The organism is Rhodoferax sp., assembly GCF_028715765.1.
GTDB lineage: Bacteria > Pseudomonadota > Gammaproteobacteria > Burkholderiales > Burkholderiaceae_C > Rhodoferax.
Window position 1 is genome coordinate 1 of the sequence record NZ_JAQURE010000017.1, and the last position, 56,269, is coordinate 56,269.

Here is a 56,269-nt window from a genome sequence, read left to right on the forward strand (position 1 = left end):
CAGCAGCTCCATGCGCTCGGCGGTTTCAGAGTCAACGTCAATGGCGGTGATGGCCTCGGCCGCGGCCGGGGCTTGCAGTTGCTCAAAGGCCAGCAGGGTCAGGCGTTCGCCCTCAAACTCTTCCACGGGCCAGGCGCTCAAGCGCACGTGTTCGACTTGGCCTTCGTGGTTGGTAAAGCGCAGCCGGTCTGAGCTCACGCTGACGGTTTCGCGCCCAGACTTGAACAACAGCGCCACGGCCACCGGCACCAGCGGCTCGGGCAAGATGCGGTTGATGTCCAGGCTGGCATGGCCTTCGCGCAGCTGTAAAAACCGCGCCACCGCGCCGTAAGAGTGCACCAGCTCCTGGCGTGCGTTGATCAAAATGGCCGCCGGTGGGGCAAAGGCATGCAGCAGCGCGGCAAAGCCTTGTTCTACAGCGGTGTGCTGCACCCGCGTGCTGCGGCTGCTGGCGCTGCTGCTGGCCAGGGTGGGCGAATAGCCGTAGCCTGAGCCTTTGACCACGTCCAGCGGCTGGCTGAGGGGCTTGAGCATTTGCCAGATTTTGTGTTTGGCGCTGATCGGAGTGAAGTCTTTTTGCAGCTCAGCGAGCGACTCACTGGAGCCCAAAAACAAAAAAGCACGCGGCAGCAAGGCGTATTGCAGCCGCCGCAAGGCGCGCTCTTGCGCCTGGGCTTTGAAGTAAATCAGCGCGTTGCGGCACACCACCAAGTCCATGCGGGTAAAGGGTGGGTCTGAGAGCATGTTGTGGCGGGCAAACACAATGCACTGGCGCAACTCGTTTTTGACCACAAAGCCGTTGCCGCGTTTGACAAAAAACCGCTCCAGCTGTTGTGGCGAAACCTCGGCGGCAATCGACTCGGGGTAAGTGCCGGCACCGGCAAATTCGACGTTTTGCTGCTCCACATCGGTGGCAAAAATCTTCAGGGCAGGCCAGCGTTTGAGTTGGTCAAAGGCCTCCAAAAACATCATGGCCAGGGAATAAGCCTCTTCGCCCGTGGACACCGCCGCAGCCCACACCCGAATGGTGTCGCCACCCTGTTTGCGCGCCACCATGGGTTCGATGATTTGCCGCCCCAAAATCTCAAAGGCTTCGCTGTCGCGGAAGAAACTGGTGACCGGAATCAGCATTTCGCGGCGCAGCACCAGCACCTCATTGCGGTCGTTGCCCAGCAGCTCCAGATAGGCATCGAGCGAGATCACCTGGCGCACATTCATGCGCCGCTCAATGCGCCGCATCACGGTGCCGGTTTTGTATTCCTGAAAATCAATGCCACCGAGCTGCAGCAACAGCCGCAAGATGCCGTTCAAAGCGGCCTCAGGGCTCATGGCCAGGGCACGCGCGGCGGGCTCTTCAAGCGCCACGGCGGCTTGCACAATGGGCTGGTTGGTGATGTGCGCCAGCACGCGCGCGCCAATTTCCCCCACCGGCAAAATGGCATCGACCAGCCCGGTGGCAATGATGGAGCGCGGCATGCCGTCAAACTTGGCATCTTCGGGCGCTTGGGCAATCAAAAAACCCCCCGCATCATTGATGGCCGAGGCGCCGCGCGTGCCGTCTGAGCCGGTGCCTGAGAGCACCACCCCCACAGAATGCTCACCATAGTGTTGCGCCACGGACTTGAAAAACACGTCGATGGGCAGCGTCAGGGTGCGCGGGTTTTTGGGCGTGAGGGTGAGCTTGCCCTCGCCCATGTGCATGATCGAGCCAGGCGGAATCAAGTAAACCCGGTTGGGCTCGATGGGCATGTCTTGCTCCACCATCACCACCGGCATGGCGGTGTGGCGCGAGAGCAGGTTGGCCATCATGCTTTTGTGGTCGGGCGACAAATGCTGAATGACGACAAAGGTGGCGCCCGAGTCGCAAGCCAGACCATCAAAGAGTTTTTCCAGCGCCTCTAGCCCGCCGGCCGAGGCGCCAATGGCCACCACGTGCGCGGGTGACTCTGCGGCTGGCACACCACCGTGCAGCCCTGGAACTTGTTTGGAACACATAAAAAAACTTTCTGACGCTGTTGAAACCCGCCCTTTTGAAGCACATCCACACCACACTTGAAGCGCTGAAAACGTCAAAATCAGCTGCAATATCGCTTTAATAATGAGAGCACTCTGTGCCTTATTATCGCGGTTCGCAGACATTGTCCTGGACAATCATCAAAACATGACACAGATCAAGCATCCGGCCTTTACCCAGGCTCAAGTCGAGCAGCGCACCGGCCTGAGCCGGGAATTGCTGCGCAAATGGGAACTGCGCTACAACTTTCCCCAGCCCAGCCGGGGCGCGCGTGGCCAGCGCCACTACAGCGGCGCGGAGATGCAAAAACTAGCACTGATCAGCCGCTTGCTGCCCTGCGGGCTGCGCGCCAGCGCCTTGGTGGCCATGCCCCTGGCGGCCTTGCAGGCGCGGCTAGACCACCACGCGGTGCAGGCGGCGCAATCCATCAGCCCACACACCCTGACGCAGGCCACGCAGGCGCTGTTGGCGAGCTTGCAACCCGGGCAAAACCTGGACGCCCCGCGCCTTTTGTTGCAAGCCCAGCTTGACAGCCATGGCTTGAACACTTTTGTGGCCGACTTGATGCCCACCTTCAATGCGGCAGTGGGGCAAGCTTGGCAGGCGCAGCGCTTGAGCATTGCCGCCGAGCACCACTACACCGCCACACTGCGGGCGCTGGTGCAGCGTGCCTTGCCGCTGCCCGACCTGCACCCCAGGCCACCCAAGGTGCTGCTGACCACGCCACCCGGCGAGCTGCACAGCCTGGGCTTGCTGGCGCTGCAGGCGCAGCTGGCGTTACAAGGCGCCCCGTGCATCAACCTCGACAGCCAGCTGCCCGCGCCCGAGGTGCTGCGCATGGTGCGTGAGGCTGGGGTGGGCGTGGTGGCGATTTCAGCCAGTGTGTGCATGCCAGTGGCACAGCTCACGTCTTATGTGGCCGAGCTGGTGCAGGGTTTGCCCGCCAGTTGCGCGCTGTGGCTGGGCGGGCAGGGCTGCGCCGCATTGCCCCTGCCCAGAGCTGCCAATGTCACCCTTTTTCAGGACACCACCGGGGCTGTGAGCCACTGGTTGAGTTTGGCGCAGACTCTGTGAGTTGCGCCATATAGCTACATAATTTGTAGCTTCTTATGCCTTATTTATAAGCGCTACAGGCCAATTTGGCTTAAAAGTTTCGGATTTTTTTCACCAGCGCAGTGGTGGAGTAGCCCGCCACAAACGGCAGCGCCAGGGCGCGCCCACCCCATGACGCCACCAGCGCGGTCTCAGGCAGGGTGGCCATGTCGTAGTCGCCACCTTTGACCAGCAGGTCAGGCCGCACCAGGGCAATCAGCGCTTGCGGCGTGTCTTCGTCAAACCAGGTGACCAAGCTGCTGCTGGTCAGGGCGGCCATCACGCAGGCGCGATCCATCTCGTTGTTCAGCGGCCGGTCGGCGCCCTTGCCCAAGCGGCGCGCCGAGGCATCGGTGTTGAGCGCCACCAGCAAGCTGCCGCCCAGCGCACGCGCTTGCTCCAGGTACATCACGTGGCCGCGGTGCAGCACGTCAAACACGCCGTTGGTAAACACCAGCGGGCGCGGCAGCTGCGCCAGCCGGGCCGGCAAATCTTGCGGCTGGCACAGCTTGGCTTGCAGAAGGCTGGGGGGCTGGGCAGGCGCGCCGTTAAAGGTATGAACAGAGGGTTTTTTGGGCATGTGCTTGATGCTATCAGCTCAGCCTGGGCGCTTATGCTTGTCTGCATTGAGGGTGACTTTGGTGTGGCTGGTGGTGTAGCTGGTGGTGTGGTCACTCTGGCACGGCTGGTGGTGTGGTCACTCTGGCACGGCTGGTGGTGTGGTCACTCTGGCACGGCGCGGCGGCTGGGTCAGGTGCATGCGGTTTTGGGGGTGAATCACGCGCGGGGCGGAGGTCTAAGTCCGCAGGCACCACTTTCGCGCGCCTTCTCCCCCAAAGCCCGGTCACCTGACCCAACCACCACGCCTTATCTGTGTGGCCACGACGTGTGCAGAACTGAATTTTTTACTGGGAGTTAAATAAAAATAATAGCAACTTAAGCATGTAATACAAGCTCTACAGGCTGTTTTCTTATAAATAACGGAGTACCAGCAACGTGAGGCAGGGTGATTGGGTCAGGCGACCGGGCTTTGGGGTGAAATGCGCGCGAAGAAGGTGCTGGTGTATTGATCCGCCCGCCCCGCGCGTGCTTTCACCCCAAAACCGCATGCGCCTGACCCAGTCGCCCTGCCGGGTTCCACCCAAAACCCTGAACCCCTGACCCATGACCCATGACCCCCAAAACCACCCGACTTTGAATCGCATCCGACTGACCGCTCTATCCAAAAACAACCCTCTTGGCATAATCCGACCCCTATGAACCTGATCCCCATCAACATTGACTCCATCGTGGTTGGCCAGCCGCTGCCGTGTGCGCTGCGTGATGAGGGTGGCACGTTGTTGGCTAACAAGGGGTTTTTGGTCAACAACCGGCTTGAACTGCAGGTGATGCTGGGCAAGCGTGAGCACATCTACATTGACTTTGACCAGTCTGACAACTTTCGCCGTGCCTATGTGAACCGGCTCAACAACCTGGTGATGGAAGACCGCGCCATTGGCCAGATTGCAGATGTGCAAATGGCCTCTTATGGCCTGAAAAAACCCAACCCGGCTGACTTTGTAGACGATGCCGACTGGCTCGACCTGCAAACCCAGGCGCACGGCATTTTGCGCGACACCCAGGGCGACAGCTTTTTGCCCCGGCTGGAGCGGCTGCAAACCGCGCTCGACAAATACACCCAGCGCAACCCCGACGGCACGCTGTTTGCCCTGATCAACATTGCTGGCAGCGAAACCCGCCACTACAGCGCCACCCATGCCTTGCTGGTGGCGGTGGTCTGCATGGTGGCCGCGCGCGAGGTGCTGAAGTGGCCTGAAGACGAGATCAAATCGCTGTGCAGCGCGGCGCTGACCATGAACATCGGCATGACCGACCTGCATGACCGCCTGACGGTGCAAATTGAGCCGCCCACGCCCGAGCAGATCAAACGCATTGAAACCCATGCTCCGCGCTCGGTTGACATGCTGCAGCAAATGGGCGTGGCCGACCGCCTGTGGCTGGAGGCGGTGCTGAACCACCGCGCCCAAGTGCCCGGCCCGTTGGCCAAACGCACGCCCGGCAAGCGGCTGGCGCGGCTGATTCAGCGCGCCGACATGTTTGCCGCCCGGCTCTCGCCCCGTGCCTCGCGCGCGCCGGGCACGCCGGCCTCGGCCATGCAGTCGTGCTATTTTGATGAGCACCGCGAAATTGACGAAGCCGGTGCGGCGCTGATCAAAGCGGTGGGCATTTACTCGCCCGGCACCTATGTGCGCCTGACCACCAACGAGGTGGCGATTGTGGTCAAACGCGGCCTGAACACCACCATGCCCAGGGTGGCAGTGCTGATCAACCGCCAGGGCATGCCCACCGGCGAGCCGATCTTGCGCGAAACCAGCCAGGCCGAATTTCGCATTGTGGCGAGCGTGCCGCACCGCGAGGTCAAGATCAACCACAACCTCGATCGCCTGCTGGCGCTGACCAAACCCAGCGCGCTGGACCGGCCTTGGTGAACCACTCGGCAGTGGCTTGCTGCTATAATCGCGCCCCATGAACCCCTTGCACACCCTGCGCAACACACCTTGGCTGGCCAAATTGGCCTTGCTGTGGTTTGCTTTGACGCTGGGTGTGGCCGTGGCCTCGCCCATGGTGCAGCCGCACAACGAGCTGGTCATTTGCACCGGCGCGGGCATGCTCAAGGTGGTGCTGGCAGACGACGGCACGGTCACCACCGCGGCCACGTCTGACAGCGCTGACGCGCTGTTTTGCCCGCTCTGCCTGGTGGGCGGCGCGCCCGCCCCGGTGGTGGTTCTCACGGTTGAACCGCCACACGCTTTAAGCCATGTGCTGCAAAGCATTCCGGCGGCACGCATCGCCGCCCTGACCGCTGCGCCGCTGCCCGCGCGCGGCCCACCCCAAGCCTGATTCACCCTGCCGCACATGCTGCGGTTATGAGAGCTACTAGCGCTTATTCCACCAGTGCTAGAGGCTGATTTTGTGTTTTGCATCAGCAACAGGCCGCCACACGTCATGGATGCTTGCAAGATATCAAATCAATAGCTGCTTGCGCTTTATTCATCAGCGCTAGAGCCCTTAATCATTTACAACCCGGTCAATCTGACCCTATCACCCTGAAGGAAAAACCATGAAACTCAAAACTTTGATCACCGCTGTGGCGCTGGCCACCACCACCCTGTGCGCGTTGGCGCATGACGCCGTCGAGGTGCAAAATGCCTGGGCGCGCGCCACCGTCAAAGGCCAAATGGCCACCGGGGCCTTCATGACCCTGACCGCCAAAGACGGGGCCAAACTGGTGGGAGCCAGTTCACCCGTTGCGGGGGTGTCGCAAGTGCATGAAATGAAGATGGACGGCGGCGTGATGAAGATGGCCGAGCTTAAAGGCGGCCTGGAGCTGCCTGCGGGCAAAGCCGTGGAACTTAAACCCGGTGGCTACCACGTGATGCTGATGGACTTGAAAGAACCGTTGATGAAAGACAGCAGCGTGCCCGTGACGCTGATTTTCAAAGATGCCAAGGGCGTGGAAAGCAAGCAAGAGCTCAAGATGCCAGTGGCCATGAGTGCACCCGCTGGCATGGGCAAACCTGCGGCCATGGATCACTCCATGCACAACATGCACGGCGATAAACCGGCGGCCAAACCCTGATCCCATTGAATTGACCGCCTGAAGCCATGACACCCACCCGCCAGCCTCAAGCCTTGGCCCGCAGCCCCTGGGTGCTGTGGCTGGCCGTGTGGCTGGCGCTGTTTGGCGCATTGGCCCCCACCGTGTCACACGCGCTGCAATGGGCGCGAGCTGGCACTCAGGCGGGACTGGTTGAAATTTGTACCACCAACGGGCCACGCTGGATGGCGTTGCCTGCCAGCCTGGCCGTGGCCGATGCTGTACCGATTGACCCGGCTTCCTCAACACCTTTGGGCGAGCCTGTGTTACCAGCCACGTTGGAGCATTGCCCGTTTTGCCTGCTGATGGCCGAGAGCCTGGCCCCGCCCACAAAGCTCCAGGTTTTATTTTTGATCTCACCCGGCCATGCCGTGGTGCCAGAGTTCTTCTCCCCCAGCTTTTTGCCTGCCCAAATCACAGCGGCAGCGCATCCCCGCGGCCCGCCCGCACTCTGAGTTTTCATATGTCACCTTGGCTGCTACCGCCAAGGTTTGCAGGGTGCGGGGCGCATTGCTCCGAGCACGCCTTTTTTGACCATGAACTCAGGATGCCATGATGAAATTTTCTGAACTTGCGCTGCTGCGCTGGATGACCCAGCTCAACATCGGCCTCGCCTTGGGCTTGCTGATGTGGTTGGCCAGTCTGCCTACGATCGGCCATGCCCACGGTACGGCGGCGGGTGACTTGCAACTCGATCACCCCTACGCCGTGCCCAGTGCAGCCGGTGAACCACATGGCAAGGCCTATTTGCGCGGCATCAACAATGCCGGTACCCAAGCAGACAAGCTGCTCAGTGCCAGTACACCTGTTGCAGCCAAAGTGGAGCTTCACAGCCTGAAAGCCGATGCTGGTGGCTTGCGCGGCAAACAGCTCGATGTGATTGAGCTGCCCGCCAAAACCGTCACCAAACTGCGCCACACCGGTGACTACCAGCTCACGCTGATAGGTCTGAAAGCGCCTTTGAAAGACGGCGACCGGTTTGAGCTGACGCTGAACTTTGAACACGCTGGCAGCAAGACCGTCAAGGTCTGGGTGCAAACGCCGCGGGAAGCCGCGCATGCCCATTGAGTCCTGAACAGACGTTTTATCTCTTTCCATTTATCTACTGGATTTTTCAAATGACACACATCTTTAAACCGACCCTCACCCTCAGCCTGATGGCTGCTGCCGTAATGACCGCCTGTGGCGGCGGCGGTGGTGGCACGGCCACTCCTACCACCACACCCGTAGCCACCGTTTCCCTGGCCGGCGTGGTGGCTGATGGTTACCTGACGGGTGCCAAAGTCTGCCTCGACAAAAATGAAAACATGGTCTGTGATGCTGGTGAACCCTCGGCCACCACGGGTGCGGGCGGCGCTTACACCATCTCCGGGGTCACGGCGGCCGATGTGGCGGCCTTCCCGGTAGTGGCCGAAGTGCCCGCCACCGCCACCGATTCTGACTTTCCTGGCAGCACCGTGGGCAAAGCCTTTGTGCTGACCGCCCCCAAGGGCAACAGCACCGTCACCCCTTTGAGCTCACTGGTACACCAGGAGCTGCAAGCTGCGCCGGCGCTGAGCGCGGCATCGGCTGCGGCCAATGTGAAAACGGCTTTGGGTATCACGACCGACCCTCTGGCTGACTACATTGCCAAGCCGGATGCCAGCGCCCATATCCGCGCTCAGATGATCACGCAGAGCCTGAAAAACAACGCGGATGCCATCGGCGGCGGAACAGCTGCTCAGAAAAAAGACCTGCAAGGCGTGTTACTGACCATGGCCAAACAAGCCGTGCCTGCTGCCGCACCGGCATCCAGCGCATCTGCTCCGGCCAGCGTACCTGTGGTCGGCGTGGAAGATTTCAATACCGTGAGTGCCACACTGGCCAACAAACAAACCACCGGTACGGCATCACAAGCGGTCACGGTGAATTTTGACGCGGTCAATGGCGCAACATCCATCAAGGCCTGTGATGCGCTGACACTGACCAACCTGAAACGTTGGGATCAGACCCCTCTGACCGCCGCCACACCGGCCGCAGCCACCCTGCTTGCCAACCCCACGGTGACACAAACCACCTCTGGCAAGTTTGTAGACCTGCGTTTCTACATCTCCAACGTGTTGCTGTGGGATGCTGCGGGCAACGCCGTGCCGCTGGTGCTGACCGAAGATGCCAGCCAGTCCAAAAACGTGGCGCTGCTCGACTTTGGCTACAACACCGCGGCCACGGGCACGCCGGTTTGCAGCACCGCTTACAAAACCGCCATCACCGGCAAGGTGGTTCCGGGCACTTACACCGGTATCTCCTTCACCGTGGGTGTGCCGGTGCGCTCGGCTGACTTGAGCACCAAGCTCAATCACGGAAATGCGGCAGACACCGCGTCCCCTGCACCACTGCAAAACCTGGCCATGAACTGGAGCTGGCAGTCAGGGCGCAAGTTCTTCAAGGTGGATTTCCAGCCTGATACCGCTGCCAAAAAATTCGCTGCCGGTGCGGTGGGGTCAACCGCCGTGGTGAACACCCACATTGGTTCGACCGGCTGTGTCGGCAACCCGGCCACGGTGGCCGGAACCGAGACCGCTTGCACCAATGCCAACCGTCTTGGCGTGAAGTTCGATGGCTTCAAAACTGCCAGCAACACCGTGCTGCTGGATGTGGCCAAGCTGTTCAAAAATTCCGACCTGACCTATGAAGGGGGTGGTGCGGGTGGTTGTATGTCGGGTACCACTGACCCCGAATGTGCACCCATCTTCAAGGCCTTTGGATTGGGGCTGACAGGTGCCAATGCAGGTCGTACCCTGAGCGGTGCGGATGTGCAAACCATCTTCAGCGTCAAGTAAACCGATGAACAAGCCAGCCCTGACCTTGGTCGGGCTGGCCGCTACCACCGTAGCGGCTGGCCTGCTGGCGCTTGGGGTGATTCCTTCGCCGTTTCTGGCCAAGGAATCACCCGCTGCGTCAATTTCTGCAAACAGCGATTGGCGCTGGAACCTGCCCCAGGGCTTTCCTGAGCCGCTGGTGCCTGCTGACAACCCGATGTCCGAGGCCAAGTTCCAGTTGGGTCGCCATTTGTTTTTTGACACCCGCTTGTCGGGCAACGGCAGCATGGGCTGCGGCTCCTGCCATTTTCAGAATCTGGCCTTCACTGATGGCAAGGCGGTAGCCACCGGCTCCACCGGCGACCTCACCTCGCGCGGCGCGATGAGTATTGCCAACGTGGCTTATTACCCCACGCTGACCTGGGCCAACCCCTCGCAGTACACGCTGGAAATCCAGGCCGGTGTACCGATGTTTGTCGAAAACCTGGCGGTGGAGCTGGGCATCAACGACGAAAACAAGGCGACCGTGCTGGCCCGCTTCCAGAACGATGCCGACTACCAACGCCGCTTCAAAGAGGCTTTTCCGGGTGAGCCGATCAACTACCTGAACATCATCAAGGCGATCTCGGCCTTTGAGCGCGGCGTGATCTCCGGCAACTCACGCTTCGATCAGGCCCAAGCGGGCTCAGCCACTTTGACCGACACCGAAGAGCGCGGGCGCAAACTGTTTTTCAGCGAGCAGGCGCAATGCTCAAGCTGCCACAGCGGCTTCAACTTCTCTGACCAGACGGTGTCCATCGCTTCACCGCTGTCAGACAAGCCGTTTCACAACACCGGCCTGTACAACGTGGATGGCAAAGGGGCTTACCCTGACAACAATCCTGGTGTGATTGCTGTCTTGCCGCAAGAGGCCTCCAACATGGGTAAATTCCGCGTACCGTCCTTGCGCAACATCGAAGTCACTGCACCCTATATGCACGACGGCACGCTGGCCAACTTGCAAGATGTGCTGGCGTTTTATGCCGCCGGCGGGCGCAACATCACGTCCGGGCCCAACCAGGGTGATGGTCGCAAGAACCCGTTCAAGGATGCGCGGCTGGACAAGATCCGGCTGAGCGCAGACGAGCAGGCCGACCTCATTGCCTTTCTGAAAACCCTGACCGATCAGGCGTTCTTGAACAACCCCAGGTTCGCAGATCCGTTCAAAACCACGTCACCCTCAGCCCAGCAATCACTAGCGAAACAATAGCTGCTTGCGCATGTATATCAAGCGCTAGAGGCTAATTTTGTATGTAAAAAGGAGAGATCATGAACAACTCAGCCAGTCCATCACAAAACCGCATGCTCAACGCCCGAGAAGCCATGTCCAAGCAAGACCTCAAGCAGATGTGGCGGGTGCAGTCGGGCGCGTTGCGCATCGACAGTGCCATGGGTGACGAGGCCAGCCGGTTCATGCGTCTGGCCCTGCCCGGTGATGTGATTGGGGTCGAACAATGGGTTGGCACCGATGACAGCCTGGCCATGCGGGCCCTGACCCCCGTGTGCCTGGAGCCGGTGCAGGCCGAAGGGGCCGAGATGATGGCCTTGCTGATGGAAACCGTGGTGCTGGCACACCAGCGCTGCCGTGAGGTGGTCAGCCTGCGCACCGGGCCGGTGTCGCAACGTGTCAAATGCCTGCTGCTGATGTTTGCCGAAAGCGTCAACCATGACGTGCAAAACACCGCCGACTGCGCCCTGCCGAATCTGGCCGACATGTCGGTCATTCTGGATGCCGCGCCCGAGACCGTGTCACGCGTATTCAGCAGCATGCGCCAGTTGGACTACCTGCAAGACCGCAAACCGCACAAAGCCCGTTTCAGCAGCCTGGCGCTGAGGGCGCAGGCGCTGATCCCGGGCATGACCAGCAGCTCGGCCTTGCAGCGCAGCCAGTTGGCTACCGCCTGATGCCTCGCCATCCTTCGGCCTGACCCGAAACGCATAAACAGCTACATCTCCATGAACATGCCCCACTTTCGCCTGACCACCATCGCCACCTTGCTGGCTTCTCTGCCGTTTGCCATTGCCGCTCAAGAAGTGAAGGTGTTGAGTGAGGTCACGGTCACAGCGGACAAAATTTCGCCTCTGGGCGCAACAACAACGCCCGCTGCCAGCCTCAGCGCCCAGCGCGGCGCCACCAGCGACAGTGCCCGGCTCCTGCAAGACATTCCCGGCATCAGCCTGTATGGCGCAGGCGGTGTCTCCAGCCTGCCCGCCATCCACGGCCTGGCCGATGACCGCCTGCGCATTCAGGTCGATGGCATGGACTTGGTGGCGGCTTGCCCGAACCACATGAATTCGGCTCTGTCTTACATCGACCCGACCCGCGTCGGCAGCATCACGGTGTTTGCCGGCATCACCCCGGTCAGTGTCGGCGGCGATAGCCTGGGTGGCACGATTGCCGTGAATTCTGCGCCGCCGGAATTTTCCCAGAGTGCCGAAACAGTGACCGCCAGGGGCACGCTTGGCACGTTTTACCGCAGCAATGGCAATGCCAGCGGGCTCAACGCCGGGGCCACTTACATCGGGCAAAACCTGAGCCTGACGTACAGCGGGGCCAGCGCCAAAGCCGCCAACTACCGCGCCGGGGCTGACTTCAAAACCGCAGGCCCAGGTACAGCCGGTGGCCCCTGGCTGGCGGCCAATGAAGTGGCCTCCACCCACTACACCACCGAAAACCACGACCTCGGGCTGGCCCTGCGCCAAGGCCCGCACCTGCTGCAACTCAACGTGGGCACCCAACACCTGCCGTTTGAGGGCTTCCCCAACCAGCGCATGGACATGACCGGTAACAACAGCACCCAGCTCAACCTGCGCTACACCGGCCAGTTTGACTGGGGCAAGCTGATGGCGCGGGCCTACGGCCAGAACACCGAACATTTCATGAACATGGGGCCAGACCGCTTCAGCTACGGGCTGCTTGGCATGCCGATGAACACCAGCGCCAAAACCCGTGGGGCGCTGCTGCAAGCCGACTATGTGCTGTCTGAGCGCGACATTGTCAAAGCCGGGCTGGAATCCCAAACCTACAGCTTGTACGACTGGTGGCCGCAAGCCGGTGGGGTGATGGGCCCGCGCACTTTCTGGAATGTGGACTACGGCACCCGCGACCGGCTCGGCGCTTTTGCCGAATGGGAAGCCCAATGGAACCCGCAATGGCTGAGCCTGATCGGCCTGCGCAGCGAATCGGTGAAAACCGACGCAGGCCCGGTGCAAGGCTACAACGCCCAGGCCATCTGGGCCACCGATGCGGCGGCCTTCAACGCGCAAAACCGCCAGCGCAGCGACAACAACCTCGACTTCACAGCCCTGGCCCGCTACACCCCAGAAGACAGCCGCAGTTTTGAGCTTGGCCTGGCCCGTAAAACCCACTCGCCCAACCTGTACCAGCGCTACCCCTGGTCAACCCAACCGATGGCCACACTGATGAACAACTTTGTCGGCGACGGCAATGGCTACGTTGGCAACCCGAACCTGAAACCCGAAGTAGCCCACACCCTGAGCGCCAGCGGCGACTGGCACGCTGCCGACACCACCCAGTGGAGCTTCAAGGCCACAGGCTATGTCACCTGGGTGCAGGACTTCATTGATGCCCAGCGCTGCGCCATCGGCCAGTGTGGTGGTGCGGCCAACCTCAGCGCTACCCGCGGCTTTGTCAACCTGCAATACGTCAACCAGTCGGCCCGGCTGCATGGCCTGGACTTGTCGGGCCAGCTGCAGCTGAGCAGCAGCTTGAAGGGCAGCGGGGTGCTGAGTTTTGTGAACGGCAGCAACCAGACCACCGGTGACAACTTGCACAACATCATGCCAGTCAACACCAAACTGGCCTTGCAGCACAGTCTGGGCGCATGGACAAGCACCGCTGAAGTGCAACTGGTGGCGGCCAAAACCCGGGTCTCGCAAGTGCGTAATGAAGTGCCCACCGCCGGTTACAGCCTGTTCAATCTGCGCAGCAGTTATGAGACCAAGCAGCTTCGGCTGGACCTGGGTATTGAGAACCTGTTCAACCGCTTTTATTTCCTGCCGCTGGGCGGCGCTTATCTGGGCCAGGGCGCATCCATGACCAGCCTGGGTATTCCCTGGGGTGGGGTCGTGCCCGGCCTGGGCCGCTCGGTGAATGTGGCTTTGAACCTGCGCTTCTGAATGACAACACCATGAAAAATACTCTCTTGAATCTGTCGGCGCTGGCCGTTGTCAGCACATTAACCGCCTGCGGCGGCGGGGGCGGTGGCCCGGCCATCCAGGCCAAATCACAAACCCTGGTGTTCACTACCGCACCCAGCTTGGCACTGGGTGGCACGGCCACGGTGTCAGCCCGCGCCAGCAGCGGCCTGGCGGTGAGCTACAGCAGCAGCACACCCAGCCTGTGCAGCGTCAATACCAGCACCGGCCTGGTCAGCAGCCTGGTGGCCGGCACTTGCGTGATTGCGGCAGACCAGTCGGGTAACGATGAATTTGCCCCGGCCACATCCACCAGCCAAAACCTTGTGGTGCAGGCCAGCCCGGTGCAAAGCATCCGCTTTGGCGCGGCTCCCACGCTGGCTTTGTACGGATCAGCCACGGTATCGGCCACGGCCACTTCCGGCCTGGCGGTGAGCTACAGCAGCAGCACACCCGCCGTGTGCACGGTCAACAGCAGCACCGGTGTGGTGACCAGTCTGGCGGCGGGGGACTGCACCCTCACCGCCAGCCAGCCGGGTAATGCCAGCGTCAACGCCGCACCGCCGGTCAGCCAGACCCTGAGCGTGGCGGGCTCTGCCGCAGCCGCCAGCGTGCCCGGTGCACCCACTGCCGTGTCAGCCACCCTGGGCACAGTGGCCAACACGGTGCAGGTCAGCTTTAGCGGCCCGGCCGCCAGCGGTGGCAGCCCGATCAGCCAGTACAGCGTGAGCTCGGTTCCGGCCGGGCTCTCGGCATCCGGCGCGGCTTCACCCCTGACGGTGAGCTGCCCCAGCACCTGCGCCGGTTATTCCTTTGTGGTGCAGGCCAGCAACAGCGTGGGCGGTGGAGCCTTGTCGGCAGCGGCCCCGGTGCTGACGGCGTACAAGGTCACGGCCCGCTGGTTTGAGCCCGACACCCAGCCCAATGACAGCATCTTCACCGGTACGTTCACGCTGAACTCCACCAGCCAAACCGTCACTGGTTTGAGCGGCTCGTTGACCGAGTCCATGACCGGCCCGCCGATGACCACCGTGCCGCTGGTATACCAGTTGTCTGCCCTCAGCGATGGGGCCGGTGGTGTGAAGGTCACCAGCTTTGCCCTGAATACCACGAACGTGTTTGCCGAGGGTGGTTTTGCCGCCAATTCGCAGGGCCTGTACTACGGCTATCCGGCGGCGAAAAATCCGGCGGCTGGTGGTGTGGGCAACGCCTATGCCACCATTTATGTGAATCTGGCCACCCCCACCGCCCCATTGACGCAAGCCCAGATCAACCAACTGGCCTACGGCGACTGCTTTGCCGGGGGCATGATGGGTGGCACCTGCATGACCGGTTACTCGGGCATTGGCACCATGGGCGGGTATCCGGTGGCGCAGAGCATTTCCCGGCTTCCCTGATCCCCTTTTCCATTCACTCACCCATCCACTCATTCCAAATACCATGCTATTTTTGAAACGCCTGTTGCGCACCGTCTTCTGGCTTTACGCTGCTATCTTCGCCCTGAGCGCCTGGTCTGCCACCCTTGAAGTCACCGATGCCCTGGGCCGCAAGGTCAGGGTCAACAGCCCGGTACAGCGGGTGGCGCTGAACTTCAACTTTGAGGAATTCACCGCCGTGGCCGGCAAGGACAACTGGGCCAAGGTGGTCGGCATCTCGCGTGCACCATTTGAGGGTTGGCGACCAGTGATCTTTGGCCGCTACGCCGCCGTCATCCCCAACCTGCAAGCCATGCCCGACTTCGGCCATTCCGAGGACAACACCTTCAGCGCCGAGAAGGTGATTGCGCTCAAGCCTGACGTGTTGTTCATCGCCGAGTGGACCTACAAGTCGCTGCAAACCGCGCGCGATCAGATCGAGGCGGCGGGCATTCCGATTGTGGTGATCGACTACAACGCCCAATTGCTGGAGCGCCACCTCAGTTCGACCCGTGCTATCGGCAAGGTCATGGGCACCGAGGCCCGAGCTGAAGAGCTGGCCCGGCTGTACGAACATGAGTACAAAGACATCCAGACCCGCATCGCCCAGGCCGGGAGTGCACCGAAGAAAGTCGTTTATGTGGAGCTGGGCCAGGCCGGGCCAGACACCGTGGGCAACAGCTACAGCGGCACCATGTGGGGCAAGATGCTCAACTCCCTGGGTGCGGTCAACGTGGCCGACGGCAAGCTGCCAGGCCCCTGGGGCCCGGTGAATGCCGAGGCGGTGATTGCCGACAACCCAGACCTGATCTTCATCACCGGCTCCAGTTGGCTTAACAAACCCAAAGCCGTCAAAACCGGCTACCAGGCCAGCCCGGAGATCACCCGCGCCTCGCTCAAGCCCTATGCCGAACGGGCTGGCTGGGCCAACCTGAAGGCGGTGAAAAACGGCGAGGTGCACGCTATTGAGGCGGGCCTGTCGCGCAGCCTGTTTGACTTTGTTGCCATGCAGTACATCGCCAAACGCATGTATCCGCAGGCCTTCAAAGATGTAGACCCGGAGGCCTCTTTCCGCCGCTACCACGAGAAATACCTGCCGGTGGCTTATGCGGGTACCTGGATGTTGCCCATCAAGTGATGAGTTCCTGTACCACCCTTGCGGCAACGGATGCCGTCGGCATCGAATTCCACCGCGCCACCAACCGCCGCACCATGGTGCTGCTGGTCACGCTGGTCACCTTGCTGCTGGGCGTGTTGCTGGATGCCGCCACCGGCCCGGCATTTTTGCCGCTGGCGCAGGTGGCGCGCGCCGTGCTGGGCTACCCGACTGACGCATCCGTGCAGGCCATCGTCTGGTCAATCCGCCTGCCGGTGGCTTTGACAGCAATAGCCGTGGGTGCGGCACTGGGCTTGTCCGGGGGCATCATGCAGACCATTTTGAACAACCCGCTGGCGTCCAGCTACACGCTGGGTATTTCGGCTGGGGCTGGGTTTGGCGCGTCGCTGGTGATTGTGCTGGGGGCCAGCCTGCCGGTGCCTGAGGCCTATGCCATTGCCGTTAACGCCATGTTGTTTGCCGGGGTCGCCTGCACCGGTGTGTATTGGATTGGTGGCGCGCGCAACGCTACCGCCGAGGGGCTGGTGCTGGCCGGCATTGCGCTGCTGTTTTTGTTTCAGGCGCTCTCCAGCCTGCTACAGATGATTGCCTCGCCCGAGTCGCTGCAGCAGGTGGTGTTCTGGCTGTTTGGCAGCTTGCAAAAATCCACCTAGCCCAAGCTGTGGACCATGCTGGCGGTGCTGGCCGTGTGCACGCCGTTGCTGGTGCGCGATGTGTGGGGGCTGACCGCACTCAAGCTGGGTGACGCACGCGCCAGTGCCTTGGGCGTGAATGTGCGCGCCCTGCGCATTCGCAGCTTTGTGCTGATCTCGGCGCTGACTGGCGTGGCGGTGGCTTTCGTCGGCACCATTGGTTTTGTCGGCCTGGTGGCGCCGCATGTGGCGCGCATGCTGATCGGCGAAGACCAGCGCGGCTTTTTGCCCGCCTCTGCCCTGCTGGGCGCGGTGCTGCTGTCGTTGGCCTCGGTGGCCAGCAAGACCATTTCACCGGGGGCGATTTTTCCGATTGGCATCGTGACATCGCTGATTGGCGTGCCGTTTTTCATCTGGATGGTGCTGCGCAGCCGCCGCAGCTACTGGTGATGCCATGACCATTGCGCTGCAAAACCTGTGCGTGCACTACGGCCCGCGTCAGGTGCTCCACGGCGTGAGCCTGAGCGCCGGTGCAGGCCGGGTGCTGGGCATCGTCGGGGCCAATGGCTCAGGCAAATCGACGCTGATCAAGGCCGTGGCCGGTCTGCTGCCCGCCAGTGGCATCGTTCATTTTGATGGCGGCGCAGAGCGCCCACAAAGCATCGGCTACATGCCGCAAGACCTGCAGGCTCCAGCAGCGTTAACGGTGCTGGAAGTGGTGCTGCTGGGGCGCATTCAACAGTTGCGACTGAAAGTGCAGCCTGACGACCTGGCCGCTGTGCGCGAGGTGTTGCAAATGCTGGACATGGATGCGCTGGCGGGCCGGTATGTGAGTGAGCTCAGTGGTGGGCAACGGCAAATGGCGTTTTTGGCGCAGGCGCTGGTGTCGCAGCCCACCGTGCTGCTGCTGGACGAGCCCATCAGCGCGCTCGACATTTGCCACCAGCTGGAGGTGCTGGCGGTGGTGCGCCACATGACGCGCCAGCGCGGCCTGACCACGCTGATCGTGTTGCACGACCTGAACGCCGCAGCGCGCTTTTGTGACGATGTGGCGCTGCTGCAAAACGGCCACCTGCTGGCCAGCGGCACACCGGCCCAGGTGCTGACGGTGGCGCATATTGCCCAGGCCTTTGGGGTGGAAACCGAAGCCTTGCGGTGCAGCGACGGCACCGGGGTGCTGGTGCCAATGCGGGCTATGAATAACCTCTTTGGCACTCAAAATGCTATTGATTCGGTGGCTGTTTGGGCAACAGGTATAAGCGCTGCAGTCTGATTTTTCATACGTAGTTGGACTGCAGCTTTGCCCCCCCGTGGCGACTCAATCGGTACGGGGGTGGCGAGTCACCACGCGCGGGCGATCTCATTTTGTTAGTACCGTGGGGGTCGTACAGATGTTCACCTTGTCGATCAAATCAGGTTTGTTGTGAACCCAGCAAACTGGTAAACTTGTTTCATGAAAACTACGCTGGATTTGCCCGATGAACTGATGCGAGAGATGAAGCTTCGTGCTGTCATTCAGGGGCGCACGTTGCGCGACTTGGTGGCTGAATTTCTCAGGCAGGGGCTTGGGTTGTCAGCCACGACACCAAGTCCAGTCCAGTCACCTGGCGGCATGGTGACGCTCAATGGCGGTGGCCTGCCGGTCATCCGTTGCCGTGCCGACGCACCCGCGGCACAAATGCGTCCACAAGACTTGCTTGCACTGGAACAACAGACGCAAGCAGAACAGGATATGGGCCGTGCCAGCAGCGCTGTTTGACACCAACATCTGGATTGCAGCCGTTTTCACCACGCACCCTTGCCATGCGGTGGCTCAACAAGCCTTGCAGCTTGCCACGCCGTTAGAACCTGCCGTGTTTTGCCGGGCCACGCAACAAAGCTTTTTGCGCTTGGCATCCACGCCAGTCATCCAAAAAACGTATGGCGCAGAAGGCTTGACCAACCGTGATGCACTGGTCGCCCTCGACGCATTGCAAGCCTTGCCCCAGTGCAGCCAGCGTGATGAAACGCCAGGGGTGTTTGCGTTGTGGCGCACTTTGGCAAGCCGTGGCACGGCATCGCCCAAAGTCTGGATGGATGCTTATTTGGCCGCTTTTGCGTTAGCCGGTGGCTTGCGTTTGGTGACGCTGGATGGTGATTTCAGAAACTTTGTGCCGCACGGGCTCGATTTGACGCTGTTGCAGCCGTAAGCCGCCACCGCTTTGCATGGTTTGCACACTTGGCGCTAGGGTGCATGCGGCTCTGACTTTCATATGAAGCCAGCCTGTTGCTGCTGACCATCAAGGCCAAGCGCTGTGGCCAACACCTTCAATTGCTGCGCCGCGGCGGCATCATGAATGGCGATGCCATGCGACCAAAGCACCAGCATTCTCTGAGCGGTCGGGATAAAGCTGGGGTACCGGGCTGCCTGGGTCGCCGCATCCTGCCCCACACTGAGCATGGCATTGACCAAACGGGTGTGGGTCTCAACTTGAAACTTGGGCGCAACAAAACACCGGTCGGCCAACTCTTTCAGGTTTTTGCGGGTAAACCAGCGCTTGACACCCCCAAAACTCAGGGCCGGTGCGTCAAGCGCATCGCCGTTCTGCGCTCTTGGCGCATAGACCGACATGGACAACATGTCAAAAACGGGCGACAAGCGCACATCGCTGGCGCTTGAATAAACAAAACCAAAATTTTTCAGGTGCGCATCACCATTGCGGATGGCCATGCAGGCCACGTAGTGCGCGTAAAACTGCTCAAGCGCCGCTCTTCTTTGCTCAAGTGGGCAGAACTCAGCGATCTTTTTGATGATTTTTTCCACCGAACCAGAAAACTTGTCGCCCGCATTGAGTGCCAGCATCGCGCACATGTCCTCAAAAGCCAGGTTGACACCGGGCTCAAGCACATCAAAGCGGCGAATCGCCAGGCGATTGGCATCCTCTGAGAGTTGAAACTCGGGCACGGGCAAGCCCATTTGTTTTGCCACGCTAAGGCCAAAATATTCATTCAGGATCAGATGAGGATGGTCGTCGTCATTGGACTTGATGATCCAGTGGTCAAAAATCAAGGTGCTTTTGCGATCCGCAGGCGTGTCCAAGTGTGGGCTTTTTGCCAGAAATTTGGGAAAGCCACCTGACACGCCTGAGAAATCGGCATGGTCTTCCAGAAAGCGGGCCACCATTTCTTTCGAGCTGCTTTTGAGCAAAGTTTGCAAGTCCTCGCACGGACTCTGCGTTGGCAGGGGCGACCCATAGGGAGCGAGCTTGATGCGGCCCACCAAATGCGCCCCCACCACCGAGAGCAATTCCATGTCGCCAAAATAGTCGAAATGTTTGGCAAATTTTTTGGTCAACATCTGCCTGAGCGCACCTTCAGGCAAACTGACTTGAAACACCGGGTGCAACGCGGAGTGAACCCAGCTCTCAAGGCGAACCGGCATCAGCAAAGACACCATTTGGCTGCTGGCTATATGGGTTTGGTACGAAAAAACATAGCGGTTGAGATCAACTTGCTCCAGCGTACCGACCAAATCATGGTTGACGTAAACGTCCAGCTTCACAGCGCACCTCCAAAACGGTCTTTGGCGTTTTGGGCATTCATGTCGTCAAGCGTGGGGGGGTGAGAGCTGCCCGCCTGCGTGACGATGTCCAGGCAAGTCAGCAGCCGACGCAAGGTGCTCAGGTTGCAGTCGCCCCCTTTTTCGATCATCAGCAGTGCCCTGCGGCTGATGCCTGCGGCCTGCGCCAACTTGGCCTGGCTCCAGCGCAGTTGCTTGCGTTTGGCCACCACTGCGCTCACCAGTGGGTCGAGATGGTCTAGATTTGGCAAGGGTTGGGGTGGCTGGGTGGGCATGGCTGAGGTAATCTTTAAATCACTATTTAACCACGATTATCAAATTTAGTAATCTTTGAATCACCTATTGGGTTGATGGCTTTGCCCGCAAGGTGCTACGCACTACCCAACATGCGCCCAGCGCAGGCAAGCGCCAAAGGCCTGGGTCACCCGGCTGGCTTGCGGCGAGGCGCGCACGATGCTGAAAAAACTGCAGCGGTAGCTGAAGCATTCGGGCTTGAGCGCGCGCATCTGCCCCTGCCGCACAAAGTCAGCGGCGTAGTGGTCGGGCAAAAAGCCTAAAAAGCAGCCCGACAAAATCAGCGTGGCAATGGCTTCCTGGTCATAGCCGGTGGCAGCGCGGGTCAAGGCCACTTGCTGGGTCAGCTCCATGTTGGGCGAGTGGTAGCCCAGCCCGGCAAAAGCATGGGCACGCAATGCCGCCCAATCCAGTGGCTCGGCGTTGGGCGCAGCGGCAAACAGTGGGTGTGCCGCACCGCAATACAAATACATGGTCTCGGTAAACAGCTCGTCATAGGCCAGCAGCTTGGAGGTGCGGTGGCCGGGGATGATGCCGACCTGAAACTGGCCGTCGAGCACGCCGCGCTCAATGGCATCGAGCGGTGCCACATGCAGGTGCAGCGCCACCTCTGGCGCCTGCGCCACAAACCGCGCAATGGCTTGGCCAATGTGCGATTGCGGGTTGCTGGCGGTTTTGTCAAACACGGCCAAATGCAGCTCGCCGCCCATGCGCTGGTGAATTTCATCCACCCGGCTGCGAAACGCATCGGCACTGGCCAGCAGGCGCAGGGTTTCGGCATAGATCTGTTGGCCTTCAGCCGTGAGCGCAAAGCCAGCGCGGCCACGACGGCACAAGCGCAGACCCAAGCGGGTTTCCAGGTCTTTGATGTGGCGGCTGACGGTGCTGGTGCCGATGTTGAGCGCCAGCTCGGCCGCAGCCATGCCGCCACAGTCGGCCACGGTTTTGAACACACGCAGCAGGCGCAAGTCCATGTCACTGAGCTGGCCGAGGGCGGCGCGGGTTTTAACTTGCATAAATTGTCAACTTTATGGTGATGCTTGTTCATTTATAAGAGTAACAGAGCCGCTCACAATCGGCTTTTTTGCACCCCCAGGAGCCCCATGAACATGCCCGCCAGCCCAGACACTCAAGCCCTGACCCGCCCGCGCACGGACGCGGCCTGGCTGGACGCGCACTGGATGCCGTTCACCGGCAACCGCGATTTCAAAGCCCACCCGCGCATGATGGCCAGCGCCCAGGGCGCGTATTACACCGACATCGACGGGCGGCGCATTTTTGATGGCCTCTCAGGCCTGTGGACGTGTGGCCTCGGCCATGGCCGCGCCGAGTTGGTAGAAGCCGCGCGCAAGCAGTTGGCCACGCTGGACTACTCGCCCGCATTCCAGTTTGGCCACCCGCTCTCATTTGCCTTGGCCAACAAGCTCAAGGAACTCACACCGGCTGGTCTGGACTATGTGTTTTTCACCGGCTCGGGGTCGGAGAGCGCCGACACGTCGCTGAAGATGGCACGCGCCTACTGGCGCGCCAAGGGGCAGGGCACCAAAACGCTGTTGATCGGGCGCGAAAAGGGCTACCACGGGGTCAACTTTGGCGGTATTTCAGTGGGTGGCATTGGCGGCAACCGCAAGGTGTTTGGCCAGGGCATAGCCGCTGACCATTTGCCGCACACGCAGCCGCCGGCGGGTTCGTTTTACCGCGGCTTGCCGCCCGCTAAGGCGCAAGCCAACGGCTACGGTGGCGCTGCTTTGGCCGACGATTTGCTCAAGCTGATTGCACTGCACGATGCCAGCAACATTGCCGCTGTCATCGTGGAGCCCATGTCTGGCTCAGCCGGTGTGGTGGTGCCGCCAGCAGGCTATTTGAAACGCATCCGCGACATCTGCACGGCGCACAACATCTTGCTGATTTTTGACGAAGTCATCACCGGCTTTGGCCGTCTGGGCACTTACACCGGTGCAGAATATTTTGGTGTGACGCCGGACATCATGAACTGCGCCAAGCAGATCACCAACGGCGCGCAACCGCTCGGCGTGGTGCTGGCCAGCAAAGACATTTACGACACCTTCATGGCCACGGGTGGGCCCGATTACCTGCTGGAGTTTGCCCACGGTTACACCTACTCGGCGCACCCGGTGCCGTGCGCGGTGGGCTTGGCGACGCTGGATATTTTGGTGCGCGAGCACATGCTGGAGCGTGTCAAGGCACTGGCGCCGCACTTTGAGTCCGCGGTGCATTCGCTCAAGGGTTGCAAGCACGTGGCTGACATTCGCAACCTGGGGCTGGCGGCAGGCTTCACCATTGACGCGCTGCCAGGCGAGCCGGCCAAACGGCCGTATGAGATTGCCAAGGCGATGCTGTCCAAGGGCTTTTATGTGCGCTACGGTGGCGACACCATCCAGCTGGCGCCGCCATTCATTTCTACGCCCGAGCAGATGGACAGTTTGATCAATGCGCTGGGTGAAACCTTTAACACTACGGCGTGAGTGGATGGATGTTTAGCTCCTTCCCCCGCTGGGGGAAGGTTGGGATGGGGGCGCGCTTGACACCGATGAGCGCCCTTGCAATGCCAGCCCCCACCCCTGCCCTCCCCCAGCGGGGGAGGGAGTCGGGCAGGGTTCTTCGTTTCCGGCTCGTCCGGGTTAGGGCTTATTCATGAACAAAACCTTAGGCTGAGAAAGTTTGTCTGATGTACCTACCCAAACACTTTGAAGAAACCCGCCCCGAGGTGCTGCACGCGGCCATTGCTGCGCACCCGCTAGCCAGCCTGGTAACGGTGCAAAACGGCGTGGTCACCGGTCTGCGCCAGGAACCAGGCGACCAGACTACTGAGATGGCTGAATGGGTCTCCAAACAACTACGATAAACATAGCTGCTTGCGCTTTATATATATGCGCTAGAGCCTGATTTCTTATATATTTTCTAATCCTTTTTCAATCCCCCCATTCCCTCACCAAGACCATCACCATGTCCACCACCCTCCCCACCATCCCCCACCTGATCAACGGCCAGCGCACGCCGGGCGGCAGCCGCACGGCCGACGTGTTCAACCCCGCCACCGGCCGGGCTGAAAAGCGCGTGGGGCTGGCTGACAAGCTCACCGTAGAGGCGGCCATAGCCAATGCCCAGGCCGCCTACCCAGCCTGGCGCGCCACGCCGCCCTTGAAACGCGCCCGCGTCATGAGCACGCTCAAAGTGCTGTTGGAGCAACACGCCGATGCCATTTGCGCGCTGGTCACCGCCGAACACGGCAAGGTGCTGGCAGACAGCCTGGGCGAGTTGCAGCGCGGCATTGAAAACGTCGAATACGCCTCTTACGCGCCCGAGCTGCTCAAGGGCGAGCACAGCAAAAATGTGGGGCCCGCCATTGACTCGTGGAGCGAGTTCCAGGCACTGGGCGTGTGCGCGGGCATCACACCGTTCAACTTTCCGGTCATGGTGCCGCTGTGGATGTGGCCGATGGCCGTGGCCTGCGGCAACACGTTCATTTTGAAGCCGTCCGAGCGCGACCCGTCCAGCGCCTTGCTGGTGGCCGAGCTGGCGCTGCAAGCTGGTTTGCCGCCAGGGGTATTGAACGTGGTGCACGGCGACAAAGAGGCGGTGGACACGCTCTTGACCGACCCCCGCGTCAAAGCCATCAGCTTTGTCGGCTCCACCCCGATTGCTGAATATATTTATAGCACCGGATGCAGCCACGGCAAGCGTGTGCAGGCGCTGGGTGGTGCAAAGAATCACGCTGTGGTAATGCCCGATGCCGACATCCCCAACGCCGTCAACGCCTTGATGGGCGCGGCCTATGGCTCGTGTGGCGAGCGCTGCATGGCCATTCCGCTGGTGGTGGCGGTGGGCGATGCCACCGCGGACGCGGTGATTGCCGGGCTGAAAGTTGAGATTGCCAAGATGAAGGTCGGCCCCGGCACGCAAGCCGCCTGCGACATGGGGCCGCTGGTGACGAAGGCGCATTTTGACAAGGTCAAAGGCTACGTAGACCAAGGCGTGGCCGAGGGCGCAACGCTGGTGGTTGATGGTCGCTCAATCAGCGTGCCAGGCCACGAGCAGGGCTACTTTTTGGGCGCCTGCCTGTTTGACAACGTCAAACCCGGCATGACCATTTACCAAGAAGAAATTTTTGGCCCGGTGCTGGGCGTGGTGCGCGTCAAAACCCTGCAAGAGGCGATGGACCTGATCGACGCGCACGAGTATGGCAACGGCACCTGCATCTTTACCCGCGACGGCGAGGCCGCGCGCTACTTCACCGACAACATTCTGGTCGGCATGGTGGGCGTGAACGTGCCGCTGCCCGTGCCGGTGGCGTACCACAGCTTTGGCGGCTGGAAGCGCAGCCTGTTTGGCGACCTGCACGGCTACGGACCGGATGCTGTACGTTTCTATACCAAGCGCAAGACGATTACCCAGCGCTGGCCGTCGGCGGGGGTGCGCGAGGGGGCGGTGTTTAGCTTTCCGAGCAGCAAGTAGCAATGGTCGAAAAAAAGCCTCGTCTGGCAGCAGACGAGGCTTTTGAATGGGCTGTTTCAGTGAACTGTCAGCATGAACTGCTCTGCCCTGTCAGCCGCGACAAACTTAACAATTCCACGCGTTTGCTCGGAGCAGCCTTTCAAGACCAGTCGTTGCATGACTTCCGGACCATCACGCAGAATCAATGCGCCTAGAAGTTCGTCAACAAACGACTGAGTAACTTCCACACCTGTGAAGTTAACAACAACTTCCACTCCCTCGCTCAGCGCATGCTCGATGCGCTTACGAATGGGAATGGCGGACGACCGCATGCCAAACATGCGGCCAATGGCGTGTTGCTGCAGGGCGATTTGGGTGGTCATGTGGGTGTCCTCAAGTTGGAAAACGCGAACTGGGGGCTGCCGATATCTGAAAGAAATCATACTATCAGTCGTCGAAGCGCAGCGCAATTGGGGTTTTGACCTGTTTGTTCACATCCATTGGAGGAAGTAAGTCAGGAATATTGACAGACGGTAGTTTCTGGCAAACAAAGGTGGCCGAGACAGCAACACCATCCCATTTGCCCTGCAAAGCCCGCACTTGATCCTGTCGTTTGCCTGCAGCGACACCACCATCTAAAAATAGGGCGTCGCCACTGACAATATGCACGTCACCGCCCGTTGCTTTAGATATTCGAACCGTGGTCGTCAGCCCGACACCCTCGTTAACACTTTCGCCAAACAGTCCCATATCGCGGTTGCAACTCACCTTGGGCTTGAGTGCTGTGCGAATAGCTGCAGCGTGGGTCTTTGCCGAGAGCTCAGGGTGATTTTGCAAAGTTGCCAGAAAGCAGCAGCCGTTATCAACCACTGCTACCTGAATCCGCCCGCCCTGGTCTTTGTAATACTGAGCGGCGACCCACACAGAGGCTTTGAATGCCCCCTCCCGCTTGGCATGTGTCAATGCATTCTCTAACAACTCCGACAGCGCATACCGCAGGGGTCGGTAGTATTGGTCGTACTCTGTGTCAGGCACATTGAAATCGAAGGGCTTTGGCCCACGTCCAATGATCTTTCCAACAATGGCCATAGCCAGCCGGTCGGCCACATCTTCTGACTTACTCGAACCCGTGACGCGCGTGATTTCCAACAAGTTGCTGCGTTGATCGTTACGCACTCGGTTTTGCGGAATATTCACACCATCAACAATGATTCCGTTGAAAAAATCCATTCGCTCAAGATACCCGGCTGTAGTAGTTTTCAGCCAAGGCATTGAAACGCGTCTGCACCTGCTCAAAGGTTCCAGTATTGCGGCAAGCAAAGTCATGCCCAACGGATCTACAAAATTAACGTTGGCGCAATCCAGTTCAACATCACCATCCCCTTTCACCGCCAAACTCAGCGCTTCTATCAGGGCAGGAAGGTTGTTGACACCCACACTGCTGGGCAGCATCACCTGGATGGCGGGGCAGTTTTTTTGAGAACTCATGGGCTGAACTTTACCCTCAAGCCACCACTTGCAGCACCGCCTCAGCCAGATGGGCTTGGGTAGATTGGCTGGCGGACAGGTGCTGGCGCAGCTCAAAGCACAGGCTTGTTGGCCACTGCGAACAGGTTGCGTGCTGTGCGAGCCACAACCTCATGGCCTTCCACCAGAATGCGCACCATCTCATGTGCTTTAGGTGGCGTGGTGGGCGCATCAAGTCTGAAAAAGCAGCCGCCGGCCAGCTGCAAGGGATAATCCGCGCCACATGGCACTTATCACACTACTTGACGCACAGCTGGCTTACGGACACGTGCCGCTGCTTGACCACACCACTTTTTCCCTGGAGACGCAAGAGCGCGTGGGCCTGATTGGCCGCAATGGCGCGGGCAAGTCTTCGCTGCTCAAAATCCTCGGCGGGCTTGAAAAACCTGACGACGGCACGCTGCAAGTGCAAAACAACATCCGCATTGCCTACGTGGCACAAGAGCCACAGCTTGACCCGGACGCTACTGTATTTGTAGCTGTTAGCGCAGGTATGGCAAGGGCTATAGCCCTGATTGACGAATATTCTTTAGGCCATGGTGATCTGGACGCGATGCAAAGCGAAATCGAGTCGCTGGACGGCTGGACCTGGGAGCAGCGCGTGGGCGAGACGCTGCACCGCTTGCACCTGGAGCCCGAGGTGCTGATCGGCACACTCTCGGGTGGCAACAAAAAGCGTGTGGCGCTGGCGCAAGCGCTAGTGGCCGCGCCGGATGTGCTGCTGCTCGATGAACCCACCAACCACCTGGATTTGGACAGCATTGAGTGGCTGGAAGGCCTGCTGTGCGACTTCAAAGGCAGCATTGTCACTGTCACCCACGACCGCAGTTTTCTCGACAACGTGGCCACCCGGATTGTGGAACTTGACCGTGGCAAGCTGCAGTCTTACCCCGGCAACTTTGCCGCCTACCTGGTGCAAAAGGCAGAGCAAGCGGCACAAGAAGCGGTCATCAACGCGCGTGCCGATAAGCTGCTGGCGCAAGAGGAAGTGTGGATTCGCCGTGGCGTGGAGGCACGCCGCACCAAAGCACAGGGACGCATCAACCAGCTTGAGGTGTTGCGCGCCCAGCGTGAAGCCCGCCGCGAGGCGCTGGGCAGTGTCAAGCTCGACGTGGCCAGCGGCGCGGTCAGCGGCAAGCTGGTGGCCGAACTCACGCATGTGAGCAAAAGCTTTGGTGAGCGGAAAATTGTGGACGACTTCTCTACCGTGATTTTGCGCGGCGACAAGGTGGGCCTGCTCGGCCCCAACGGCGCGGGCAAAACCACGCTGCTGAAACTCATTTTGGGCGAGCTCAAAGCCGACCCCGCTCCCGCCAGCGCGCCCAAGCCCGGCCCGGGCGAAAGTGCCTGGGGCACGGTGCGCCAGGGTGCCAACATCACCGTGGCCTACTTTGACCAGATGCGCAACGCGCTTGATCTGGACGCCACGCTGGAAGACTTCATCAGCCCGGGCTCAGAGTGGATCGAGATTGGCAACCGCAAACAGCACGTGAAAAGCTACCTGGGCGACTTTTTGTTCAGCCCAGCGCGTGCCAACTCCCCCGTGCGATCTTTAAGCGGTGGCGAGCGAAACCGGTTGCTGCTGGCACGCCTGTTTGCCCGCCCGGCCAACGTGCTGGTGCTCGACGAGCCCACCAACGACCTCGACATCGACACCCTGGAGCTGCTTGAAGAGCTGTTGCAAAACTTTGACGGCACGGTGTTTCTGGTCAGCCACGACCGCACCTTTTTGGACAACGTCGTCACCAGCACCATCGCTTATGAAGGCAATGCCCGCTGGCGCGAGTTTGAAGGTGGCGTGCAAGACTGGCTGACGCAGACCAAGCGCGCCAACGAGATTGCCAAAAATAATGGTAAAAATGGCACCCAGCCCTTTAACTACGGGCGTGAGCAGCTCTCAAAAGTAAAGTCATCTGCGGGTCAGTCAGAAGCTGCTGCACCAGCCATACCGGCCATGGCCGCACCCGCCAAAGCACGCAAACTGGGTTTCAAAGAACAGCGCGAACTCGATGGCCTGCCCAACCTGATTGCCGCGCTGGAAGCCGAGCAAGCTGAAGTGAATGCGCTGCTGGCAGACGGCAGCTTGTACGCCATCGACAACGCCCGCGCCCTCAAACTCGCCACCCGCACCGCGCAGATTGATGACGAGTTACTGGCCGCGCTGGAGCGCTGGGAGCTGTTGGGCGGGTGATGCATTCTGGCGCTACTGGACAATTGCTTTAGGCCAAATGTGCATTTTTTAAAGCATTAACTTTATGTTGAATGACATGTGCCATCTGCATCTTCCAAGCGGGGGCTTCATTCGTTGCACGTAAGCTGCCGCAGAGGTCGAGCAACTCATGAATCAAACCGATCTCAACATGTCCAGAAGTGAACAGAGCTTCAAAAAAAGCTTTGAACTGTACAAGTGTTACCGGGATGATGTCCAAGCGCATTTTGTCATCCGTGCGATTGAACCAAACACCAATTCGAAATGTTTCGGCGGTGTTGGAGTCGATGTGATTTGCGATGAATAGCCCATAGACAGGCTTATCAGATTGCGCACCATATTGAATAACGAGATCAGCCACATGGCGGCGCACAGGTTCGCCTTCGGCGGCTTCCTGCCGTGAGTTGTCAGTCAATGTGACCTCGACCACGAGTACAAAATCATGAAACTCAAAAAGCAAGTCTGGTCCGTTTCCAGGTGCCGTTCCAACGGGCAAAAAATCTTGGTCAATTTTGAAGCGTCTTGCTTCATGAGGTTTATTTGTCAGACTGTTGATGGCAAGGAAGGCGCGCCAGAGAACCCACTCGAAATAAGCGGGTGCTTCGGCCTGTGGAACTTCGATATCCTCACCATTTGCTAGGGTTTTTTTACCTTTTCTTTTGATGATGAGTTCCATGTAGGCGGCAATTTCTTCCCACTCCATCGCCTGCCGGGTTGCATATTCTTCTTCGTTACGTTCCGACAAAATTCTTTCAATCTGGTGGCGAATGATCGCTATATCTGCCGGGGTGCCCATTGGCTTGCCAGTCGTGTCAAATGGGACGCCGCGTTTGTCAAGCTGCTGCAAAAGATCATCCAACACGGCCAGTGCTGAATCCTTGTTATCGGTTGGTAGCTTTGCACCGTTGCACAGGGTGATGAAGTAAGAGCGGTCAGAATCAGGAATCCCGGTATCCTTAATCAGCCGCTCAACGAAAACATGCTTCTCCGGTACAAGCGAAAGGCCGCGCCCTTTGCTTTGTACCAGCCCTGTCGCTTTGAGATAGCGCAGATTGGTGTCGGCATAGTCATTGAACGTGCCGGCTGCGTATCCGTGCAGAACGGCGGCTGCTTCGCGCTCTTGTCTGTCAAACTTGCGTTTGTTGGGGGATGCAAGCCGCCGCTTCCGCAACGCCAACACCTGGGCAACGATGTCAGCCATTAATTCATCACTGCTGGTGAGCTGCACAACAATCGCCATTTCAACAAAGTTAAGACGGCTTTCGCCGGTTTGCTTCTCCAGCTCAACCATGACGGCCAGGGTATGTCGTAGCGGTGAAAACACAGAAAAATCGAACTTCCGCTCCAATGCGGAAGGGATGTAATGCGCGGCCAGAGCCCGCAAAAAACACTCCTGTATTGCGGGCACAGTATCGGCACGAATTAGCCGCCAGCCGTTGGGCGTAATCATGTCAATCGGGCCGATTTCACTTTGCGATATACCGGAGGTTGGCGGCACTTCTGGGTAAAGGAAACCCAATTTATTCAATGCAGAGCGCCATTTACGCCCCACGCTGTAGGTGTCATCGTCACCAAGTTCAACAATGCCACGTTCACCCAGTAAGCAGCGAAGAGCCCGTTCTTGTTCCTGTCCTCTTAAATTTCCTTGCAAGGATGAGTGAGATAACGCTACCAGGCCTTCACGTAAACGGAAGGGACTGCGAACGGTAGTGTTACCGAGGTGCCAAGGCTTCATAGGTGGATTCAATAGCCAACAAAAAAGTATTCTTTCACGCTGTTTTTGTTATCGCTCACCTTGTGTCCCTGGTTGCCAAAAGAATATCTGTAGTCCACGGGAACCACCTCGACATGTGGCTTGTGCTTGGCCATGAGGGACACCATTTCGTCGAGTGTGGGCAAGCTATTGGACGAGTAAGAAACGATGAGCACGCTGTCTCTGAACCGCTTGAACAGCGAGTCAAAGGCTTCAGTGGCTCCTTTGCGTGACGAAAACGGCGTTGGGTAAGACTTGAATTTTTTGGTGGTGGTGTGCTCTTGAATCTCTACGCCTTCCCAATTACGGGCTAGACCTTCGACAAAGTGATAGCGGCGCACATATTCGTTGTCAGACAAAGGGGAGTAGTAAGGTGGGTCAATATAGACCAAACCTGGTTCCCGGTTTTGTACCGTCATCGCATCGCCATGACGGGCCTTGTTGGCTTGGCCGTTGTTGAACACGGCGGCATTCACACTCTCGACTGCTTCCAGAAACTGTTCTCTAAAGGTCTTCAGTAAGTCTTTGCGCCCATCGTCATACCTATGACCGACATAAGTAAAAATGCCACGAGGACGTTTTTTCAGACAAGACCGAATCAATGCTGACATGGCAATGGCGCGCTGATATGGATTTTTCAACGCGTTGATGTTCGCTCGCAGTATGTCGATCAGTCGGTTATCGTCATCAATGAAATAGAGCCCTTGAAACTTGGTTTCCACAAAGTGATCTACTGGATGCAACGGCTCCAGCAGCGCCAACGCATCGTTCTGTGACAAGGTCACGTCATTGTTTTCAATCATCGCCTTGGCAAAGGTTGCCGACATCGCCATGTAGTCATTGCTCACCACAGCTTTGCCGTGCGACTTAAGCATGTAGCTCACCACGCCTGACCCCGAAAACAGGTCAAGTGCCGTGTCAAATTTGAACTGCGATGCCACAGCCCAAATGTCGCCAAGCAGTTTGCTTTTAGACCCCATGAAGCGTGTCGATGGGTACAGAGCGGTTTGTGCTGGCAGTGGTGCAGGAACTGAGCGCAAATTGAAACGCTGCCGAGGCGGCACCGTGACAATGACATCTTCACCAGTACGGCCACTGCCGTTGCATGAGATGTATCGTTTGGTTTGGATAACTTCAACCGGAAAAAGGTGGTACTGCTCGTGCACTAGGGGGTGGTTTGAATTGGTCAGCACAATGTGGCATCCCAACTCATGCAAGCGCTTGACCTCTGCCGCGAGTTCGATGTGATCTTCTTCATAAAACTGCTCCTTGGTGTAGCGTTTGAAGTCTGCGAATGCCGATACAGGTAAGTAGGGAGGGTCAAGAAAAATGAAGTCACCGGGCTGCGCGTTGTTATTCAATACGGTTTTGTAATCGCCGCAAACAATGGTGGTGTTGCGAAGTATTTCAGAGGCGGCTTTGAGGCTCATCTCATCCAAAATTTTTGGATTTTTGTATCTGCCAAATGGCACATTGAATTGCCCTGCTTTGTTGACTCGATATAGCCCGTTAAAACATGTCCGATTCAAAAAAATAGTCCGGGCTGCGACCTCGACATCAGATAGTTTGGAGACATCCTGTGCGCGAACGGCGTAAAAAACATCTTCGGTATTTTTGAGTTCTTGAAGCTGGGCAATCACGCCATTCACGTCATTTGCAACTGAACGGTACAGATTGATTAGTTCGGGGTTGCTGTCGGCAATGATGCCGTTGGTTGGGTTGACCGCAAAAAAGACTGCACCGCCACCAAAAAACGGCTCAATGTAACGGCCATATTTTTTTGGTATTTTGGGCAAAATCTCTTTCAGTAGTTGGGTCTTGCCGCCCGCCCACTTAAGGAGTGGGCGAATCCCGGCCAAATCCTGCGGCTTATCTGATACTGCTAATTGCCCCATGCCATTTTCCTATTTGTTCAAAAACCATATGTGTTCTGCTCTACACATCGATTAAATACTGTATTTAGATCCAGTTTTTGAAGATCTTAGCCGAAATTGGAAAACAAGAGACAAATAATCCTCGTAATTACTGGATGACAAAGTGGGGGCATAGCTTCGGTGTCTGCCATTACAAGATGATTCAGGTGACGAAACGCTCGGGGTAGTTCACCTGAGGCATGCACATCTACAAAGGTTAAAGAGGGTTGCGCCCAAACAATTTTCTCGATTAACTGCAATCAGCGTGATTTAATCACGTTCATGCTGAATTTCTTACGTTGCATCCTCTGCTTATGCTGCTTAGCTCTGCTACCCGGCGCTCAGGCTGCGCCTGTGGTGCGCATTGGGGTGCTGTCGTTTCAAAGCCCGGCCGACACCCTGGCGCAATGGGTGCCCACCGCCCAAGCGCTGCAGCGGGCCATGCCCCAAACCCGCTTTGACGTGGTGCCATTGAGCTACGAAGCGCTTGATGCCGCAGTAGCGGCCAGACAGCTTGACTTTGTGCTGACCAACCCCGAGCACTATGTGGTGCTGCGCAACCAACACATGCTGCGCCCGATGGCCACCATCAACCAAAATATCGCTGGCCGAGTGGTGGACAATTTTGGCAGTGTGATTTTCACCTTGATGGGCAGTGACATTCAAACCCTGGCGCAAGTGCACGGCAAGCGGGTGGCCGCTGTGGGCTTGAATTCGCTGGGCGGCTATTTGATGGCGGCTGATGTGTTTTTGGCGCAAAGCCTGCAACTGGAAAACTCGAAAGACGCCCAGGTGAGTTTTTTGGGTGTGCCCCACAGCCGCGTGGTGCAAGCGGTGCTGGCGGGCCAGGCCGACGTGGGCATTGTGCGCACCGGTGTGCTGGAGCAAATGGCGGCTGCAGGCAAGCTTGATCTGCACCAGCTGCGCGTGCTCAATGAGCAGCCGTCAGAGCGCTTTCCGCAACTGCTCTCGACCGATTTGTATGCCGAGTGGCCGTGGGCTGCCATGCCCAGCACCGCGCCGGAGCTGACCCGTGAGGTGCTGCTGGGCTTGTTGCAAATCAGTGCCGACTCTGATGCTGCACGTGCTGGGCGCTACCAAGGTTTTTCGATACCCGCCAACTACACCCCGGTTGAAGAGCTGATGCGACGCTTGCACGTGTACCCAGGGCAAGACGCTTTTCCTACTTTGCAGACGCTGTGGTTACGCTACGAGCATTGGATTGAAATCGGGTTGAGCCTGGTAAGCCTGTTTTGGACGGCCTTGCTGATTTATTTTTGGCGCAGCAACCGCCGCTTGAAAGAGCTCACGCGGCTGAACCGCGAGTCGCAAACCTCGCTTGAGCTGACGGCGGCCGCCTTCAACAGCCAGGTAGGCTTGATCGTGACCGACGAGCTGACCCGCATTCAACGCGCCAACCCAGCCATGGCCTTTATTTTGGGGTTTGATGAGTCTGACTTGCTCGGGCAAAGCACGGAGGTCTTGCGCGGTGCCAGCGTGTCACCAGGCACGCTGCGCACGCTGTGGGAAGAAGTCAAAACCCATGGCCGCTGGCAGGGTGAGCTGCTGTGCCAGCACCGCGATGGGCATGATGTGCCTTGCATGGTGAGCATCTCCACCATCCGCAACCCAGTCACCGGGTTGACCGGGTTTGTGGGCTCGTTTGCCGACATCACGGCGCAAAAAAAATCTGCCGATGACATCAAACAACTGGCCTACTTTGACACCCTGACCGGGCTGCCCAACCGGCGCATGTTTTTGGAGCGTTTGCAAACCACCCTGGACACCGCGCTGGCCGAGGGCACGCTGGCTGGGCTGATGTTCATTGACTTGGATCATTTCAAAAACCTCAACGACGCACATGGCCACTCGGTAGGTGACCAGTTGCTCAAGCGCATGTCGCAACGTCTGGGGTTGCTGCTGGATGCCAACGATTTGGCGGCGCGCCTGGGCGGCGATGAGTTTGTGGTGATGATGGCGGGCTTGAGTACCAACGAAGACGAGGCCATGGCCAGCCTGATGGCGCTGGCCGAGCGCATTCACCACACCTTGCTGGAGCCCTTTGAGCTTGATACCCACAACGAGGTCGGTTTGTATGCCCAAACCCTGCACTACACCTGCAGCGGCAGCATTGGGGTGGCGCTGTTTGGCTTGCTTGATGAGCCGCTGACCGAGGTGCTCAAGCGTGCCGATGTGGCCATGTACAAGTCCAAACAAGATGGCCGCAACCTGATTCGCCAATATGACCCGCAAGCGCAAAAAGCGCTACATGCACGCATGGCACTGAGCAACGACCTGAACCTGGCACTGCGCGATGGCCAGCTCACCCTGCTCTACCAACTGCAGGTGGATGCGCACAACCAGGCCGTGGGTGCTGAGTGCCTGATGCGCTGGCACCACCCCGTGCGGGGCGCTGTCTCGCCAGTGGAATTTATCCCGCTGGCTGAAGAGTCGGGCGCGATCGTGGCCATGGGTGACTGGGTGGTGCGCAGCGCCTGCGAAACCCTGGCACGCTGGGCGCGGGTGCCGCAGCTGCGCCACCTCACGCTCAGTGTCAATGTCAGCCCGCGCCAATTCACCGAACACGATTTTGTAGCCCGCGTCACACACATTTTGCAAGACACCGGCGCTGCCGCACACCTGCTGCGGCTGGAGGTGACGGAAGGCATCGTGATGCAAAACACGCACGAGGTCATTGAAAAAATGCGCGAGCTGTGCGCCTTGGGTTTGAGTTTTTCAATTGACGACTTTGGCACCGGCTATTCGTCGCTGTCTTACATCCAGACCTTGCCACTGGCCGAACTGAAAATTGACAAAGCCTTTGTCAACGACCTCACCACCAGTGAGCGCGCTCAAGCCATTGTCAAAGCCATCATTGCCATTGGCCACAGCATGGGCATCACGCTGGTGTCTGAAGGGGTCGAGACGCAAGCCCAAAAAGACCAACTGCTGGCACTGGGCTGCACCTTGCTGCAAGGCTATCTGGTTTCTCGCCCCATTGAATGCAGTGCGCTGGAGCAGCTGATCGCGACCAAGCATTCCACTGCGTTGCTGTAGCCAGCCGGGGCCGGTCGTGGGGTAACCCCCGCTCAGAGTGAACGGGTCATAGCTGTGCCAGTGGCACGCCGGCGGCAGTTTCATCGGCTTGCAACAGCGCTATCAGCTCGGTCAAATCCTGGTTCAACCGCTGTAAGGTGGCTAGCGGCAACTTCTCTAAGGCTGACGGCAACACGCCTTCAAATGGCCCCGGCACTTGCGCCAGCAGCATGTGCGCGGCATCAGTGATGAACAAGTGCACATGACGCTTGTCTTTGACGCTTTTGTCCATGCGAATCAAATCTTTCTCCAGCAAAGCGCGCACCAGGTTGCTGGCAGTGGACTGGTGCACATCCATGCACCGGGCCAGGTCGCCCAGCCCCATACCTGGCTGATCGCGTACAGCGCTCAACGCCCAAACCTGCGCGCCCCCCAGCCCGACTTGCTTTTCAATTTGCTTGAAATGGTGGCGCACCGCCCCAAACACCACCCGAAAGCGGCGCAGCACCTGGCTGGCTGGCACGATGGCATGGGGCGCGGGTGAAGCGTGGGCAGTGGACATAAAAGCAGCTTGGCGGTTGTTGAACAGCCCAATATCTTAGGGCTGAACGCCCGTGCCGAGTGTCTTTTGCCCCCCAAAAGGGTGCAATTCAAAGTGGCGAGGTGGTTGGGGTTTTCATCAGCTCTTGGCGCACCATGTGCATCATCAGATCGTCAAAGGTGTAAAAACCGTTGCTTCGTTCAGCCAGCTGGGCCAGTGCGAAGGCTGCGCCGGTGCCAAAGGCACGCCGCTCAATCGAGTTGTGAATCAGCCGCACCGTCTGGTACGGAAAGCCAAAGATCACCTCATGATGCCCCACAATGCCGCCGAGACGCAACGAGGTGATGCGGTCTTCGTCCACATCAATGCTTTGGGCAATCTTGCGCGCCGTGCCAGACACTTCAGGTTTGTCGCGAAAGTGCTGTTCCAAAATTTCCACATCAGCAAATGGCGCAATGGTGCGCAGCAAGCGGGCAGCCAGAATCAAAAAATTGATGCCCACTGTGATGTTGGGCGAACACAGCACCCGTGCCTGTGTGCCCAACTGGTGGGCATAAGCCAGGTCTTGCGCGCTGTAGGCAGAAATGGCGCTGACCAGCATCAAGCCGCGCTGGCGTACCTGTTCGCCATAGGCATGCAAACTGGCTGGTTTGGAAAAATCCACCAACGCATCGACCGGGTGCACTGCCAACCAGTCAGCCCATGCTTGCGGCGTGGTCAAAGCCACACTGGGCACAGCCACCTCGGGGGTGAGTTGCACCAAGCCGCCAGTAGACTGGCGCGCAATCCAGCACAATTCATAACGCGGGTCTTCAAGCAGCACGGTCGCCACAGCTTGCCCAGCTTTGCCAAACCCTACCAAACCAACTTTGATCATGATGCCTCTCCTGATGTGTGCCTGTGGCGGGCAACCCACAACGCGTGACCGAAACCGGCATTATCGTTAAATACATTTGTAGCAATGTATTTAAGCTGCACAATCTGCTGTGACATCTCCCCACTGGCCTTGAACCACCCCCGGCACGCATGAACGCCAACATCAACCGCGCAGACATTTTTCACACCCTTCGCACTGAAGTGGTGAACTGGCGTGCCTGGGCTGGGCGGCTGCTGGTGATGGCATTTGCCGCCTTGGCTGGGCTCACGGTGGTAGCTTTTACCTGGATGACCGAGCGGGCTTTTGGCTTGTTTGAACAGGTGCAACAGCGCCACATGTGGTGGCCGCTGCTGTGGACGCCACTGTGCACCGCGGCCATTGTGTGGCTGATGCGCCGCCACGTGCCGGGCACGGCAGGCTCAGGCATTCCGCAGGTGATGGCGGCGCTGGATGGCCGTGTGGCGGTCGAGCAGCGTGGCTTGTTTGTGTCACTGAAACTGACGTTTTCCAAAATGCTGCTGGCCACCTGGGGCTTGCTGGCGGGCTTGTCGCTGGGGCGCGAGGGGCCCTCGGTGCAAATTGCGGCGGGCATCATGCACCACGCGCGGCGCTGGCTGCCCGACAAATCCCAAGTGTCTGAGCATGGTCTGCTGATGGCCGGTGGTGCAGCAGGTATTGCAGCAGCTTTCAACACCCCGCTGGGGGGCGTGATGTTTGCCATTGAGGAGCTGTCGCGCAAGCCCGAGCAGCGCTCCAGTGGCTTGCTGTTGGCAGCCATTGTGCTGAGTGGTTTGATGGCGGTGTCGATTTACGGCAATGCCACTTATTTTGGTGTGATTCGGGTCGAAAACCTCAGCCTGGGGCTGCTGCTGCCGGGCTTGGCGGTGGCGGTGCTGTCTGGCCTGGCCGGTGGGCTGTTTGCACGGCTGTTGCTGGTGTCGCTGCGCGGCGACTCTGCCGACCGCTTGAGCCGCTGGCGTCGGCGCGCGCCGGTGGCGTTTGCCGCGGCATGCGGTTTAGCTGTGGCGCTGATTGGTTTGGCCAGCAGTGGCCACACCTTTGGCACCGGCTACGCCCACAGCCGCGCCATGCTCGAAGGCAGCAACGACACCGAGCCGCTTTACGTGATATTGAAATTTGTCGCCACCTGGCTAACCGCCTGGAGTGGTGTGCCCGGTGGTATTTTTGCGCCAACGCTGTCGATTGGCGGCGCTTTGGGCAACGATGTGGCGCAACTTTTCAACTACGCCAACGCCCCCACCCTGATTGCGCTGGGCATGGCCGGATTTTTGGCAGCCGTGACACAGGCACCACTCACATCGTTCATCATCGTGATGGAAATGGTGGATGGCCATGGCCTGGTGCTGAGCCTGATGGCCACCGCCATGGTGGCCAGCGGCGTGTCGCGCCTGCTGAGCGTGCCGCTTTACAGCGCCTTGGCGCAACTGCAGTTGCAGCGCCTGCCCAAAGATAGCTTGTAGGCAGGCGGTCAACACCTGGCGGGCTGCTGAACCCTTATTTCAGCGGCACAGCACCCACCACGTCGCGCTTTTCCAGCGTCCACTGGTGCATTGAGCCGTCGTACAACTTGGCAGATCGGTTGCCCAAAATCTCGGAGCTCATGAACCAGGGACCCGATGCCAGGTGACCGCTGTTGCAATAACTGACGGTTGGCATTTTGGGGTCGATGCCCTGGGCGCTCAGCAGCGCGGTGTAGGTGGCTGGCGCCATGAATTTCACCGTGCCACCACTGTTTTTGAACAACAAATCGGTGCTGTACAACTTGGCACCCTTGATGTGACCCGATGCATAAACATAGTCACGCTTGCTCAAGCCATGAAAGTTGCCGGCATCGCGCGCGTCAATCAGGGCAGCGCTGCCTTTTCGGCTGGCCTGGGCCACGTCATCCGAGCTGGCAAAGTACTGGGCAGACAGGTCGGCCTTGGCCACCCAGGTGCCGGTTTTGGCAGGGGCGGCTTCAGTGCTGACGGCGCGACCGTCTTTCAGCCAGGCGCTCATGCCGCCGTCAAGCACGGCCATCTCGGCCTCGCCATACACCTTGAATTGCCAATACACGCGCAGCGCATCGTCCACGTCAGCGGCTTCTGCGCCCACGGGCACAAACACAATGGGCTTGCCCGCGTCTACGCCCGCGTTTTGAATCAGCTTTTCAAAGCTGGCTTTTTCGGGAATCAGGTACTTGACCTTGAGGTTGCCCACCTGACGCTCCACGCGCATCGGCTTCATCTCGATCAGGCGCGCACCTGCAATGTGGCCACCTGCTTCGCTGAGCACGTCTTTGCCGGTTTTGGCATCTTTTTCAAATTCGGGTGCGGTTGTGAACAGCTTGGCGTTGCCCAACACCGACACCACCTGCACCTTGTCCAAGTTGGCCGCCAGCCAATGGGTGTTCACCACGGGCCCCGGCAGCGTGCCAGCCATGACCAGTGTCAACCCGCAACCCAACCAGCCTGCCACCACCATTGTTTTGATCCGATGATTCATGTCCGTTGTCTCCTTCATGTGGGGCATTGCGCCCCGGTTAAACAAATTGAGCAAGTTTGCCCGTCCAATCAATGGAACGCTCGCACACCACATCGACCTGGCGATCGTCCCAAACCGTTTGCGCTGCCGCCCCAAGGGCTGCGGTGCGCTGCACCAGCCACTGGTCACGCGCCAGCAGCAATTCATCAAGCTCTTGGGCGTAGAGCACCGCCATGGCACTGACCCAGCGCGCCAACGGCGCCAGTCGGCCGCGGGTTTGCACCTGAAAGCCCCGCAATGCAGCGCGCGCCTGGCCAGCCGCCTGCAGGGTCTCACCCGTGACCCAGCCGTTGGTCATGAACCAGCGCAAGGGCTGGCCCATGTTGTCCAGCGACAAACCGCCCAGGTGAGCGAAACCTTGATGCCCCACCGCATTGGCAAACAGATGAAAGTGCCCGTGCTCCTGCGCCGGGTAGCGCGATGAGGGGTGCGCATGGTAGTAAAACCGATAGCCATGCACTTCATCGACCACGTCACGGGCGGGGTAATGCTGCCCTTGCAGGCACTGAGTTGAGCCAGCAAGCGCCACGCTGGCCAGCGATCTGCCTGACTGCGCGTAGCGCCATGCCACTGTGACAGCGGCATAGGCAGCATCTTCGCATTTTTTATGCATAAAAAATGCCTGTAGAGCTTATTAAATAAGCGCTAATAGCTCATTTTTTAGGAGCGCATGGGTTGTCTGAATTACCCTTTTTTTTCTTCTTTTTGCCAGGTGCACATGGGTTGCTTGGGCCACAGGGGTTACCGGCTGCTTTGGCGGCGCTGGCGGCAGGGGCAGGGGCATCGGCTGCCAGCACGGCGGGTGCTGGGGTGATCATGGCGCTGGCCACAGCCAGTGCTGACAGGCGCATGGCCAAGTTGGAGGATCGTTTTTTCATGGGTTCAAACCTTTTCATCAGTGTCATTGCAGCGGGATTGATCGGTCTGCCTGAGCCCCCGCCACTGCTTGCTCAGCCGAAACTGGCCCGGCCGAGCGACGCTCAAACCAGCCCCCTAAAAGATACACGCCCACCAGCGCCAAGGCCATGCCAGCAATCACCCACGCATCGCTGACGCCGAGCCAGCCCGACAGGGTGTCTGACGACTCGACCTCGCCCATGGCCAGCACCGCTTCAACCGCTGGCCCATAAATGCCGGCAAAGGCAAAGGTACCCAGCATCAGCCCGAGCAAGAAAACCATGGCATCGGCCCGACCCGAGAACAAGCCCACGATGGAGGTGCCAGGGCAATACCCACCAATGGCAAATCCAGCCCCCACAAATGCGCCACCCAGCGCCGCAGCCAGCAGCAAGGCTGTGGGTACAAACACCCCTTCAGGGTCAACCACGCCGACCCGTTCCAACACATACAAGCCCACTGCAGTGACCAAAATGGCGGTGAACATCACCTTGAACACCGACCAGTCACGCAAGGCAAATTGCGCAGTCAACTTTTGTGGGCTACCAAAACCAGCGTTTTCGAGCACAAACCCAAACAGAACGCCACACACCAAACCTGTCAAGACATTGTCCATAGCGATCTCCTTACAAGCCTTTGACCAGGCGGTGTGCCACCAAGCCGGTCAAGAAAAACAAACCCAGAAAAACAAATGCCGCCAGCCCCAGGGTGGCTGCACCAGACAAACCCAAACCACTGGTGCAGCCAGCCGATACACGTGCCCCAAACCCAGCCAGCGAACCGCCGACAAAGGCCGTGACCAGGCGGCGCTTTCGCCCAACGCTGCACGCACCATCGAGCTGCACCCGGAAGCGCCCAGCCATCCAGGCGGCCAGCAACGCGCCAAGCGCCACGCCAATCACCTGCCAAGTGATCCATGACGACAGCGGTGACCCCGCCTCCACCATCGGCCCCAAGTAGGCATTGGCTTGGGTGGCAACGGGCGCCAGCGTCAAACCAAACCAAGCGGCCAAGCGGGTTGAGGCACCGGTGGCACCCAAGCCGTGGCCCGTTAAGACAAACGTCAGCAAAAGCACCAGGCCCAGCGCTGTACCTGCCAACCACGGTGTCCAAAATGGTTTGATGGGTTTTGCGTTAATCATCTTTATATTCGCATCAACTTATTTAAAAGTGTGCAGTATAGACAGAATTAAATGGCATTTCAGGCAACGGCAATACCCCCCTGAAACGCCCCAAACGCAGGGCTGAAGCATGTTCATGACACATGGGCGGTGAACAGCGTGCAGCCAAGAAAGCAGCTGCGTGCGAAGGGCAAAAAAAAGGAGCCCCGAAGGGCTCCGAACTCGCTTGCTGTTCTGATCGCTAAAAGAGAACTGCCCAGCAATTGTATTTCAACAAATGCAATTGACTGAATAGGGTTTACCCTTTTGAGTGATGAGAAAATTAGCGCAGCAGCAAAGTCGGCAACTTGGCCGAACGCAACAGCTCGGTGGTTTTGCTGCCAAACAGCCAACTGCGCCAAAACGAATGCGCATAGGCGCCCATGATCAGCAGGTCAATGGCCTGGTCCGTCACGGTTTGCGCAATCACCCGTTCGGTGTCGCCGGGCAACAAATGCGGCGTGACTTCAAAGCCAGCCGCACGCAGCACACCCACCGCCCAGTCAAGCTGTTTGGGGCTGTCGGCACTGGCGGCACCCGACATCAGCACATGCACCGGCAAACCTTTGAACAGCGGGCTGGCCGCCACCATCTCGACCCCGCGGCGGGTGATGATGCCACCGTCAAAGGCAATCAGAATGCGCCGGGGCTCGGTAAAGCCTTCGGTCACCGTCAGAATGGGTTTGTGCAAGGCGCGCACCACTTGTTCCACATGGCGGCCCAGGTCGCGCTGCGTCACCTCGGCCGATTCACCGCGACGGCCCAGCACAAACAGACGCACGCGGTTTTCTTGCGCCGTCAGGGTGTCTTGCAAGTTGCCGTGGCGCTGGCGCACGTCGAGTTGCGTGACGCCTGCGCTGGCCGCACGCTCGCGCAAGCGGTTCAAAAACACGCGCCCCGTCTCGCGGGCGGCTTTGCTGCGGGCTTCATCTTCTTGCGTCAGTTCGGTCAGCAGGATTTCTTGGGAATTCATGCCGATGGCGCCGCTATGGTCACGGCCGTTGCCCATTTCAGGGTGGCGGTCAATGGTGTGCAGCAGCTCCAGCGGTGCATCCATGCGCTTGGCGGCCCAGGCGGCATAGTCGGTCACGTGGTCGGCAAAATGGGACTGGTCGACGCAGGCCAAAACTTTGTCTTGTTCAATCATGATGGGGGTTCCTGTGAATGTGGGCTTAGTGGCCCATGAGCAAGTCGTCGGAGGCGTCTTTGTCATGCACGGCAAACTTGTCGACCATGGTGGCGCTGGCCGCGTTCAGGTCAATCACCTCGACCTCGGTGCCCTCACGGCGGAACTTCAGCACCACTTTATCCAGCGCGCTCACGGCAGTGATGTCCCAAAAGTGCGCGCGGCTCACGTCAATGCGCACTTTTTCGATCACCTCCTTGTAGTCAAAGGCGTTGACAAAACGTTCAGCCGACGCAAAAAACACCTGGCCGGTCACCACGTAAGCGCGCAGCCGGCCTTCGTCTTCATTGCTGGAGCGAATGCGCAAAATCTGACCGACCTTGTGCGCAAAGAAGAAGCCCGACAGCAGCACGCCCACCAGCACGCCACGGGCCAGGTCATGCGTCGCCACCACCGTGACCACCGTGGCAATCATCACCAGGCTGGTGCTTTTGGGGTGTTCGCGCAGGTTGCGAATCGATGTCCAGCTGAAGGTACCAATCGACACCATGATCATCACCGCCACCAGCGCCGCCATCGGAATGCGCGCCACCCAGTCGCCGATGAACACCACCATCAGCAGCAAAAACACACCGGCTACCAGCGTGGACAAACGCCCGCGCCCGCCGGATTTGATGTTGATGACCGACTGTCCGATCATGGCGCAACCGGCCATGCCACCCAGAAACCCGGCGGTGATGTTGGCCACGCCCTGGCCGACGCATTCGCGGTTTTTGTTGCTGCTGGTGTCGGTCAGGTCGTCCACGATGGAGGCCGTCATCATCGACTCCAGCAGTCCCACCGTGGCCAGTGTGGCGGCTACCGGAAAGATGATTTTGAGGGTTTCCAGTGTCAAAGGCACTTCAGGCCACAGAAAAAACGGCAGGCTGTCGGGCAGTTGGCCCATGTCGCCCACGGTGCGGATGTCCAGCCCCAGCGCCATCGACGCAGCTGTGAGCACCACGATGGTCACCAGGGGCGACGGCACGGCTTTGGTCAGGTAGGGAAACAGGTAAATGATGCCCAGGCCAGCCGCCACCATGGCGTACACATGCCAGCTGACGTTGGTGAGCTCAGGCAGCTGCGCCATGAAGATCAGAATCGCCAGCGCATTGACAAAACCGGTGATGACCGAGCGCGAAACAAAGCGCATCAGCTCACCCAGTTTCAGCCAACCGGCCAGTATTTGCAGCACGCCGGTGAGCACCGTGGCCGCCAGCAAATACTGCAAGCCATGGTCTTTGACCAGCGTCACCATCACCAAGGCCATGGCGCCAGTGGCAGCCGAAATCATGCCCGGGCGGCCCCCCACAAAAGCGCTCACCGTGGCAATACAAAACGCCGCATACAAGCCCACTTTGGGGTCTACCCCGGCGATGATCGAAAACGCAATGGCCTCGGGAATCAGCGCCAGTGCCACCACCAGCCCGGCGAGCAGGTCGTTTTTGATGTTGGAGAGCCAGTCCTGGCGAAAAGTAGAAACATTCATAAATAAAAGCAGCCCATGCCGAAGGTCACCGGATGGGTTTGGGGTGGGTCAAAAAGTCAAGAAGGGCGCAGGCGGCTGGCCGCAAACAGCACGACAGCGACTTGCAGCGCAAGGGGAAGTTCGTCGGCGGAGCCGACGCAGACATCAAGCGGGATTCAGGGCGGTGTGCCAACGCCAAGGCGTGACACGAGGGAGAACAAACACGGTGAGGAGAAATAAACCATGGTGGATTTTAAATGCCCAGCTGAATCACCCAGCTTTTAGAGCCTGGCACGGGGGTTGATTCAAAGCGGTGTGGTGGGGGGATGGTGTTCAGGGTGTTGAGGGTGAAACCCGGCAGGGCGACTGGGACTCGAATATTTATAAGAAAACAGCCTTTAGCCCATGTACTGAAAGCGTAAGAAGCTATTATTTTTGAAATATTTGCCAGCACAATAGCCACACAGATAAGGCGTGGTGGTTGGGTCAGGTGACCGGGCTTTGGAGACAAAGGCGCGCGCAAGTGGTGCCGGGCTTACTGAGCCATCAGCCCCGCGCGTGATTTGCCCCCAAAACCGCATGCACCTGACCCAACCGCCGCGCCGTGCCCGGGACACCACATCAACAGCCGTGCCAGCGACACCATCACAGCAGCCGCGCCACGAGTCACCACAACAGCACAACCGCCCCAACGCCATCGCTCCGCCGTGCCACACGTCTGTGCGGTCTGCTACTGCCGCGCCAGCTGGGTTTGATCCATCCAACGGCGCAAGTCACGCCACATTTTTTGCATCTCAGCCTCAGTGGGGGTGCGCAGTGCGCTGGGCAGCTCGACCGTGACCACCGGCATGGCGTTGTGCACACCGGCATAGTTGCCCAGTGAACCGGGAAACACACCCACCTGATCCAGGTACAGCCGCCCCAGCTTGGTGGGCGGCAGCACCGGACCATCAAAGTCCAGCACACCATAAGGCGCATGAATGCTGACAATCACATCGGGCTTGAAACTGGCCATCTGGTCAAACAGAAAGCGCGACTCTGGCTCACTCAACGGCGTGTTGCCAGGCCAGCGGCGCGGGTCTTTGCGGGTGAGCTTTTCCCAGTAATTTTTGGCCTCAAGCTGCCAGTTGGGGGTGGGAAAGTTACGGTTCAAGTCCACGCCATGGGCGTTCATGCGGCGCGCTGGCTGGTGCAACAAGCCGTCGGGGTTGAGCACCGGCACAAAACGCCAGTGCGTGGCCTCAGGTGCCGACTGCGCCAGCGCCAGCCAATGCAGTGCCACCGAAGCCGAAGAAAACTCGTCCCCATGCATGGCCGCCACCACCATCACGCGCCACTTGGCGTGGCTTGGCACCACATCGCGCATCAGCAGCGGACGGCCTTGCACGCTGTGCGCCCCGCTGGGAAGCAACTGGGCTTGCTGGCACAGCAGCCGCGACACATTCGGAAGTTTCTTATAAAAATGGTCACAATCGCTTGTATTACTTGCATGAGCAGCTATGTTAAACATAGCAAACCAAAGAACCCAAAGTGAAAACGTGCGCATGAACAAATTTTAGTGGCCGGCTGCAGGGGTACGCTCGCCACACACCGCATTGACCCGGGCGGCATGCAGGCCGTTCAGAATCGGTTAAATTTCCGGCCATGTCACTGACCCCCAAACGCGCCCGCACACCCCACTTCACCAGCCCCGAATTTCGCTCTGCATTGGGCATGTTTGCCACTGGCGTGACCATCGTCACGGCCCGCGCGGCCGACGGCCAGTGCGTGGGGCTGACCGCCAATTCGTTCAACTCGGTGTCACTCGCGCCCCCGCTGGTGCTGTGGAGCTTGTCACAAGCGGCCACCAGCATGGCGGCATTTCGCCAGGGTAGCCACTATGCCATCAACATTTTGGCGGCCAACCAGCAGGCACTGGCGCAGCAATTTGCCACCCGCGGCGTGGACCGGTTTGCCAACGTGAATTTTGTCTTGGGCGAAAGCGGCGCACCCTTGTTGGCCGGTGCCGTGGCCACCTTTGAGTGCTTCAACCGCAGCCGCTACACCGAAGGCGACCACGTGATCTTTGTCGGCGAGGTCGAGCGCTGCAGCCACCAGGTGGGCATGGCGCCGCTGCTCTATCATGGTGGCAAGTTCTACACCGAGCATCCGCTGTAGCTATTATTTATATAGCTGCTTATGCACTTTTCATAAGCATCAGAGGCCAATTTCATGATGAAAATCAGCCACTACTTAGACGGCATTCCAATGCACCCTGAAGCTGGCCAAAGCCAGCCGCGCGACACCTCAAGAATGGCCACTGGTTGAATGGAAGTGCATCGGATACGATAAAAAAACCACGCTTGCCGCAGGCTTGAGGCGGTGCAAGCGCCACCACGGAGTTAAGCCATGCAGTCTTTGAAACTCTCTGAACTCATGGGCGCGTTGAGCCATGCGCTGGACATCACCGAGGGCCAGCCCGAAGGCCACTGCGTGCGCTGCTGCTGGATTGGCATGCACATTGGCCAAGGCTTGGGGCTGAACAACGACCAGCTTTGGTCGCTTTACTACACCCTGCTGCTCAAAGACCTGGGCTGCTCCAGCAACGCCGCGCGCATTTGCCAACTGTATGTGACCGACGACCTGGCCTTCAAGCGCGACTTCAAGTGGGTTGACGGCAGCTTGCCGCAGGTGCTGCGCTTTGTGCTGCGCCAAACCGGTGCGCAGGCTGGGCTGATGGATCGGCTGCAAGCGCTGGGTGGCATTTTGAAAAATGGCGACGAGGTGGCGCAAGAGCTGATCCAGACCCGCTGCACCCGCGGTGCCGACATTGCCCGCCAACTGCGGTTTCCAGAAAGTGTGGCGCTGGGTATTCATGCGCTCGATGAGCACTGGAACGGCCAAGGTCGCCCCGATCAATTGGCTGGCGCAGCCATTCCCCTGAATGCCCGCATTGCCTTGCTGGCGCAAGTGATTGACGTGCACCACCACGGCGGCGACCCGGCCGCAGCGCTGGCCGAAGTGCAAGCGCGCAGCGGCAGCTGGTTTGACCCCGAGCTGGTCAAGGTCTTCACACAGGTCAGCCAAGACCCGGCGTTCTGGCACATGCTGGGGTCAGCCGGGCTGGAACAAACGGTCTACCACATGGAGCCCGGCGGCCATGAACTGCCCGTTGATGAAGATTACCTCGACGACATCACCGAAGCCTTTGGCCAGGTGGTCGATGCCAAAAGCCCCTACACCGCCGGCCACAGCGCGCGCGTGGGGCTGTACACCGCGCTGTTGGGTGAGGCCATGCAGGTGCCCGAGGCACGCCGACGCTGGCTCAAGCGCGGTGCGCTGCTGCACGATGTGGGGAAACTGGGGGTGAGCAATTGCATTTTGGACAAACCCGGCAAGCTCGATGCCCAGGAGTGGCAAGCCGTGCAACGCCACGCCAGCTACACCGAAGCCATTTTGAGCCGGGTGCGCATTTTTGACGAGCTGGCCGTGGTGTCAGCCGCGCACCACGAGCGGTTGGACGGCAAAGGCTACCCCAAAGGCCTGGCTGGTGCGGCCATTACCCTGGAAACCCGCATCATCACCACCGCCGATATTTTTGATGCCATCACCGCCGCACGCCCCTACCGCGGCGCCGTGCCCGTGGACCAAACCCTGCGCATGATGGCCGAAAACGTGGGTAGCGCGATCGATGCCGATTGCTTTGCCGCACTCCAGCAGCTGGTGGCACGCAGCCCAGAGCTGTTTCCGGGGGCACAGCCATGAAAGTGCCACCTGCAATGGTGGGCTCCCAGCCCCAGCGGGTGCTGCTGCTTTACTCCACCATCAACGGCCACACGCTTCATATTTGTGAGCGCCTTGAGCAAGTCATACAAGGTCTAGGGCATAAAACCACCTTGAAAGCCATGGCGCAAGCGCAGCAGCTGGAGGTGGCGCAGTTTGACCGCGTGGTGATTGGCGCCAGCATTCGCTACGGGCACCATCGCCCCAATGTCAAAGCCTTCATTGACCAGCATTGCAGCGCCCTGCAAAGCCGCCCCAGCGCTTTTTTCAGCGTCAATGTGGTGGCGCGCAAACCGCACAAAGCCACACCGCAGGGCAACCCCTATGCCCGCAAATTTTTGCAAAGCCTGGCCTGGCAACCCGACCTGGCGGCGGTGTTTGCGGGCAAGCTGGATTACCCCAGCTATGATTTTTTTGACCGCCAGATGATTCGCCTGATCATGTGGGTGACCCACGGCCCGACCGACCCCAGCGCGGTGGTCGAATTCACCGACTGGGCTCAGGTTGAGACTTTTGGCCGCGCCTTCTGCGCCCTGCCCTCAAAGCCATGAGGTCAGCCGTGCTTGGCCGATAATTCAACCCCGGTCAAAGCCCGCGTGCATCCGCACCTGGGTGGCGGTTTGTTCAGCCAGATGAATGTGAGACGCATGAAAGATCATTACGCTGCCCTGGGGCTGCGCAGTTCGGCCACCTTGGCTGACATCAAAAAAGCCTTTCGCCAGCAGGCCGCCATGCACCATCCTGACCGCAACAGCGCCCCGGAGGCGGCCGCACGCTTTCGCACGGTGCAGCAGGCTTATGAGGTGTTGTCAGACCCGGCGCAGCGCAAAGCCTATGACGACAACCGCCAGCGCAACCTGCTTGACAGCCCACTCGACACCGCCCGCGCCATTTGGCTGGACTATTTCAACCGCATTGCCTAACCCAGCGTGCCCGCACGCTATTGGAGAGAACACCATGAGCCAGTCTGAATTTTTCCGCACTTTGCGCCCCTCGTACCAAGCCGAGCTCGACGACCTGACGTTTGACTCTGAAGGCCGCAACGTGCTGAAAAAACGCTTGCAAGAAAAGCGCAGCCAGGTGGCGTTTTTGCGCCAAATGATGGAGCTCAGCCCCGAGATGGTGGCGGTGGTGTTTCATGGCGGCTTTCACTTCGAGTTGCCCGCTGTGATGGAGCAGCTGCTGACACTGGAGTCTGATGAACTGCCAGATTGGCACAGCCTGGCCGATGCCGTGCAGCTGACGCCCTGGGCCAGAGAGCTGGCAGATGGCTTTTTGCAAGAACCCCAGGGCGACTGGTTCATGACCGTGGCCGCAGCCCTTGAATACCAGTTTCAACGCCCCGCTACACCCGCGCATGAAGCCAGCACGCCCGATGACAAAGCACCCGCCGCACCACGCCGTGGCCACGACTTCGACCACAACAAAGACGACGACCATGACCACGACCCAGACCACGATGAGCACAGCGCCCAATGGCTGGAAGAGCAGGGTTTTGACCGCAAGGAATAAGCCTCTTCGCCGCGCCCGACACCTCTTAGATGTTCACAGGAAAAATTCATGCACCATTTGGCTTTGATTGAAAAAACCCAGTCTTTGATTGCTGCGGGCGACATTGTGGGCGCCGAACACGCGCTGGTAGAACTGGCCGACCGCGAAGGTGATGGCGCGCTGATGGCGGTGCTGGAGCAGCTGCCGCCCAAAGACGTGCTGGCCGTGATCCGCGAATACGACAGCTCGCGCGAAACCATCCTCAACGCCATGCTCAGCCCCGAGCTGTTTGCCCGTGCGGTGGTCATTGAAAAGCAATACCGCGACCTGACCCGGGCACATTTGCGCGGCATGATGAACTCGGTGATTTTTCGCCAAGGCGGCACCCCGGTCGACTTTTTGACCGCCATTGGCGACCTTGAAGGCGGTGCCGAAGCCCTGGCCGACTATTTTGAAGAAAAGTGGAGCCGCATTGAAGCCTTTGCCCGCACCGGCACCTTTGACACAGTCGAAGACGATGGTGACATGCTTTCCGAAGACGATTTGCGCGCCAATGCCTACGCCCGCCCCAAGCTCGATGAGGACGAGGTAGCCGACGCCGACTGGATGCAACTGGCCTGGCTGCTGCGCTACGAATGCGTGGACTTGTTCATTGAAATGCTGCTGGTGCTGCGTGCCAAAGCACGCGCCTTTGAGCTGGGCTTGGACGAAGAAGAGGCGCCAGAAGACGACGCCAGGGTCGAAACCGGCGACACCGACCGCGGCAAAGCCACCCCAGCCGCGTTAGACCCCGACGAAGAGTCAGCCATTTGACCTGGCAACCACGTCACCGCACCCCATGAGCACACCCGCCAGCGCGCACGCTGTCTCGCTCTTTGACAGCCGTCCATTTTTTGAAAAAGCCCTGATCTACGGCCTGCAACACGGCTTGATTGATGCCACCAAGCGTGAGGCCATGGCCGCCGAAGCGCCCAAGGGCATGGTGCAAATTGCGCGTTATTTCGGCAGCGAATACCTGCGCCCGGAGCTTGAAAAAGCCCGCGACCGCATCGTCAACCTGGTCAGCCTGCATTTGCAAGACGCCAGTGGCGGCGATCTGCACCGCGCCGCCGAGCTGCTGCGCGACCACACCCTGCTGTCGCGCTCCAAAGCTGGGGCAGACCTGCTCAAAGCGCTGATTGTGATGCCGCAAAACACCCACTTTGGCATGAACGAGCGCGGTGCATTTTCTGACCGGCACATCCCGCAACTGGCACGTTGGTCACTGGCCAGCTATGCCGAAGTGCAGGCCGAGCTGGCCGCGCGCCAGCACGCCGTGCAAGCGGTGCAAGCCGCGCTTTACCTGGCGCACGCTTATGGGCTAGACGCCGACACGCTGCAAGACCTGGAGCCCGATGCCGAGGCCGTCATTCGCACCACCTTGCTGCTGGGGCTGACGCGCCGCAAAGAGATGCCCGACTGGGCCAGTTTTGAGAAACTCATCAGCGCGCTACGGCAAAAGCAACCCCCGGTCGAGTCCCTGAGCCTGCCCAAAAACTTGCCGCCAGCGTTGCAACCTGCGGTGACGGCGGTGCTGAGCAGCATGCGGGCTGACTGGCCCAAATTGCTGGATGTGCGCCTGCCCGCACGCAAGCTGTTTGACCACACCCCGGCATTCATGGGGCGGTATTTCTGGATTGAAGATGCCTTGAGCGAGGTCAACCAGCACGACCACAACCGCTCCGCCGCCTGGAACAAACTCACGCAAGACCACAGTGACGATGCCACCGTGCTCACGCTGTGCCTGTGCTTGGCCGCTGGCCAAGCGGCCAAAACCGTGTTGACTGAAAAGGCCGCCGCCGCCTTGGTGCGCAAACTCCGCAAACATGGCTTTGCGCCCGACCTGGCCGCAGACTATTTGGCAGCTCATGCACCCGAGCCGCACCTGGCTGATTTTGTAGCGCTGTGGCGCGACTTTGTGGCCGAGTCGCAGGCCACGCTGCTCAGCGATCACGACCCCAAGCTCAATGACGCGCTGGCCTTGCTGCGCCGTGAGTGCAATGTGAGCTGAACCCGCTCAGCGGGCTGAGGGCGAGCTGGTCAATCGGGGTCAACTGGCTTTGGCAAACAACTGCGCCAGCTCCCGATCCATCAGATCAGCGTCACCGGTGTTGAGCTCCAGCAGGCGGCGCAACTGCGTGAGGCTTTGCAGGTCAATGTCTTCACAGGTCATGCCCATGTTGCAACCTTCCAGGTGCACCACTTTGCCACCCATTTCAATGGCTTCACCGCCATCAGCCAGCGGCAGCACCAGACGGCACGGGGTGTCTAGTGGGGCGGTCAGTGGTGTGGCCGTGCGCATCAGGGCGCCTTTGAGCGCAATGTCTAGCAGCTCCACCGGCATGGTTTGCCCGCCCCATTGAAGCGACACCTGGGCGAAGAAGGGCACACGGGAAAACTGTCGGTGGCTTTGCGCCAAGGGGGTGGTCATGGTGGAGATTCCTTTGATCTGATTCAAGCCAAAGAGGAGCTTAGGCTGCGAATCATAAGCCCGCCACAGCCCAGAAAGTGGCTTGGCTGAGGTTAGAATGCAGCGCTTAGGAAGCGTGGCAGAGTGGTCGATTGCACCGGTCTTGAAAACCGGCAACGTTTTGCGACGTTCGTGAGTTCGAATCTCACCGCTTCCGCCAGATATAAGCCTAAGTGATCGATTCACTTAGGCTTTTTTATTTTTGGTTGATTGTTATACGGCTGGTTTTACGTTTTCAACTGCGCGAGATTGAGCTTGGTTGCAACTTCTTGAGCCACACAGTTCAAAAACTCAACAACCGATGCACCGGAGCCAGGTGCGAATGCTTGAGTCCAAAACGGAGCGAGAACTCGTGCATCCTTGATTTTGTCGATAGCCAGAATACCTCGGTTTCCGGATGCCTTTCGGGCTATCCAGCGACTTTTTTCAGACCCACCGCCGTCGATTTCGCGCCATGAAGACGCAGCGCGGCCACCAGTTCAGCTACTGTATACGGCGGCTTTGTCAGGTCACTGAGCGACTTCACAATCGCCTGACTTACTCTGGCTGGTGCTGCATCAAAAAGGCGGTCAACGAACACACCTGCCTTGATGACCTCGATACCCAGCTTGCGGGTGTCAGCAACGGCCAGATGTTTGGTGTTGTCGGAAACGATCATGACCTTGTGCAGTGCCGAATCATCTTCTTCGTCGAGTCCGTTGACCATGACCAAGGCGGCGGCGATCAGGTGCCGGTCGTTTTCATGGACCCGAGCCGGAACGCAGTCCATGAAAGCGGCATCGTCATACCCAGTAATCAGATGCCCATTGTTAGTGGCCTGTTGAAATGCCTTGAGTCGCTTGGCACCTGACTTCGATGCGTCGGGATGCACCTGCGGCCAGTTGCGCAGAAACTCGGCTTCAACGTCGCCCGTCCAGTAGGCAAAATAGAGGCCTTCAAGCATCAAGTCAAACAGCACATCCGACAGGCGCGATGGCAACAGCACGCAGGTATCCAAAATAACCAGGGTGTTGCCACCGGCGGAGAGTGGGTGGCGTTCCGTCACTGACCGTTACCGATTCTTGGCAAGCGCTTTGACGCGAAGCACCACGTCCGCTTCAGTATTTTTGTAAGCCCCGACTTTTTGCCCTTCCGTGCGCAGGTCGGTGGCTTTGCCCGTCACCTGATGCTTGGCCTTCCAGTCCAGCACTGCGGCACGAGAAACCCGTCGATGACCACCGGCGGAAACAGTTGCACCTTTGAGCTTGTTCTGGTCAATCAACATGGCGACATACGGGCGGCTGTAACCCAACAACTCTGCGGCCTGTGCCGTGCTGATCAAGTCATTGGCGACGGCAACCGACTTTGGCATCTCGATACCGACAGATTGGCTCTCAATGTCCACCAAGTGGCGAATCAACTGCAAGCGGGCGCTACGGCTTTGCGGCGTAGTGGCTTCAAGGACCTGATGCAGCGCGCTGGCAACCTGACCAGACAAGGTTCCAGTCATCGAACCGATGGCATCAGCCAAAGGCCCAAGAGGGTCGTAGCGGTGGGCAGGTGTTTTGCCCAGTGTGGCAGCGGTAGGCATGGTGCCCTCCAAGTATTGATTCAGGTATCGGTTCAGTATAAAACGAAACAAACGAATAATACGAAATTTTGGCGGGAGGTGCAGCCTTATGCACCGATGACACAGGTATATCTTGATGTGCGGCTTCAAGAGCCCACAGCTGTGTTGGCTACCACTACGCCAACTCGGGCGGCTCAGGGGTGGATTCACTATTCAGCGACACCGCTTCCGCCAGTTGTGGCATCATGCCCACAGCTGCAACACCAGCACCCCGACCACGATCAGCGCCATGCCCAGCACGGCCAACGGGCTAAGCACCTGGTCAAACACCCACCAGCCCATCAACGAGATCAGCACAATGCCTACGCCCGACCAGATGGCGTAGACCACCCCAATGGCCATGGTGCGCTGCGTGAGCGACAAACAATACAGCGACACCACGTACCCCAACACAGCACCCAGCGACGGCCACAGCCGGGTCAAACCGTCTGAGGCTTTCAGGGACGAGGTGGCCAGCACTTCGGTCACGATGGCCACCGCCAAAGTGACCCAAGGTGACCACAGGGCAGGGGTGTGTAAAGCGTGAAAAATGTTCATGATCAGGTCAGACTGTAACGTGGCTTCATGACCCATTTTTATACAGCAAAATTGGCTGTATTGCTTATAAATAAAGCGTGAGTAGCTATTAAATATGAAGTAACGCCAAGACCCCGACACCCAGACCGGCCGCACCTGCGACGAACATGGCCACTTCCAGCCACTTCTTTTTGGTCAGCAAGGCAATGGCCGCCAGGGCAATGGACACTTGCAGCACGGTGGTGGACTGCGCCCAGCGGTGATGTTGGTGTATTTGGGCATCGCTTTGCTCGTCCCAAGCCGTGGCCTGGGCTTCCAGGTCGTCAGCAACTTTTTTGATATCGGATTTCTCTTTTTCGTAGCGGTCGATCTTGGCTTGGTAAACAGCTTTTTTATCCTCTGCTGCCAGGTCACGCGCTAATTCGGCCAGCGACTGTTTGGTGCTTTTGGACTGAAAATAATTCCACTGGTTCGAGGCTTCGGTTTTTTTGATGGCCGCATTGTTTTTATACAGCCCAGCATTGGCTTGGGTGGCACCGCCCATATAGCCAAACAAGGCACCGACCGTGGCAATGATGGCCGTGAACAGGGCAATCTGGTTGACCATGCCGCCATGCTCGGCGTGGCTGGCGCCGTGGCCGCCTTGCTGGGCATGCTCTAACTCGTGGTCATGCGGGCCGTGTACGTGAAATCCGTGTCCTGACATAAAGAATCTTTCCTGTGTGGTGGTGAGTTATACAAAGAGCATCCATCTGTGCTAGTTGAACTTGCTTGGTTGAAAAAATGGGCAGGCGCCCTGCCTGCGTCAATGCCCTATTTTCCCTTGCCGTGCTCGCCGCCTGATTGGCCCGAGCTTCCCGACTTGCCCGAGCTTCCTGATTTGCCCGAATCGCTTGAGTGACTTGAGCCACTTGAGCCTTTGGATTCGCCGGAATGGCCTGACGCGCCTGCGTTGCCAGATGCTGAATTGCCCGCGCTGGATGAGGCACTGGCGCCGGCACCGCTGGTGCTTTTAGACGCGCTGGATTGGCGCGACTCGGTGCCACTGGCCTCTGAGGCACGGCTGCTGCTGGTGCTTTCTGTCTGCGTGGGGCCCGTTTTGGCGGGCGCTGCCGCTGCGTCCTCGTGGCTGCGGTCTTGAGGGGTGTCGCGCGCATCGGTTGACTTGATGTCATGCGCCGGCTCTGCGGCTTTCTCAGACTCATCCATCTTGGGCTTTGGCTCTTCTTTGGTCTGCGGCTGGGCTGGCAGGGCACTGGCCGCGGTGTGGCTCGCATGGCGCACCGACTCGACCCGCTCCACCTGAATGCGCTGCTGGGCATCTACCCGGCCAATCACGCGCACCCACTGGTTGACCGACAAGCCGCTGGTGCCCGCTGGCGTGGCCGCCACATTGATCTGGGTTTGGGCAGACAGGGTCAATTCACGGTGGTCCACGTCCAGCCGACTGCCCTGCACCTGGCGCACATAGCCTTCCAGCACCACCCGCTGTGGCCGCCCCAGCGCGCCGCCCGTGGGCTCTGCGGTGACGCTTGACACAGCCAAATGGTCGCCGGCCCATTGCCCTTGCAGCATGACCTCGGTGTTGGGCTTGAGCTGTTGTGCCAGCTTGGCAGACATCACTACGGGTGTGCCAGCTACCGTCAACGTGTTTTTGCTTTGTGGCTCGTTTTGCGTCAGCACACCCAGCACCTGAGCCTGGGGCTGGGGCGGCACGGCTTGCACATGCGTGGCCTCAATGACACCCATGGCGTTGCGTAGACCGCTGACCTGCACCCACTGCTGCGGTGCCAACCCTGCCAGTTGCGCCGGTGTGGCGGCCAGCGCACGCTGGCCCAACAGCGCAAACTCGCCACTGGCCGGGTTAACGCGTTGCAGCGGGCCAATTGCCACATGCAGCAGCGCCACTTGGCGCGCCTGCACTTCAGCACCCACCCCGGCTGCATTCACCACCACCACTTGCCCCACCGCCAGTGCGCTGGCGCGGCTGGGTTGGCCGTTTTCAGACATCGGTGTGTCGTCGCTGTAATGCACTTCAACACCGCCGACGCAAATGCTGGC

54 protein-coding genes, 1 tRNA gene and 2 pseudogenes (1 of these 57 cut by a window edge) are annotated in these 56,269 nt (G+C 59.3%); 30 read left to right on the forward strand and 27 right to left on the reverse strand.

What is annotated here, in order from left to right:
- A partial coding sequence (locus PHT20_RS07670) for a chemotaxis protein CheB (protein ID WP_301020057.1) occupies window positions 1-1,995 on the reverse strand: 1,995 nt, incomplete at its 3' end.
- Window positions 1,996-2,161: 166 nt separating this feature from the next.
- On the opposite strand from PHT20_RS07670, the gene PHT20_RS07675 reads away from it, so the two are divergent.
- Complete coding sequence (locus PHT20_RS07675; protein WP_301020058.1) at window positions 2,162-3,088, forward strand: MerR family transcriptional regulator; 927 nt, start codon at window positions 2,162-2,164, stop codon at window positions 3,086-3,088.
- A gap of 70 nt (window positions 3,089-3,158) precedes the next feature.
- Here PHT20_RS07675 and PHT20_RS07680 read toward each other — a convergent pair whose 3' ends face one another.
- On the reverse strand, window positions 3,159-3,686 hold the full coding sequence (locus tag PHT20_RS07680) for an adenylyltransferase/cytidyltransferase family protein (RefSeq protein WP_301020059.1): 528 nt from the start codon (window positions 3,684-3,686) through the stop codon (window positions 3,159-3,161).
- Window positions 3,687-4,362: 676 nt separating this feature from the next.
- Between PHT20_RS07680 and PHT20_RS07685 the strand changes: the two genes are divergently transcribed.
- The 15 genes and pseudogenes from PHT20_RS07685 (at window position 4,363) to PHT20_RS07755 (ending at window position 19,112) form a co-directional block, all read left to right on the forward strand.
- The gene (locus PHT20_RS07685; protein WP_301020060.1) at window positions 4,363-5,595 is read left to right on the forward strand and encodes a phosphohydrolase; all 1,233 of its coding nucleotides are present in this window, start codon (window positions 4,363-4,365) and stop codon (window positions 5,593-5,595) included.
- 37 nt (window positions 5,596-5,632) lie between these two features.
- Window positions 5,633-6,007 carry a DUF2946 family protein gene (locus PHT20_RS07690; RefSeq protein WP_300087302.1) on the forward strand — a complete coding sequence of 125 codons (375 nt, stop codon included), beginning with the start codon at window positions 5,633-5,635 and terminating at the stop codon, window positions 6,005-6,007.
- Window positions 6,008-6,227: 220 nt separating this feature from the next.
- Window positions 6,228-6,746, forward strand: coding sequence for a copper chaperone PCu(A)C (locus PHT20_RS07695; protein WP_300087304.1), 519 nt, complete (start codon window positions 6,228-6,230; stop codon window positions 6,744-6,746).
- A gap of 26 nt (window positions 6,747-6,772) precedes the next feature.
- A complete protein-coding gene (locus PHT20_RS07700) occupies window positions 6,773-7,219 on the forward strand; it encodes a DUF2946 family protein (protein ID WP_300087306.1) in 447 nt (148 codons plus the stop codon).
- A 100-nt stretch (window positions 7,220-7,319) separates the two neighbouring features.
- Window positions 7,320-7,832, forward strand: a complete 513-nt coding sequence (locus PHT20_RS07705; protein WP_300087308.1) for a copper chaperone PCu(A)C — start codon at window positions 7,320-7,322, stop codon at window positions 7,830-7,832.
- Between the two features lie 50 nt (window positions 7,833-7,882).
- Window positions 7,883-9,583, forward strand: a complete 1,701-nt coding sequence (locus PHT20_RS07710) for an MbnP family copper-binding protein (RefSeq protein ID WP_300087310.1) — start codon at window positions 7,883-7,885, stop codon at window positions 9,581-9,583.
- Between the two features lie 4 nt (window positions 9,584-9,587).
- Window positions 9,588-10,811, forward strand: a complete 1,224-nt coding sequence (locus PHT20_RS07715) for a methanobactin export MATE transporter MbnM (protein WP_300087312.1) — start codon at window positions 9,588-9,590, stop codon at window positions 10,809-10,811.
- A gap of 59 nt (window positions 10,812-10,870) precedes the next feature.
- Window positions 10,871-11,506 carry a hypothetical protein gene (locus PHT20_RS07720; protein WP_300087314.1) on the forward strand — a complete coding sequence of 212 codons (636 nt, stop codon included), beginning with the start codon at window positions 10,871-10,873 and terminating at the stop codon, window positions 11,504-11,506.
- Between the two features lie 51 nt (window positions 11,507-11,557).
- Window positions 11,558-13,741 carry a TonB-dependent receptor gene (locus PHT20_RS07725; protein WP_300087316.1) on the forward strand — a complete coding sequence of 728 codons (2,184 nt, stop codon included), beginning with the start codon at window positions 11,558-11,560 and terminating at the stop codon, window positions 13,739-13,741.
- An 11-nt stretch (window positions 13,742-13,752) separates the two neighbouring features.
- Window positions 13,753-15,156, forward strand: coding sequence for a hypothetical protein (locus PHT20_RS07730; RefSeq protein ID WP_300087318.1), 1,404 nt, complete (start codon window positions 13,753-13,755; stop codon window positions 15,154-15,156).
- A 43-nt stretch (window positions 15,157-15,199) separates the two neighbouring features.
- Window positions 15,200-16,312, forward strand: coding sequence for an ABC transporter substrate-binding protein (locus PHT20_RS07735; protein ID WP_300087320.1), 1,113 nt, complete (start codon window positions 15,200-15,202; stop codon window positions 16,310-16,312).
- 74 nt (window positions 16,313-16,386) lie between these two features.
- Window positions 16,387-17,373: pseudogene (locus PHT20_RS07740) on the forward strand (iron ABC transporter permease).
- Window positions 17,374-17,377: 4 nt separating this feature from the next.
- Complete coding sequence (locus tag PHT20_RS07745; RefSeq protein WP_300085827.1) at window positions 17,378-18,196, forward strand: ABC transporter ATP-binding protein; 819 nt, start codon at window positions 17,378-17,380, stop codon at window positions 18,194-18,196.
- A gap of 180 nt (window positions 18,197-18,376) precedes the next feature.
- Entirely contained in the window at window positions 18,377-18,682 is a 306-nt protein-coding gene (locus PHT20_RS07750; protein ID WP_300085830.1) for a hypothetical protein, read from the forward strand.
- Window positions 18,663-19,112, forward strand: a complete 450-nt coding sequence (locus PHT20_RS07755) for a TA system VapC family ribonuclease toxin (RefSeq protein ID WP_300085833.1) — start codon at window positions 18,663-18,665, stop codon at window positions 19,110-19,112. The genes PHT20_RS07750 and PHT20_RS07755 overlap by 20 nt, the downstream gene beginning before the upstream one ends.
- A 59-nt stretch (window positions 19,113-19,171) precedes the next feature.
- Here the strand turns inward: PHT20_RS07755 and PHT20_RS07760 are convergent, their stop codons facing one another.
- From PHT20_RS07760 to PHT20_RS07770, 3 genes are all read right to left on the reverse strand, one after another.
- A complete protein-coding gene (locus PHT20_RS07760) occupies window positions 19,172-20,464 on the reverse strand; it encodes a type II toxin-antitoxin system HipA family toxin (protein WP_301020061.1) in 1,293 nt (430 codons plus the stop codon).
- Window positions 20,461-20,757 (reverse strand): helix-turn-helix transcriptional regulator, encoded by a 297-nt coding sequence (locus tag PHT20_RS07765; RefSeq protein WP_301020062.1) that lies wholly within the window; start codon window positions 20,755-20,757, stop codon window positions 20,461-20,463. Before PHT20_RS07765 ends, PHT20_RS07760 begins: the two co-directional genes overlap by 4 nt.
- A 102-nt stretch (window positions 20,758-20,859) precedes the next feature.
- A complete protein-coding gene (locus PHT20_RS07770; protein WP_301020063.1) occupies window positions 20,860-21,792 on the reverse strand; it encodes a LysR family transcriptional regulator in 933 nt (310 codons plus the stop codon).
- Between the two features lie 87 nt (window positions 21,793-21,879).
- Between PHT20_RS07770 and PHT20_RS07775 the strand changes: the two genes are divergently transcribed.
- The 3 genes from PHT20_RS07775 (at window position 21,880) to PHT20_RS07785 (ending at window position 25,252) form a co-directional block, all read left to right on the forward strand.
- Entirely contained in the window at window positions 21,880-23,262 is a 1,383-nt protein-coding gene (locus tag PHT20_RS07775) for an aspartate aminotransferase family protein (RefSeq protein WP_301020064.1), read from the forward strand.
- A 203-nt stretch (window positions 23,263-23,465) separates the two neighbouring features.
- On the forward strand, window positions 23,466-23,642 hold the full coding sequence (locus tag PHT20_RS16730) for an FMN-binding negative transcriptional regulator (protein ID WP_366520910.1): 177 nt from the start codon (window positions 23,466-23,468) through the stop codon (window positions 23,640-23,642).
- A 101-nt stretch (window positions 23,643-23,743) separates the two neighbouring features.
- A complete protein-coding gene (locus PHT20_RS07785) occupies window positions 23,744-25,252 on the forward strand; it encodes a CoA-acylating methylmalonate-semialdehyde dehydrogenase (RefSeq protein WP_300087556.1) in 1,509 nt (502 codons plus the stop codon).
- Between the two features lie 56 nt (window positions 25,253-25,308).
- On the opposite strand, the gene PHT20_RS07790 is transcribed toward PHT20_RS07785, so the two are convergent.
- The 4 genes and pseudogenes from PHT20_RS07790 to PHT20_RS07805 form a co-directional block, all read right to left on the reverse strand.
- A complete protein-coding gene (locus PHT20_RS07790) occupies window positions 25,309-25,614 on the reverse strand; it encodes an STAS-like domain-containing protein (protein WP_300087558.1) in 306 nt (101 codons plus the stop codon).
- A 64-nt stretch (window positions 25,615-25,678) separates the two neighbouring features.
- Window positions 25,679-26,719, reverse strand: coding sequence for a hypothetical protein (locus PHT20_RS07795; protein ID WP_300087560.1), 1,041 nt, complete (start codon window positions 26,717-26,719; stop codon window positions 25,679-25,681).
- Between the two features lie 16 nt (window positions 26,720-26,735).
- Window positions 26,736-26,873 (reverse strand): hypothetical protein, encoded by a 138-nt coding sequence (locus tag PHT20_RS07800; RefSeq protein ID WP_300087566.1) that lies wholly within the window; start codon window positions 26,871-26,873, stop codon window positions 26,736-26,738.
- Window positions 26,824-26,931: pseudogene (locus tag PHT20_RS07805) on the reverse strand (DNA starvation/stationary phase protection protein); the annotation flags it as partial. The gene PHT20_RS07800 and the pseudogene PHT20_RS07805, both read right to left, overlap by 50 nt.
- Window positions 26,932-26,981: 50 nt before the next feature.
- Between PHT20_RS07805 and PHT20_RS07810 the strand changes: the two are divergent.
- On the forward strand, window positions 26,982-28,949 hold the full coding sequence (locus PHT20_RS07810) for an ATP-binding cassette domain-containing protein (protein WP_301020065.1): 1,968 nt from the start codon (window positions 26,982-26,984) through the stop codon (window positions 28,947-28,949).
- 28 nt (window positions 28,950-28,977) lie between these two features.
- Here the strand turns inward: PHT20_RS07810 and PHT20_RS07815 are convergent, their stop codons facing one another.
- The gene (locus PHT20_RS07815; protein ID WP_301020066.1) at window positions 28,978-30,702 is read right to left on the reverse strand and encodes an AlwI family type II restriction endonuclease; all 1,725 of its coding nucleotides are present in this window, start codon (window positions 30,700-30,702) and stop codon (window positions 28,978-28,980) included.
- An 8-nt stretch (window positions 30,703-30,710) separates the two neighbouring features.
- On the reverse strand, window positions 30,711-32,615 hold the full coding sequence (locus PHT20_RS07820; RefSeq protein ID WP_301020067.1) for a Dam family site-specific DNA-(adenine-N6)-methyltransferase: 1,905 nt from the start codon (window positions 32,613-32,615) through the stop codon (window positions 30,711-30,713).
- Between the two features lie 375 nt (window positions 32,616-32,990).
- Between PHT20_RS07820 and PHT20_RS07825 the strand changes: the two genes are divergently transcribed.
- The gene (locus tag PHT20_RS07825) at window positions 32,991-35,690 is read left to right on the forward strand and encodes an EAL domain-containing protein (protein ID WP_301020068.1); all 2,700 of its coding nucleotides are present in this window, start codon (window positions 32,991-32,993) and stop codon (window positions 35,688-35,690) included.
- A gap of 46 nt (window positions 35,691-35,736) precedes the next feature.
- Here the strand turns inward: PHT20_RS07825 and PHT20_RS07830 are convergent, their stop codons facing one another.
- Window positions 35,737-36,231 (reverse strand): MarR family winged helix-turn-helix transcriptional regulator, encoded by a 495-nt coding sequence (locus tag PHT20_RS07830; RefSeq protein ID WP_301020069.1) that lies wholly within the window; start codon window positions 36,229-36,231, stop codon window positions 35,737-35,739.
- 88 nt (window positions 36,232-36,319) lie between these two features.
- Window positions 36,320-37,087 carry a dihydrodipicolinate reductase C-terminal domain-containing protein gene (locus PHT20_RS07835; protein WP_301020070.1) on the reverse strand — a complete coding sequence of 256 codons (768 nt, stop codon included), beginning with the start codon at window positions 37,085-37,087 and terminating at the stop codon, window positions 36,320-36,322.
- Between the two features lie 149 nt (window positions 37,088-37,236).
- Between PHT20_RS07835 and PHT20_RS07840 the strand changes: the two genes are divergently transcribed.
- The gene (locus PHT20_RS07840) at window positions 37,237-38,568 is read left to right on the forward strand and encodes a chloride channel protein (RefSeq protein ID WP_301020071.1); all 1,332 of its coding nucleotides are present in this window, start codon (window positions 37,237-37,239) and stop codon (window positions 38,566-38,568) included.
- Between the two features lie 34 nt (window positions 38,569-38,602).
- Here the strand turns inward: PHT20_RS07840 and PHT20_RS07845 are convergent, their stop codons facing one another.
- The 8 genes from PHT20_RS07845 to PHT20_RS07880 all read right to left on the reverse strand — a co-directional run bounded on the left by PHT20_RS07845 (window position 38,603) and on the right by PHT20_RS07880 (window position 45,762).
- Window positions 38,603-39,592 carry a rhodanese-like domain-containing protein gene (locus PHT20_RS07845; protein ID WP_301020072.1) on the reverse strand — a complete coding sequence of 330 codons (990 nt, stop codon included), beginning with the start codon at window positions 39,590-39,592 and terminating at the stop codon, window positions 38,603-38,605.
- 37 nt (window positions 39,593-39,629) lie between these two features.
- Complete coding sequence (locus PHT20_RS07850) at window positions 39,630-40,244, reverse strand: hypothetical protein (protein WP_300087547.1); 615 nt, start codon at window positions 40,242-40,244, stop codon at window positions 39,630-39,632.
- Between the two features lie 40 nt (window positions 40,245-40,284).
- A complete protein-coding gene (locus PHT20_RS07855) occupies window positions 40,285-40,509 on the reverse strand; it encodes a hypothetical protein (RefSeq protein WP_300087545.1) in 225 nt (74 codons plus the stop codon).
- Window positions 40,510-40,532: 23 nt separating this feature from the next.
- Complete coding sequence (locus PHT20_RS07860; RefSeq protein WP_300087543.1) at window positions 40,533-41,144, reverse strand: DUF6691 family protein; 612 nt, start codon at window positions 41,142-41,144, stop codon at window positions 40,533-40,535.
- A 10-nt stretch (window positions 41,145-41,154) separates the two neighbouring features.
- Entirely contained in the window at window positions 41,155-41,670 is a 516-nt protein-coding gene (locus PHT20_RS07865) for a YeeE/YedE thiosulfate transporter family protein (RefSeq protein ID WP_300087541.1), read from the reverse strand.
- 301 nt (window positions 41,671-41,971) lie between these two features.
- Window positions 41,972-42,835, reverse strand: a complete 864-nt coding sequence (locus PHT20_RS07870; RefSeq protein WP_301020073.1) for a universal stress protein — start codon at window positions 42,833-42,835, stop codon at window positions 41,972-41,974.
- A 25-nt stretch (window positions 42,836-42,860) separates the two neighbouring features.
- Complete coding sequence (locus tag PHT20_RS07875; protein WP_301020074.1) at window positions 42,861-44,342, reverse strand: SulP family inorganic anion transporter; 1,482 nt, start codon at window positions 44,340-44,342, stop codon at window positions 42,861-42,863.
- 709 nt (window positions 44,343-45,051) lie between these two features.
- Window positions 45,052-45,762, reverse strand: coding sequence for a DUF2817 domain-containing protein (locus PHT20_RS07880; RefSeq protein ID WP_301020075.1), 711 nt, complete (start codon window positions 45,760-45,762; stop codon window positions 45,052-45,054).
- 203 nt (window positions 45,763-45,965) lie between these two features.
- Between PHT20_RS07880 and PHT20_RS07885 the strand changes: the two genes are divergently transcribed.
- The 7 genes from PHT20_RS07885 to PHT20_RS07915 all read left to right on the forward strand — a co-directional run bounded on the left by PHT20_RS07885 (window position 45,966) and on the right by PHT20_RS07915 (window position 51,624).
- Window positions 45,966-46,478, forward strand: coding sequence for a flavin reductase family protein (locus tag PHT20_RS07885; RefSeq protein ID WP_301020076.1), 513 nt, complete (start codon window positions 45,966-45,968; stop codon window positions 46,476-46,478).
- 231 nt (window positions 46,479-46,709) lie between these two features.
- A complete protein-coding gene (locus PHT20_RS07890) occupies window positions 46,710-48,065 on the forward strand; it encodes an HD-GYP domain-containing protein (RefSeq protein WP_301020077.1) in 1,356 nt (451 codons plus the stop codon).
- A complete protein-coding gene (gene hemG / locus PHT20_RS07895; protein ID WP_301020078.1) occupies window positions 48,062-48,634 on the forward strand; it encodes a menaquinone-dependent protoporphyrinogen IX dehydrogenase in 573 nt (190 codons plus the stop codon). Before PHT20_RS07890 ends, hemG begins: the two co-directional genes overlap by 4 nt.
- Window positions 48,635-48,730: 96 nt before the next feature.
- Complete coding sequence (locus tag PHT20_RS07900; RefSeq protein WP_300086527.1) at window positions 48,731-49,006, forward strand: DnaJ domain-containing protein; 276 nt, start codon at window positions 48,731-48,733, stop codon at window positions 49,004-49,006.
- A 34-nt stretch (window positions 49,007-49,040) separates the two neighbouring features.
- Window positions 49,041-49,595, forward strand: coding sequence for a hypothetical protein (locus PHT20_RS07905; protein ID WP_300086480.1), 555 nt, complete (start codon window positions 49,041-49,043; stop codon window positions 49,593-49,595).
- Window positions 49,596-49,643: 48 nt separating this feature from the next.
- Entirely contained in the window at window positions 49,644-50,387 is a 744-nt protein-coding gene (locus PHT20_RS07910) for a hypothetical protein (RefSeq protein ID WP_300086483.1), read from the forward strand.
- 25 nt (window positions 50,388-50,412) lie between these two features.
- Entirely contained in the window at window positions 50,413-51,624 is a 1,212-nt protein-coding gene (locus tag PHT20_RS07915; RefSeq protein ID WP_300086486.1) for a hypothetical protein, read from the forward strand.
- A gap of 39 nt (window positions 51,625-51,663) precedes the next feature.
- Here PHT20_RS07915 and PHT20_RS07920 read toward each other — a convergent pair whose 3' ends face one another.
- Window positions 51,664-52,044: a PilZ domain-containing protein gene (locus tag PHT20_RS07920; RefSeq protein WP_300086489.1), complete on the reverse strand. Its 381-nt coding sequence runs from the start codon at window positions 52,042-52,044 to the stop codon at window positions 51,664-51,666.
- Between the two features lie 109 nt (window positions 52,045-52,153).
- Here PHT20_RS07920 and PHT20_RS07925 point away from each other — a divergent pair.
- Window positions 52,154-52,243 (forward strand) — tRNA-Ser (locus PHT20_RS07925).
- A gap of 249 nt (window positions 52,244-52,492) precedes the next feature.
- On the opposite strand, the gene PHT20_RS07930 is transcribed toward PHT20_RS07925, so the two are convergent.
- From PHT20_RS07930 to PHT20_RS07950, 5 genes are all read right to left on the reverse strand, one after another.
- Window positions 52,493-53,128, reverse strand: coding sequence for a hypothetical protein (locus PHT20_RS07930; RefSeq protein WP_300086492.1), 636 nt, complete (start codon window positions 53,126-53,128; stop codon window positions 52,493-52,495).
- Window positions 53,129-53,134: 6 nt separating this feature from the next.
- A complete protein-coding gene (locus tag PHT20_RS07935) occupies window positions 53,135-53,653 on the reverse strand; it encodes an excisionase family DNA-binding protein (RefSeq protein ID WP_300086495.1) in 519 nt (172 codons plus the stop codon).
- A gap of 222 nt (window positions 53,654-53,875) precedes the next feature.
- On the reverse strand, window positions 53,876-54,229 hold the full coding sequence (locus tag PHT20_RS07940) for a multidrug efflux SMR transporter (protein ID WP_300086498.1): 354 nt from the start codon (window positions 54,227-54,229) through the stop codon (window positions 53,876-53,878).
- An 88-nt stretch (window positions 54,230-54,317) separates the two neighbouring features.
- Entirely contained in the window at window positions 54,318-54,914 is a 597-nt protein-coding gene (locus PHT20_RS07945) for a DUF4337 domain-containing protein (protein ID WP_300086501.1), read from the reverse strand.
- Between the two features lie 107 nt (window positions 54,915-55,021).
- Window positions 55,022-56,269 carry the 3' portion of a DUF5666 domain-containing protein gene (locus tag PHT20_RS07950; RefSeq protein ID WP_301020079.1) on the reverse strand. It continues 378 nt past the right edge of the window, so 1,248 of the gene's 1,626 nt are visible here — the last part of the coding sequence; the start codon falls outside the window, past its right edge; the stop codon is at window positions 55,022-55,024.

Bases quoted from the DNA above. Each gene is read 5' to 3' on its own strand.
- PHT20_RS07675 (WP_301020058.1), top strand. From the start codon at position 2,162: ATGACACAGATCAAGCATCCGGCCTTTACCCAGGCTCAAGTCGAGCAG.
- PHT20_RS07680 (WP_301020059.1), bottom strand. From the start codon at position 3,686: ATGCCCAAAAAACCCTCTGTTCATACCTTTAACGGCGCGCCTGCCCAG.
- PHT20_RS07685 (WP_301020060.1), top strand. From the start codon at position 4,363: ATGAACCTGATCCCCATCAACATTGACTCCATCGTGGTTGGCCAGCCG.
- PHT20_RS07690 (WP_300087302.1), top strand. From the start codon at position 5,633: ATGAACCCCTTGCACACCCTGCGCAACACACCTTGGCTGGCCAAATTG.
- PHT20_RS07695 (WP_300087304.1), top strand. From the start codon at position 6,228: ATGAAACTCAAAACTTTGATCACCGCTGTGGCGCTGGCCACCACCACC.
- PHT20_RS07700 (WP_300087306.1), top strand. From the start codon at position 6,773: ATGACACCCACCCGCCAGCCTCAAGCCTTGGCCCGCAGCCCCTGGGTG.
- PHT20_RS07705 (WP_300087308.1), top strand. From the start codon at position 7,320: ATGAAATTTTCTGAACTTGCGCTGCTGCGCTGGATGACCCAGCTCAAC.
- PHT20_RS07710 (WP_300087310.1), top strand. From the start codon at position 7,883: ATGACACACATCTTTAAACCGACCCTCACCCTCAGCCTGATGGCTGCT.
- PHT20_RS07715 (WP_300087312.1), top strand. From the start codon at position 9,588: ATGAACAAGCCAGCCCTGACCTTGGTCGGGCTGGCCGCTACCACCGTA.
- PHT20_RS07720 (WP_300087314.1), top strand. From the start codon at position 10,871: ATGAACAACTCAGCCAGTCCATCACAAAACCGCATGCTCAACGCCCGA.
- PHT20_RS07725 (WP_300087316.1), top strand. From the start codon at position 11,558: ATGAACATGCCCCACTTTCGCCTGACCACCATCGCCACCTTGCTGGCT.
- PHT20_RS07730 (WP_300087318.1), top strand. From the start codon at position 13,753: ATGAAAAATACTCTCTTGAATCTGTCGGCGCTGGCCGTTGTCAGCACA.
- PHT20_RS07735 (WP_300087320.1), top strand. From the start codon at position 15,200: ATGCTATTTTTGAAACGCCTGTTGCGCACCGTCTTCTGGCTTTACGCT.
- PHT20_RS07745 (WP_300085827.1), top strand. From the start codon at position 17,378: ATGACCATTGCGCTGCAAAACCTGTGCGTGCACTACGGCCCGCGTCAG.
- PHT20_RS07750 (WP_300085830.1), top strand. From the start codon at position 18,377: ATGAAAACTACGCTGGATTTGCCCGATGAACTGATGCGAGAGATGAAG.
- PHT20_RS07765 (WP_301020062.1), bottom strand. From the start codon at position 20,757: ATGCCCACCCAGCCACCCCAACCCTTGCCAAATCTAGACCATCTCGAC.
- PHT20_RS07770 (WP_301020063.1), bottom strand. From the start codon at position 21,792: ATGCAAGTTAAAACCCGCGCCGCCCTCGGCCAGCTCAGTGACATGGAC.
- PHT20_RS07775 (WP_301020064.1), top strand. From the start codon at position 21,880: ATGAACATGCCCGCCAGCCCAGACACTCAAGCCCTGACCCGCCCGCGC.
- PHT20_RS16730 (WP_366520910.1), top strand. From the start codon at position 23,466: ATGTACCTACCCAAACACTTTGAAGAAACCCGCCCCGAGGTGCTGCAC.
- PHT20_RS07785 (WP_300087556.1), top strand. From the start codon at position 23,744: ATGTCCACCACCCTCCCCACCATCCCCCACCTGATCAACGGCCAGCGC.
- PHT20_RS07790 (WP_300087558.1), bottom strand. From the start codon at position 25,614: ATGACCACCCAAATCGCCCTGCAGCAACACGCCATTGGCCGCATGTTT.
- PHT20_RS07795 (WP_300087560.1), bottom strand. From the start codon at position 26,719: ATGAGTTCTCAAAAAAACTGCCCCGCCATCCAGGTGATGCTGCCCAGC.
- PHT20_RS07800 (WP_300087566.1), bottom strand. From the start codon at position 26,873: ATGAGGTTGTGGCTCGCACAGCACGCAACCTGTTCGCAGTGGCCAACA.
- PHT20_RS07810 (WP_301020065.1), top strand. From the start codon at position 26,982: ATGGCACTTATCACACTACTTGACGCACAGCTGGCTTACGGACACGTG.
- PHT20_RS07815 (WP_301020066.1), bottom strand. From the start codon at position 30,702: ATGAAGCCTTGGCACCTCGGTAACACTACCGTTCGCAGTCCCTTCCGT.
- PHT20_RS07820 (WP_301020067.1), bottom strand. From the start codon at position 32,615: ATGGGGCAATTAGCAGTATCAGATAAGCCGCAGGATTTGGCCGGGATT.
- PHT20_RS07830 (WP_301020069.1), bottom strand. From the start codon at position 36,231: ATGTCCACTGCCCACGCTTCACCCGCGCCCCATGCCATCGTGCCAGCC.
- PHT20_RS07835 (WP_301020070.1), bottom strand. From the start codon at position 37,087: ATGATCAAAGTTGGTTTGGTAGGGTTTGGCAAAGCTGGGCAAGCTGTG.
- PHT20_RS07840 (WP_301020071.1), top strand. From the start codon at position 37,237: ATGAACGCCAACATCAACCGCGCAGACATTTTTCACACCCTTCGCACT.
- PHT20_RS07845 (WP_301020072.1), bottom strand. From the start codon at position 39,592: ATGAATCATCGGATCAAAACAATGGTGGTGGCAGGCTGGTTGGGTTGC.
- PHT20_RS07850 (WP_300087547.1), bottom strand. From the start codon at position 40,244: ATGCATAAAAAATGCGAAGATGCTGCCTATGCCGCTGTCACAGTGGCA.
- PHT20_RS07855 (WP_300087545.1), bottom strand. From the start codon at position 40,509: ATGAAAAAACGATCCTCCAACTTGGCCATGCGCCTGTCAGCACTGGCT.
- PHT20_RS07860 (WP_300087543.1), bottom strand. From the start codon at position 41,144: ATGGACAATGTCTTGACAGGTTTGGTGTGTGGCGTTCTGTTTGGGTTT.
- PHT20_RS07865 (WP_300087541.1), bottom strand. From the start codon at position 41,670: ATGATTAACGCAAAACCCATCAAACCATTTTGGACACCGTGGTTGGCA.
- PHT20_RS07870 (WP_301020073.1), bottom strand. From the start codon at position 42,835: ATGATTGAACAAGACAAAGTTTTGGCCTGCGTCGACCAGTCCCATTTT.
- PHT20_RS07875 (WP_301020074.1), bottom strand. From the start codon at position 44,342: ATGAATGTTTCTACTTTTCGCCAGGACTGGCTCTCCAACATCAAAAAC.
- PHT20_RS07885 (WP_301020076.1), top strand. From the start codon at position 45,966: ATGTCACTGACCCCCAAACGCGCCCGCACACCCCACTTCACCAGCCCC.
- PHT20_RS07890 (WP_301020077.1), top strand. From the start codon at position 46,710: ATGCAGTCTTTGAAACTCTCTGAACTCATGGGCGCGTTGAGCCATGCG.
- hemG (WP_301020078.1), top strand. From the start codon at position 48,062: ATGAAAGTGCCACCTGCAATGGTGGGCTCCCAGCCCCAGCGGGTGCTG.
- PHT20_RS07900 (WP_300086527.1), top strand. From the start codon at position 48,731: ATGAAAGATCATTACGCTGCCCTGGGGCTGCGCAGTTCGGCCACCTTG.
- PHT20_RS07905 (WP_300086480.1), top strand. From the start codon at position 49,041: ATGAGCCAGTCTGAATTTTTCCGCACTTTGCGCCCCTCGTACCAAGCC.
- PHT20_RS07910 (WP_300086483.1), top strand. From the start codon at position 49,644: ATGCACCATTTGGCTTTGATTGAAAAAACCCAGTCTTTGATTGCTGCG.
- PHT20_RS07915 (WP_300086486.1), top strand. From the start codon at position 50,413: ATGAGCACACCCGCCAGCGCGCACGCTGTCTCGCTCTTTGACAGCCGT.
- PHT20_RS07920 (WP_300086489.1), bottom strand. From the start codon at position 52,044: ATGACCACCCCCTTGGCGCAAAGCCACCGACAGTTTTCCCGTGTGCCC.
- PHT20_RS07935 (WP_300086495.1), bottom strand. From the start codon at position 53,653: ATGCCTACCGCTGCCACACTGGGCAAAACACCTGCCCACCGCTACGAC.
- PHT20_RS07940 (WP_300086498.1), bottom strand. From the start codon at position 54,229: ATGAACATTTTTCACGCTTTACACACCCCTGCCCTGTGGTCACCTTGG.
- PHT20_RS07945 (WP_300086501.1), bottom strand. From the start codon at position 54,914: ATGTCAGGACACGGATTTCACGTACACGGCCCGCATGACCACGAGTTA.